53 protein-coding genes and 4 tRNA genes (2 of these 57 only partly in view) are annotated in these 56,214 nt (G+C 75.0%); 32 read left to right on the forward strand and 25 right to left on the reverse strand.

The features are described 5' to 3' along the window. The 3 genes from ACI789_RS10310 to ACI789_RS10320 form a co-directional block, all read left to right on the forward strand. Nucleotides 1–448: the 3' portion of an MBL fold metallo-hydrolase gene (locus ACI789_RS10310; RefSeq protein ID WP_457008634.1), read on the forward strand. Its footprint begins 419 nt before the window's first position; 448 of the gene's 867 nt are visible here — the last part of the coding sequence; the start codon falls outside the window, past its left edge; its stop codon occupies nt 446–448. A gap of 67 nt (nt 449–515) precedes the next feature. Continuing rightward, complete coding sequence (locus ACI789_RS10315) at nt 516–1,832, forward strand: class I adenylate-forming enzyme family protein (RefSeq protein WP_457008636.1); 1,317 nt, start codon at nt 516–518, stop codon at nt 1,830–1,832. Further along, a complete protein-coding gene (locus tag ACI789_RS10320; protein WP_457008638.1) occupies nt 1,829–3,445 on the forward strand; it encodes a GMC family oxidoreductase in 1,617 nt (538 codons plus the stop codon). Before ACI789_RS10315 ends, ACI789_RS10320 begins: the two co-directional genes overlap by 4 nt. Before the next feature lie 43 nt (nt 3,446–3,488). Here ACI789_RS10320 and ACI789_RS10325 read toward each other — a convergent pair whose 3' ends face one another. Next, nucleotides 3,489–5,528 carry a transglycosylase domain-containing protein gene (locus tag ACI789_RS10325; RefSeq protein WP_457008639.1) on the reverse strand — a complete coding sequence of 680 codons (2,040 nt, stop codon included), beginning with the start codon at nt 5,526–5,528 and terminating at the stop codon, nt 3,489–3,491. Between the two features lie 158 nt (nt 5,529–5,686). After that, nucleotides 5,687–5,890 (reverse strand): hypothetical protein, encoded by a 204-nt coding sequence (locus tag ACI789_RS10330; protein ID WP_456916387.1) that lies wholly within the window; start codon nt 5,888–5,890, stop codon nt 5,687–5,689. Between the two features lie 189 nt (nt 5,891–6,079). Here ACI789_RS10330 and ACI789_RS10335 point away from each other — a divergent pair, with 189 nt between their 5' ends. The 6 genes from ACI789_RS10335 to ACI789_RS10360 all read left to right on the forward strand — a co-directional run bounded on the left by ACI789_RS10335 (nt 6,080) and on the right by ACI789_RS10360 (nt 11,522). Continuing rightward, nucleotides 6,080–6,769 carry a phosphodiesterase gene (locus ACI789_RS10335; protein WP_457008640.1) on the forward strand — a complete coding sequence of 230 codons (690 nt, stop codon included), beginning with the start codon at nt 6,080–6,082 and terminating at the stop codon, nt 6,767–6,769. A 10-nt stretch (nt 6,770–6,779) separates the two neighbouring features. Further along, complete coding sequence (locus ACI789_RS10340; RefSeq protein ID WP_457008642.1) at nt 6,780–7,271, forward strand: helix-turn-helix domain-containing protein; 492 nt, start codon at nt 6,780–6,782, stop codon at nt 7,269–7,271. Further along, nucleotides 7,268–7,693 (forward strand): VOC family protein, encoded by a 426-nt coding sequence (locus ACI789_RS10345; RefSeq protein ID WP_456916385.1) that lies wholly within the window; start codon nt 7,268–7,270, stop codon nt 7,691–7,693. The genes ACI789_RS10340 and ACI789_RS10345 overlap by 4 nt, the downstream gene beginning before the upstream one ends. Before the next feature lie 125 nt (nt 7,694–7,818). Then, complete coding sequence (locus ACI789_RS10350) at nt 7,819–8,700, forward strand: hypothetical protein (protein WP_457008645.1); 882 nt, start codon at nt 7,819–7,821, stop codon at nt 8,698–8,700. Further along, nucleotides 8,697–10,400, forward strand: a complete 1,704-nt coding sequence (locus ACI789_RS10355) for an NAD(P)/FAD-dependent oxidoreductase (RefSeq protein ID WP_457008647.1) — start codon at nt 8,697–8,699, stop codon at nt 10,398–10,400. Before ACI789_RS10350 ends, ACI789_RS10355 begins: the two co-directional genes overlap by 4 nt. Before the next feature lie 132 nt (nt 10,401–10,532). Beyond that, nucleotides 10,533–11,522 (forward strand): hypothetical protein, encoded by a 990-nt coding sequence (locus tag ACI789_RS10360; protein ID WP_457008649.1) that lies wholly within the window; start codon nt 10,533–10,535, stop codon nt 11,520–11,522. A gap of 98 nt (nt 11,523–11,620) precedes the next feature. Here ACI789_RS10360 and ACI789_RS10365 read toward each other — a convergent pair. The 3 genes from ACI789_RS10365 to ACI789_RS10375 all read right to left on the reverse strand — a co-directional run bounded on the left by ACI789_RS10365 (nt 11,621) and on the right by ACI789_RS10375 (nt 11,888). After that, nucleotides 11,621–11,694: transfer RNA gene (locus ACI789_RS10365), tRNA-Phe, on the reverse strand. Nucleotides 11,695–11,717: 23 nt separating this feature from the next. Then, a tRNA-Asp gene (locus tag ACI789_RS10370) sits at nt 11,718–11,791 on the reverse strand. Nucleotides 11,792–11,815: 24 nt separating this feature from the next. Next, nucleotides 11,816–11,888: transfer RNA gene (locus ACI789_RS10375), tRNA-Glu, on the reverse strand. A gap of 353 nt (nt 11,889–12,241) precedes the next feature. Between ACI789_RS10375 and ACI789_RS10380 the strand changes: the two genes are divergently transcribed. Next, nucleotides 12,242–14,236, forward strand: a complete 1,995-nt coding sequence (locus tag ACI789_RS10380) for a DUF222 domain-containing protein (protein ID WP_457008651.1) — start codon at nt 12,242–12,244, stop codon at nt 14,234–14,236. Between the two features lie 365 nt (nt 14,237–14,601). Continuing rightward, a complete protein-coding gene (locus ACI789_RS10385) occupies nt 14,602–15,270 on the forward strand; it encodes an AMIN-like domain-containing (lipo)protein (RefSeq protein WP_457008653.1) in 669 nt (222 codons plus the stop codon). A gap of 34 nt (nt 15,271–15,304) precedes the next feature. Here ACI789_RS10385 and ACI789_RS10390 read toward each other — a convergent pair whose 3' ends face one another. The 3 genes from ACI789_RS10390 to ACI789_RS10400 are packed head-to-tail and all read right to left on the reverse strand — an operon-like array spanning nt 15,305 to nt 17,689. After that, a complete protein-coding gene (locus ACI789_RS10390; protein WP_457008655.1) occupies nt 15,305–15,643 on the reverse strand; it encodes a hypothetical protein in 339 nt (112 codons plus the stop codon). Nucleotides 15,644–15,666: 23 nt separating this feature from the next. Next, nucleotides 15,667–17,148 (reverse strand): metallophosphoesterase, encoded by a 1,482-nt coding sequence (locus tag ACI789_RS10395; RefSeq protein ID WP_457008657.1) that lies wholly within the window; start codon nt 17,146–17,148, stop codon nt 15,667–15,669. 40 nt (nt 17,149–17,188) lie between these two features. Then, nucleotides 17,189–17,689 (reverse strand): GtrA family protein, encoded by a 501-nt coding sequence (locus ACI789_RS10400; protein WP_456916376.1) that lies wholly within the window; start codon nt 17,687–17,689, stop codon nt 17,189–17,191. 226 nt (nt 17,690–17,915) lie between these two features. Between ACI789_RS10400 and ACI789_RS10405 the strand changes: the two genes are divergently transcribed. The 10 genes from ACI789_RS10405 (at nt 17,916) to ACI789_RS10450 (ending at nt 24,613) form a co-directional block, all read left to right on the forward strand. Continuing rightward, nucleotides 17,916–18,797, forward strand: coding sequence for a Rieske 2Fe-2S domain-containing protein (locus ACI789_RS10405; RefSeq protein ID WP_457008660.1), 882 nt, complete (start codon nt 17,916–17,918; stop codon nt 18,795–18,797). A gap of 25 nt (nt 18,798–18,822) precedes the next feature. Continuing rightward, nucleotides 18,823–19,665, forward strand: a complete 843-nt coding sequence (locus ACI789_RS10410) for a hypothetical protein (protein WP_457008662.1) — start codon at nt 18,823–18,825, stop codon at nt 19,663–19,665. A 416-nt stretch (nt 19,666–20,081) separates the two neighbouring features. After that, nucleotides 20,082–20,154 (forward strand) — tRNA-Lys (locus ACI789_RS10415). Nucleotides 20,155–20,242: 88 nt separating this feature from the next. After that, on the forward strand, nt 20,243–20,398 hold the full coding sequence (locus tag ACI789_RS10420; protein WP_457008664.1) for a hypothetical protein: 156 nt from the start codon (nt 20,243–20,245) through the stop codon (nt 20,396–20,398). Nucleotides 20,399–20,500: 102 nt separating this feature from the next. Continuing rightward, on the forward strand, nt 20,501–20,989 hold the full coding sequence (locus ACI789_RS10425) for a hypothetical protein (RefSeq protein ID WP_457008666.1): 489 nt from the start codon (nt 20,501–20,503) through the stop codon (nt 20,987–20,989). A 31-nt stretch (nt 20,990–21,020) separates the two neighbouring features. Then, a complete protein-coding gene (locus ACI789_RS10430; RefSeq protein ID WP_457008668.1) occupies nt 21,021–21,515 on the forward strand; it encodes a DUF2975 domain-containing protein in 495 nt (164 codons plus the stop codon). Next, the gene (locus ACI789_RS10435; RefSeq protein ID WP_456916368.1) at nt 21,515–21,751 is read left to right on the forward strand and encodes a helix-turn-helix domain-containing protein; all 237 of its coding nucleotides are present in this window, start codon (nt 21,515–21,517) and stop codon (nt 21,749–21,751) included. Before ACI789_RS10430 ends, ACI789_RS10435 begins: the two co-directional genes overlap by 1 nt. Continuing rightward, nucleotides 21,748–22,689: an ABC transporter ATP-binding protein gene (locus tag ACI789_RS10440; protein WP_457008670.1), complete on the forward strand. Its 942-nt coding sequence runs from the start codon at nt 21,748–21,750 to the stop codon at nt 22,687–22,689. Before ACI789_RS10435 ends, ACI789_RS10440 begins: the two co-directional genes overlap by 4 nt. After that, entirely contained in the window at nt 22,686–23,468 is a 783-nt protein-coding gene (locus ACI789_RS10445) for a hypothetical protein (protein WP_457008672.1), read from the forward strand. The genes ACI789_RS10440 and ACI789_RS10445 overlap by 4 nt, the downstream gene beginning before the upstream one ends. Next, the gene (locus ACI789_RS10450) at nt 23,465–24,613 is read left to right on the forward strand and encodes an NAD(P)/FAD-dependent oxidoreductase (RefSeq protein ID WP_457008674.1); all 1,149 of its coding nucleotides are present in this window, start codon (nt 23,465–23,467) and stop codon (nt 24,611–24,613) included. Before ACI789_RS10445 ends, ACI789_RS10450 begins: the two co-directional genes overlap by 4 nt. A gap of 28 nt (nt 24,614–24,641) precedes the next feature. Here the strand turns inward: ACI789_RS10450 and ACI789_RS10455 are convergent, their stop codons facing one another. Beyond that, the gene (locus ACI789_RS10455; protein ID WP_457008676.1) at nt 24,642–25,001 is read right to left on the reverse strand and encodes a hypothetical protein; all 360 of its coding nucleotides are present in this window, start codon (nt 24,999–25,001) and stop codon (nt 24,642–24,644) included. A gap of 394 nt (nt 25,002–25,395) precedes the next feature. Between ACI789_RS10455 and ACI789_RS10460 the strand changes: the two genes are divergently transcribed. After that, complete coding sequence (locus ACI789_RS10460; RefSeq protein ID WP_457008678.1) at nt 25,396–25,644, forward strand: hypothetical protein; 249 nt, start codon at nt 25,396–25,398, stop codon at nt 25,642–25,644. Further along, nucleotides 25,634–26,533, forward strand: a complete 900-nt coding sequence (locus ACI789_RS10465) for a hypothetical protein (protein ID WP_457008680.1) — start codon at nt 25,634–25,636, stop codon at nt 26,531–26,533. The genes ACI789_RS10460 and ACI789_RS10465 overlap by 11 nt, the downstream gene beginning before the upstream one ends. Before the next feature lie 63 nt (nt 26,534–26,596). On the opposite strand, the gene phaZ is transcribed toward ACI789_RS10465, so the two are convergent. The 5 genes from phaZ to ACI789_RS10490 form a co-directional block, all read right to left on the reverse strand. Beyond that, on the reverse strand, nt 26,597–27,457 hold the full coding sequence (gene phaZ, locus ACI789_RS10470) for a poly(3-hydroxyalkanoate) depolymerase (RefSeq protein WP_457008682.1): 861 nt from the start codon (nt 27,455–27,457) through the stop codon (nt 26,597–26,599). Next, entirely contained in the window at nt 27,441–29,165 is a 1,725-nt protein-coding gene (locus tag ACI789_RS10475; protein ID WP_457008684.1) for a PHA/PHB synthase family protein, read from the reverse strand. The genes phaZ and ACI789_RS10475 overlap by 17 nt, the downstream gene beginning before the upstream one ends. A 125-nt stretch (nt 29,166–29,290) precedes the next feature. Continuing rightward, nucleotides 29,291–30,358: a flippase-like domain-containing protein gene (locus ACI789_RS10480; RefSeq protein WP_457008687.1), complete on the reverse strand. Its 1,068-nt coding sequence runs from the start codon at nt 30,356–30,358 to the stop codon at nt 29,291–29,293. Further along, nucleotides 30,355–30,939, reverse strand: coding sequence for a hypothetical protein (locus ACI789_RS10485; RefSeq protein WP_457008689.1), 585 nt, complete (start codon nt 30,937–30,939; stop codon nt 30,355–30,357). Before ACI789_RS10485 ends, ACI789_RS10480 begins: the two co-directional genes overlap by 4 nt. Continuing rightward, entirely contained in the window at nt 30,936–32,633 is a 1,698-nt protein-coding gene (locus ACI789_RS10490) for a phosphatase PAP2 family protein (RefSeq protein ID WP_457008691.1), read from the reverse strand. Before ACI789_RS10490 ends, ACI789_RS10485 begins: the two co-directional genes overlap by 4 nt. 103 nt (nt 32,634–32,736) lie before the next feature. Here ACI789_RS10490 and ACI789_RS10495 point away from each other — a divergent pair, with 103 nt between their 5' ends. After that, entirely contained in the window at nt 32,737–33,645 is a 909-nt protein-coding gene (locus tag ACI789_RS10495) for an ABC transporter substrate-binding protein (protein WP_457008693.1), read from the forward strand. Nucleotides 33,646–33,713: 68 nt separating this feature from the next. Further along, nucleotides 33,714–34,421 carry a hemerythrin domain-containing protein gene (locus ACI789_RS10500; protein ID WP_457008695.1) on the forward strand — a complete coding sequence of 236 codons (708 nt, stop codon included), beginning with the start codon at nt 33,714–33,716 and terminating at the stop codon, nt 34,419–34,421. A 74-nt stretch (nt 34,422–34,495) separates the two neighbouring features. Here ACI789_RS10500 and ACI789_RS10505 read toward each other — a convergent pair whose 3' ends face one another. Further along, entirely contained in the window at nt 34,496–35,539 is a 1,044-nt protein-coding gene (locus ACI789_RS10505; RefSeq protein ID WP_457008697.1) for a YihY/virulence factor BrkB family protein, read from the reverse strand. A 311-nt stretch (nt 35,540–35,850) separates the two neighbouring features. Between ACI789_RS10505 and ACI789_RS10510 the strand changes: the two genes are divergently transcribed. Continuing rightward, nucleotides 35,851–36,027: a hypothetical protein gene (locus ACI789_RS10510; protein ID WP_456907893.1), complete on the forward strand. Its 177-nt coding sequence runs from the start codon at nt 35,851–35,853 to the stop codon at nt 36,025–36,027. A 122-nt stretch (nt 36,028–36,149) separates the two neighbouring features. Here the strand turns inward: ACI789_RS10510 and ACI789_RS10515 are convergent, their stop codons facing one another. The 3 genes from ACI789_RS10515 to ACI789_RS10525 form a co-directional block, all read right to left on the reverse strand. After that, nucleotides 36,150–37,943 (reverse strand): acyl-CoA dehydrogenase, encoded by a 1,794-nt coding sequence (locus tag ACI789_RS10515; RefSeq protein ID WP_457008699.1) that lies wholly within the window; start codon nt 37,941–37,943, stop codon nt 36,150–36,152. Between the two features lie 98 nt (nt 37,944–38,041). Next, nucleotides 38,042–39,829, reverse strand: coding sequence for an MDR family MFS transporter (locus tag ACI789_RS10520; protein ID WP_457008701.1), 1,788 nt, complete (start codon nt 39,827–39,829; stop codon nt 38,042–38,044). Then, on the reverse strand, nt 39,826–40,344 hold the full coding sequence (locus ACI789_RS10525) for a MarR family winged helix-turn-helix transcriptional regulator (protein ID WP_457008703.1): 519 nt from the start codon (nt 40,342–40,344) through the stop codon (nt 39,826–39,828). Before ACI789_RS10525 ends, ACI789_RS10520 begins: the two co-directional genes overlap by 4 nt. Before the next feature lie 215 nt (nt 40,345–40,559). Here ACI789_RS10525 and hrpA point away from each other — a divergent pair, with 215 nt between their 5' ends. Continuing rightward, the gene (gene hrpA, locus ACI789_RS10530) at nt 40,560–44,519 is read left to right on the forward strand and encodes an ATP-dependent RNA helicase HrpA (protein ID WP_457008705.1); all 3,960 of its coding nucleotides are present in this window, start codon (nt 40,560–40,562) and stop codon (nt 44,517–44,519) included. 134 nt (nt 44,520–44,653) lie between these two features. On the opposite strand, the gene ACI789_RS10535 is transcribed toward hrpA, so the two are convergent. Next, entirely contained in the window at nt 44,654–45,022 is a 369-nt protein-coding gene (locus tag ACI789_RS10535) for a hypothetical protein (protein ID WP_457008707.1), read from the reverse strand. 192 nt (nt 45,023–45,214) lie between these two features. Here ACI789_RS10535 and ACI789_RS10540 point away from each other — a divergent pair, with 192 nt between their 5' ends. Beyond that, nucleotides 45,215–45,379 carry a hypothetical protein gene (locus ACI789_RS10540; protein ID WP_456907905.1) on the forward strand — a complete coding sequence of 55 codons (165 nt, stop codon included), beginning with the start codon at nt 45,215–45,217 and terminating at the stop codon, nt 45,377–45,379. A 105-nt stretch (nt 45,380–45,484) separates the two neighbouring features. Continuing rightward, nucleotides 45,485–46,834, forward strand: a complete 1,350-nt coding sequence (locus tag ACI789_RS10545) for a cytochrome P450 (RefSeq protein ID WP_457008709.1) — start codon at nt 45,485–45,487, stop codon at nt 46,832–46,834. A 2-nt stretch (nt 46,835–46,836) separates the two neighbouring features. Here the strand turns inward: ACI789_RS10545 and ACI789_RS10550 are convergent, their stop codons facing one another. Continuing rightward, the gene (locus ACI789_RS10550; protein ID WP_457008711.1) at nt 46,837–48,063 is read right to left on the reverse strand and encodes an MFS transporter; all 1,227 of its coding nucleotides are present in this window, start codon (nt 48,061–48,063) and stop codon (nt 46,837–46,839) included. 134 nt (nt 48,064–48,197) lie between these two features. Here ACI789_RS10550 and ACI789_RS10555 point away from each other — a divergent pair, with 134 nt between their 5' ends. The 3 genes from ACI789_RS10555 (at nt 48,198) to ACI789_RS10565 (ending at nt 51,887) form a co-directional block, all read left to right on the forward strand. Continuing rightward, a complete protein-coding gene (locus ACI789_RS10555; RefSeq protein ID WP_457008713.1) occupies nt 48,198–50,483 on the forward strand; it encodes a xanthine dehydrogenase family protein molybdopterin-binding subunit in 2,286 nt (761 codons plus the stop codon). Beyond that, nucleotides 50,480–50,983, forward strand: a complete 504-nt coding sequence (locus ACI789_RS10560; RefSeq protein ID WP_457008715.1) for a (2Fe-2S)-binding protein — start codon at nt 50,480–50,482, stop codon at nt 50,981–50,983. Before ACI789_RS10555 ends, ACI789_RS10560 begins: the two co-directional genes overlap by 4 nt. 73 nt (nt 50,984–51,056) lie before the next feature. Beyond that, nucleotides 51,057–51,887, forward strand: coding sequence for an FAD binding domain-containing protein (locus ACI789_RS10565; protein WP_457008717.1), 831 nt, complete (start codon nt 51,057–51,059; stop codon nt 51,885–51,887). 239 nt (nt 51,888–52,126) lie between these two features. On the opposite strand, the gene ACI789_RS10570 is transcribed toward ACI789_RS10565, so the two are convergent. The 5 genes from ACI789_RS10570 to ACI789_RS10590 form a co-directional block, all read right to left on the reverse strand. Continuing rightward, the gene (locus tag ACI789_RS10570; protein ID WP_457008719.1) at nt 52,127–53,470 is read right to left on the reverse strand and encodes a sulfate adenylyltransferase subunit 1; all 1,344 of its coding nucleotides are present in this window, start codon (nt 53,468–53,470) and stop codon (nt 52,127–52,129) included. Continuing rightward, nucleotides 53,470–54,378 carry a sulfate adenylyltransferase subunit CysD gene (cysD, locus tag ACI789_RS10575; protein WP_457008721.1) on the reverse strand — a complete coding sequence of 303 codons (909 nt, stop codon included), beginning with the start codon at nt 54,376–54,378 and terminating at the stop codon, nt 53,470–53,472. The genes ACI789_RS10570 and cysD overlap by 1 nt, the downstream gene beginning before the upstream one ends. A gap of 95 nt (nt 54,379–54,473) precedes the next feature. Continuing rightward, complete coding sequence (locus tag ACI789_RS10580) at nt 54,474–55,220, reverse strand: inositol monophosphatase family protein (protein WP_457008723.1); 747 nt, start codon at nt 55,218–55,220, stop codon at nt 54,474–54,476. Further along, complete coding sequence (locus tag ACI789_RS10585) at nt 55,217–55,930, reverse strand: PaaI family thioesterase (RefSeq protein WP_457008725.1); 714 nt, start codon at nt 55,928–55,930, stop codon at nt 55,217–55,219. Before ACI789_RS10585 ends, ACI789_RS10580 begins: the two co-directional genes overlap by 4 nt. Nucleotides 55,931–55,950: 20 nt before the next feature. Beyond that, nucleotides 55,951–56,214 carry the 3' portion of a sensor histidine kinase gene (locus tag ACI789_RS10590; RefSeq protein ID WP_457008727.1) on the reverse strand. It continues 1,323 nt past the right edge of the window, so only the last 264 of its 1,587 coding nucleotides appear in the window; the start codon falls outside the window, past its right edge; the stop codon is at nt 55,951–55,953.

Consider the following 56,214-nt stretch of genomic DNA (forward strand, 5'->3'; position numbering starts at 1 on the left):
CGGCGTCGTCCCCACCCCCGGGCACACCGCCGACCACCTGGCGTTCCGGCTGGAGTCCGGGGCGGTGCTGGTCGGCGACCACGTGCTCGGCCGGGGCACGTCGGTGGTCACCCACCCGGAGGGCGACGTCCTGGCCTACCTGGAGTCCCTGCGGCGGGTGCACGACCTGGGCCCGAGCGCGCTGTACTGCGGCCACGGGCCGGAGCTCACCGAGGACCCCGGCGCGGTCCTCGACTTCTACCTCGCCCACCGGAGGTTCCGGGAGAGCCAGCTGCTGGCCGCGATGGTGCGCGGCGCCGGGACGGTCGACGAGCTGGTCGCCGACGTCTACGCCGACGTGCCGCGGGCGGTGTGGCCGGCCGCGGCGCAGTCGACCCGGGCGACCCTGGACAAGCTCGCCGCCGAGGGGCACGTGGTGGTCGACGGGGACAGGGTGGCGCTGCCGTGAGCGGACAGCGGCGTGAGCATCGCAGCGAGGAACGAGCGAGGAGCGGAGCGTCGCGCGGCAGCGAGCCATGGACACCGTGACCGACGTGCCGGTGGTGACCGCGGCCGGCAGCGAGCGCGACCAGCGGCGGGCCGCGGCGGCGCTGCGGACGGCAGGCCTGCGGGCGGGGGACCGGCTGCTGGTGTCGGCCGCGCCCTCACCGGCGCTGCTGGCCGTCGTCCTGGGCGCGCTGCGCACCGGCGTCGTCCCGGTCGTGCTCGACCCCGCCCTGCCCGCGGCCGAGCGGGCCGCGCTGGCCGGGGACGCCGACCCCGCCCTCGACGTCGGCGGCGACCCGGCGCGGCTGCTGGCCGGCACGGAGGAGGACGACCTCGCCGACGTGCCGCTGGCCCGGCCCATGCACTACACGTCGGGCACCACCGGCCGGCGCAAGGGCGTGTGGTCCGGGGTGCTGGCCGAGGACGACGCCCGCGCGCTGGCCGCCGAGGAGATCGACCTGTGGGGCTTCGACGCGGGCGACCGGCACCTGGTGCTCTCCCCGCTGCACCACTCGGCGCCGCTGCGGTTCGCCGTCCACACGCTGCTGGCCGGCGGCGAGGTGCTGCTGCCCGGTCCGTTCGACGCCGGCCGCGCCGCCCGGGTCATCAGCAGCCTGCGGCCGACGACGGCGTTCTGCGTGCCCACCCACCTGCAGCGGCTGGTGGCGCGCGACGACGTGGACTGGTCCTCGTTCCGGCGGCTGGTGCACGCCGGGGCGCCCTGCCCCGAGCCGCTCAAGCGCGCGGTGCTGGCGGCGCTGCCCGAGGGCAGCGTGTGGGAGTTCTACGGCTCCACCGAGGCCCAGTTCACGGTGTGCTCGCCGGAGGACTGGCGAGCACACCCGGGCAGCGTCGGCCGGGCCCGGCCGGGCCGGCGGCTGGAGACCGATGAGGGCGGCCAGCTGTGGTGCGCGGTGCCTCGCTGGGCGCGCTTCGAGTACTGGCGCGCCCCGGAGAAGACCGCGGCCGCCTGGCGCGGGGACCGGGTCACCGTGGGCGACCTGGGCCGGGTGGACGACGACGGCGTGGTGTGGCTCGACGGCCGCCGGGAGGACCTGGTCATCTCCGGCGGGGTCAACGTCTACCCGGCCGAGGTGGAGGCGGTCCTCGACGCCCACCCCGGCGTCGTCGAGAGCGCGGTCGTGGGCGTGCCCGACGAGGAGTGGGGCCAGCGCGTGGTGGCCGCCTACGTGGGCAGCGCCGACCCCGCCGAGCTCGGCTCCTGGGCCCGCGCGCGGCTGAGCCCGGCGAAGCGGCCCAAGACCCTGCACCCGGTCGCCGAGCTGCCCCGCACGTCGACGGGGAAGGTGCGCCGGCTGGACCTGCCGGCGCTGCTCGGCCTGTGACAGCCCCGGAGTGGGACGTCGTCGTGGTGGGCGCGGGGACGTCGGGCGCGCCGCTGGCCGCGCGGCTGGCCGACGCCGGGCGGCGCGTGCTGGTCCTCGAGGCCGGCGCCGACCACGCCCGGCCCGAGGACTTCCCGCCGGTCCTGCGGGACGCCGCGACCATGGGCGCGGCCGTGCCCGGGCACCCGGCCAACTGGGACCTCACCGGCGTCCTCACCGAGGAGGTCACCTTCCCGGTGCCCCGCGGTCGGGTGGTGGGCGGGTCCAGCGCGGTCAACGGCGGCTACTTCATCCGGGGCACCCGGGCCGACTTCGACGGCTGGGCGGCCGACGGCAACGACCTGTGGTCCGCCGACGCCGTCCTGCCGGCGTTCGTGCGGCTGGAGGACGACGCCGACTGCGGCGACCGGCCGGGGCACGGCCGGGGCGGGCCGGTGCCGGTCCGGCGGCCGACCGCCCGGCACCCGCTGGCCGACGCCTTCGCCGGCGCCGCCGCCGACCTCGGCTTCCCCGCCGAGCCGGACAAGAACGGCGACGGGCCGCCCGGCTACGGACCGGTCCCGCTCAACGTGCACCGCGGCGTGCGGACCAACACGGCCATGGCCTACCTGTCGCCGCGGCGCGGGCGCCCGGGGCTCACCGTGCGCGGGGGCGTCCGTGTGCGGCGGGTGGTGGTCGAGGGCGGCCGCGCGGTCGGCGTGGCGACCGACGACGGCGTCGTCCGAGCCGGGGAGGTCGTGCTCAGCGCCGGCGCCGTCGGCTCCCCGCAGCTGCTGCTCCTCTCCGGCATCGGCCCGGCCGACGAGCTGCGGGCGCTGGGCATCGACGTGGTGGCCGACGTCCCCGGCGTGGGCGCCGAGTTCACCGACCACCCCGACGTGTACGTCACCTACCGGCCGGCGCGCCGGCTGCCGATGCCGCGCGACCTGCACCCGCTGCACGGCGTCCTGCACGCCACCGCCGACGGGTCGGCCACCCCGGGCGACCTGGAGGTGCTGCCCTGGCTGAAGCCGTTCAGCCGGGTGATGGGCGGCGGCACCTCCGCCGGGGTCGCCGGCGCGCTGCGCCACCCCGCCCGCACCGTGCGGGCGCTGCGCGGCGCCTCCCTGCACCGGCTGGTCGACACCGCCCGCCGCCGGGACGACCTGTTCGTCGGGGTCGCCCTGCAGGCCGAGGACAGCCGCGGCCGGCTGTCGCTGACCTCGGCCGACCCGGGCGTCCAGCCGCGGATCGAGTACCGGTACCTGACCGCGGCGTCCGACCGGCGCCGGATGCGCCAGGCGGTGCGGCTGGCGGCCGAGCTGCTGCGCACGCCGTCGCTGGCGCCGCTGGTCGCCGAGCGGACCGGCCTGCCCGACGACGTCCTGGCCGACGACGGCGAGCTCGACCGCTGGATCGGCCGGCACCTGGCCACCGCGGTGCACCTGGCCGGGACGGCGCGGATGGGGCCGGACGGCGACCCGGGGGCGGTCGTGGACCAGCACCTGCGGGTGCGCGGCGTCGAGGGGCTGCGGGTGGTGGACACCTCGGTCATGCCCCGGGTGACCTCACGCGGGCCGGCCGCGACCGCGGTGATGATCGGCGAGCGGGCCGCGGAGCTGATGACCGAGTAAGGCCCCTCGCGAGCTCGGGCGGTGCCCTGGACGGGGCCGGTGCTCACGCCGGCGGCGGCGGGGGCGGCGGCCCCAGCGGGATGCCGGGCGGCGGGAAGGGCGCGGCCGGCCCGGCGGTCAGGATCGGCAGCATCGCGTCGTGCCACACCTGGGCGCCGCGGCCGCCGCCGAAGCCGCCGACGTCCTGGTTCTGCTTCGGGTTGAGCACCATGACGCTGGCCGCGTACTGCGGCGTGTAGCCGACGAAGGCGACGGAGAAGCGGTCCTGACTGGTGCCGGTCTTGCCGGCGACCTGGTGGCCGGGGATCGCGGCGCGGGTGCCGGTGCCGAAGGGCAGGGCGGTGTCGCCGACCAGGATCTGGTTGAGCGTGGTCGCGACCGCCGGCGGCACCGCCTCGGGGGTGCAGCTGTCGCCGGTGGGCAGCGGCTGCCCGTCGTCCCCGGTCAGCGGCTGGCCGTCCCGGTCCAGGATCTCGGTGACCGGCGTCGGGTCGCACTGCGTGCCGTTCGCGCCCAGCGTCGAGTAGGCGCTGGCCAGGGCCAGCGGGCTGGTGGCCTCCGGCCCGAGGGTGAACGAGCCACGGCGCTGGGCGATGACCTGGTCGGCCACCGGGTCCAGCGAGAACAGGCCCATCCGCTGGGCCATCCGCACCGGCCCCTCGACGCTGCCCAGCTGGTCCTCCAGGGCCACGAAGTAGGTGTTGGAGGAGCGCACCAGCGCCTCGGCCATGGTCAGCGTCGGGGGCATGTCGCCGACGTTCTCGACGGTGTAGGGCGCGGTGCCGTTCTTGTAGACGCTCGACACGTACGGGCTCGACGTGGTGATGACGTGGGACGGCGGGAACCCGCGCTCCAGGGCCGCCGCGGCGACGAACGGCTTGTAGGTGGAGCCCGCCCCCTGGCTGGCGGCCACGTTGAGGTTCACCGATTCCTGCGCCGGGTCCTCGGCGTCGTAGCCGAACACCCGGTTGACGCTCATCGCCAGCACGTGCCCGGTCCCCGGCTCCACCGCGGTGAAGACCGCGGCGAGCGGGTCACCCATCGGCAGGCTGGCCAGCACCGCGGCGTCCCCCGACCGCTGGAGGTCCGGCCGCAGCGTGGTGCGGATGGTCAGGCCGCCGTCCTCCAGCTGCTCCTGGGAGATGCCGAGGCCGTCGGTGAGGTGGCGCTGCAGGTAGTCGCAGAAGAAGCCGCCGACGACGGCGTCGACGCAGCCGTTGGGCGGGGCCGGCGCGGGGCGGGTCTCGACCGGCTGCGCGGAGACGTCGGCGAGCTCCTGGTCGCTGATGTGCCCGAGGTCGTGCATGCGCTGGAGCACCTGGTTGCGCCGCTCGCGGCCCTTCTCCGGGTCGGCCAGGGGGCTGTCGTTGGCCGGGTTCTGCACCAGCCCGGCGAGCATCGCCGCCTGGGGGAGGGTGAGGTCCGCGGCGTTCACCCCGAAGTAGGCCTGGGCCGCGGCCTGGATGCCGTAGGCCCCCTCGCCGAAGTACACGATGTTGAGGTAGCGGGTGAGGATCTCCTCCTTGGAGTACTCCTCCTCCAGGGCCAGCGCCAGCCGGGCCTCGCGCAGCTTGCGGCCGACCGTCTGCTCGGTGGCCCCCTGCCGCTCCTCGGGGGTGACCGCGGTCTGCAGCAGGGTCTGCTTGACCAGCTGCTGGGTGATGGTCGACCCGCCCTCCTGCACGGAGCCGGCGGTGGCGTTGCGGACCAGCGCGCGCAGCGTCCCCTCGATGTCGAGGCCGTTGTGCTCGTAGAAGCGCGAGTCCTCGATGTCGACCAGCGCCTGCTCCATCACGTCGGCGATCTGGTCAGCGGTCACCGGCGTGCGGTTGTTCCGGTAGAAGTACGTGACCACCGAGCCGTCGGCGGCCAGCACGACGGTGTTGCCCGAGGGGGTGGCGTCGGTCAGCTCGACCGGCAGCGGGGCCAGCAGGTTCGCCGAGGAGCTCGCCGCCATCCCGGGGCCCACGACCCACGGCAGCAGGACGGCGGCGACCAGCGCCCCGGCCAAGGGCAGGACGAGGAACAGCAGGCCGAAGGCCCGCAGCCGCGGGTGGGGGCGTGCTCCGTCGGACCTGAGCATGTGCGACCTCGCCGTCGGCGACCCACCCGGAGTGAGCGGGTCGACGCGGTCCGATCATCGCGCACGACGGGGTTCCGAAGAAGTCGATCAGGCGCGGAGCCGGAGCGTCCCGGCGGCGCGCTGCCCGCAGCCGCCGGGACGCCGGGATCAGGGGGCGGTCAGCGGGCCGCCGGCAGCTCGGACGTCGGTGCCGACCAGGCGTCGGGGTGGCGCCGCCCGGTGTCGGCCACCCAGCCCGGCGCGCTGCTGCCGGGCGCCGGGCTCCGGCGCGCGGCCGGCCGGCCGCTCAGGCCGACGATGAGGGCCAGCAGGGCGACGAGCCCCACGAGGACACCGCCGATCACCAGGAGCGTTGTGAGCACTCACCGAGAGTAGGCACCGGACCGGTCCGGCTCACACGGCGAATGACCACGAGCATCCGGTCGGGATTGCACAGGATGTGCCCGTTGACGACGCGCGCGGCCACCGTCTGCTGATCGGGACCCCACGGTGTGCGGCACGTCCGCGGTCTGCGGGTAGGGGCAGGCGCGACGACGTCGACTGGAGGACACGTGCTCGACCTGCCCCTTCTCGCCGGCCGCGCGGCCGCGGTCCCCCTTGGTGCCCTCGCCCGCCTGCGTGGGGGCAAGCCCATGCACCCCCGCGGCGTGGTGGCCGACGCCGTCCTGGAGCGGGCCGGCGGGCCGGCCGCGTGGGGGGTGCCCTGGCTGGCGACGCGGGCGGAGGACGCGGTGACGGTCCGGCTGTCCCGCAGCGTGGGCCTGCCCGCGCCGCTGCCCGACGTGCTCGGGTTGGCGCTGCGGCTGCCGGGGGAGGAGCACCCGGTGGACCTGCTGCTGTCCAGCTCGGGCCGGGGCCGGCTGACCCGCCGGCTGACGATCCCCTGCGGGGACGCCGCGACGGTCTACTCGTCGATCATGGGCTACCGCTCCGACGCCGGGACGCTGCTCCTGGCCGCACTGCCGGCCCCGGGGACCGGACCGCTGCCGTCCACCCCCGGGCCGCTGGGGACGGCCGTCGCGGCCGGGCGTGCGGTGTTCACGCTCGCCGCCGCCCGGGGTGGCGGCGAGTGGCACCCGTTCGGCCGGCTGCGGCTGCTCGCCCCGGGGGACCCCCTCGACCCGGACGTGCGCTTCGACGCCGTCCGCAACCCGCCGCCGGGCCTGGTGCCGGACGGGCCGATGGCCCGGTTCCGCGCGCCGGCGTACGCGGCGGCGCGGGCGGGACGGGACCGGTCGTAGGGTCCCGTCGGTGACCGTCCCGACGACCCGCGGCAGCTCGCCCGGGCTCCGGGTGCACCTGCGCCGGGCGCGCGACCACGTCGACCGGCACTTCGCCGACGACCTCGACCTCGACCGGATCGCCCGGGTCGCCGGGGTGTCGAAGTACCACTTCACCCGCAGCTTCGAGGCCGTCTACGGCGAGACGCCGATGCGGTACCTCACCCGCCGGCGGATCGAGCGGGCCCAGGACCTGCTGCGGTCGGCCAACCTGACGGTGACCGAGGTCTGCACCGCCGTCGGCTTCGCCAGCCTCGGCTCGTTCTCCTCCCGGTTCCGGCAGCTGGTCGGGGAGTCACCCGTCGCCTACCGCGACCGGTGGGCGGCCCGCGGCGGGGCGCACGTGCCCGGGTGCTTCCTGTTCGTGCGCGGCGTGGTCGACCTCGGGGGGACGACGGCCGGCGACCCGAGCAACCTGGGAGAAGCCCGCGGCCGGCGCCCGGCCGTACGGTCGACGCCGTGATCACCAACGTCTCGCTCGTCACCGTGTACTGCCTGGACCAGACCAGGGCCCGGGACTTCTACGTCGACGTCCTCGGCTTCGAACCGCGCACCGACATCACCATGGGCGAGGGCTTCCGCTGGGTGACCGTCGGCCACCCCAGCCAGCCCGAGCTGGAGGTCACCCTGATGACCCCCGGTCCGCCGCTGGACGACGACGCCGCGGCGTTCGTCCGCGGCCAGTTGGAGAAGGGCTCCATGGGCGGCCTCGGGTTGGCCGTCGACGACTGCCGGAAGACCTTCGAGGAGCTCTCGGCCAAGGGCGTCACCTTCCTGCAGGAGCCGGCCGAGCGGCCCTACGGCGTCGAGGCCGTCATGCGGGACGACTCGGGCAACTGGCTGGTGCTCGTCGAGCGGCGCGAGTTCACCCCCGCCGACTTCTGAGCGGACCCCCTCCGGCTCACCGACCTGGGGCTGACCTGCGAAAGTCCGTGACAGTGGGCGCGGCCCGGTGGTTCGATGCCCCCGTCCGAGACGCTGGACGGGGACCGAGGCGCACGGAGGTCCGGGTGGACGCCTCAGCCACGCACGTCGCACCACCCGCCGCGCAGGTCCGTCGGCTGCTGCCGGGGATGCGGGTGCTGCTGGGCGCGTTCGCCGTCCTCACGGCGCTGGGCGTGGGATCGCTCTACGTGCTGGCCGACCGGACCGGGACGACGTTCGCCTGGACCATCCAGCCGCCCCTGACCGCCGCCTTCCTCGGCGCGGGCTACGCCGCCGGGTGCGTGCTGGTCGTGCTCTCGCTGCGCGACGGGGTGTGGGCCCGCACCCGGGTGCCGCTGCTGACGATCCTCGTGTTCGTCGTGGTCACCCTGGCCGCCACGCTGCTGCACCTGGACCGGTTCCACCTCGCCGCGGAGTTCGCCGGCCTCCCGCTGCTCGCGCGGGCCGCCGCCTGGTTCTGGCTGGCCGTCTACGTCGTCGTCCCGCTGGCGATGCTCGCGTTGCTGGTCCCGCAGGAGCAGGCCCCGGGGACCGACCCGCCGCCACGGCACCCCGTGCCGCGGGTGCTGCGCGCACTGCTGGCGGCGGAGTCGGCGGTGTTGACGGTCGCGGGCGCGCTGCTGTTCGTGGCGCCGGCGACGGCGGGCGCCCTGTGGCCGTGGCCGCTGGCCCCGCTCTCGGCCCGGGTGGTGGCCGCCTGGCTGGTCGCCTTCGGCATCGCGACGGCGCTGGCCGCGGTCGCCGGGGACCTGGAGCCGCTGCGGACGGCGGCGGTCGCCTACACCGTCTTCGGCCTGCTCGTGGCGCTCGCGGTGGTGCGGTTCCCCGGCACCGTCCGCTGGGGCGACCCCGCGGCCTGGGTCTTCGCCCTCACGGTCGTCGCGGTGGTCGCGACCGGCGCCGCGGGCTGGCGGCTGGCGCCCCGACGGGGAGAGGGACCGGCGTGATCGAGGAGTACCAGGGGGCGCTCGTCGTCGTCTGCCGGGACGCGAAGCCGCGGCTGGCGACGGTGCGCGAGCTCAAGCGGCGCTACGGCGGCGACTACGTGGTCATCGCCTGCGGCGCGGCGGAGGAGGTGCCGGTCGCCCTGGCCGCGTGGGGCGACCCGCCGGTGGTCGCGCTCCTCGGTGGGCTGGGCCGGGAGGACCCGGACGGGCTCGCGGTGCTGCGGGCGCTGCACGCCCGCCACCCCGGCGCCCTGGCCGTGGCCCTCATCCGCTGGGGCGCCTGGGAGACCGCGCGCCCGATCTTCGAGGCGCTGACCCTCGGCCAGCTCGACCGCTGGGTCTACGCGCCGGAGGAGCAGGTCGACGAGGAGTTCCACTGCTCCATCACCGAGGTGCTCGACGAGTGGGCCAACCGGCACAGCGGCGGCCGGGAGGCGGTGCGGATGATCGGCGACCGCTGGGCCCCGCGCGCCCAGCACCTGCGCGACCAGCTCAACCGCAACCGCATCCCGCTGGGCTTCTACGAGGCCGACAGCCCCGAGGGTCGCGACCTCCTCGCCGGCCTGGGCCTCGACCACCCGCGGCTGCCCGTGGTCGTGCTGCGGTTCCACCCCGAGCGCACGGTGCTGCAGGACCCGACGGACCTGCAACTGGCCGAGGCGTTCGGCCTGTTCCAGCCGCTCGACCCGGACAAGGTGTGGGACCTCGTCGTCGTCGGCGCGGGCCCCGCCGGGCTGGGGGCCAGCGTGTACGCGGCGTCCGAGGGGCTGTCCACGCTGGTGCTCGAGGCGGAGGCCGTGGGCGGGCAGGCGGGGACCAGCTCGCTGATCCGCAACTACCCCGGCTTCCCGACCGGGATCAGCGGCAACCGGCTGGCGTTCAGCTCCTACCAGCAGGCGTGGGCGTTCGGCAGCACCTTCCACTTCATGCGGTACGCGCAGGCGCTGCGCAGCGAGGGCCACCTGCACGTGCTCGACCTCAGCGACGGGACGTCGGTGCGCGCCAAGACCGTCGTCCTGGCCCTGGGGGCGAGCTGGCGGCGGATCGGCGTCCCGGACCTGGAGGCCCTGGTGGGCCGGGGCGTGTTCTACGGCACGGCGGTGAGCGAGGCGCCGGTGATGCGCGGGCGGCACGTCTTCGTCGTCGGCGGGGGCAACTCCGCCGGGCAGGCGGCGGTGTACCTCTCCCGCTTCGCCGACCGGGTGTCGGTGCTGGTCCGGCGGCCCGGGCTGGCCGAGACGATGTCGGACTACCTCATCCGCGAGCTCGAGGCGCTGCCGAACGTCGACGTCCGGCCGGGCGTGCAGGTCGTCGGCGGCACGGGCACCGACTTCCTGGAGTCCTTCGTCGTCCGGGACGTCGGGACCGGGCGGGAGACGGTCGAGACCGGCGTGCTGTTCCTGCTCATCGGCAGTGAGCCGCGCACCGACTGGCTGGCCGACACGCTCGCGCGGGACCGCTGGGGCTTCCTGCTCACCGGCCCCGCGCTGGACGCCGGCGACCTGACCCTCTACGAGTCGCTCGAGCGCCCTCCTGCGCTGCTCGAGACGAGCACGCCGGGGGTGTTCGCCGCCGGGGACGTGCGCTCGGGATCGGTGAAGCGGGTGGCCTCGGCGGTGGGGGAGGGCGCCCTGGCGATCACGCACGTGCACGCGCACCTGGCCGCGCTCCGGGTGCCCGCAGACGTGCCACGTTCCTGACCCGTTCGGGTGTAGGCGTGCACCGAGGGTGATGTCACAGGTTGGCCACGCGGATGATGGGTAACCGCGATCGCACCGTCATGAGCACCGGCCTGCCGTCGCAGCGCGCGGCCGCAGGAGGAGAAGCACGTCGTGAGCGCCGAGCAGACCGCGGGGATCCGGGTGGTGACCGTCCCCCACACCGACCCCTACGTCGCCGCCGTCCTCCCGTCCGGGATCGTCCGGGTGGGGCCGGCCCACGACCCGAGCCCGTGGCTGGACCCGGCCTACCTCGCGGCCCACGCCGGCGAGGTGGACGTCGTCCACGTGCACGGCGGCTTCGGCCACCTGCCCGAGGACGAGATGGTGAGCTGGACCGAGACGGTGCGCCGCACCGGGGTCCCCCTGGTCGCCACGGTGCACCAGTTGCGCGACCCGGCGCAGGCCTCCCCACGGCGGCACGACGCCCACCTGGCCGCGCTGCTCGCGACGGCGGAGGTGGTGTTCACGCTGACCCCCGGTGCGGCGGACGACATCGCCGAGCGGTTCGGCCGGACGGCGATCGTCGTGGCGCACCCCTCCGTGGCGACGCCGGTGCCCGACCTGGGCGCCGAGCGCGGCCTGGTCGGGCTGCCCCTGCGCGGCTACGGACCGGCGCTGCCCGACCCCGCCGGCATGGTGCGCGCGGCGCTGGCGGGGGCGGTGAACGGTGGCGGACGGCTGCGGGTGTTCCTCGACGACGGCGTCGAACCCCCGCCGGTCCCCGCCGCCGGGGACTCGCTCGAGTACCTGCCGCGCAAGGACGAGGCATGGGTGGCGCAGCTGCAGGAGCTGCACGCCGTCGTCCTGCCCGAGTGCTGCGGCACGCACTCCACGGACCTCGAGATCTGCCGGGACGTCGGCACCCGGGTGGTCGCGCCCAGCTGCGGCTGGTTCGCCGAGCAGTGGTCCGACGTCGTCACCTACGGCAACGACGAGGCGACAGGCTTCGACCCGGTGTCGCTGGACGCCGCCGTGGCCGCGGCGCTCACCCGGCCCGCCCCGCGGCCGGCCGACCGGGCCTGGCGGGCCGAGCAGCGGGCCGCCGTCCAGGAGGTGCACGCGCAGGTCTACGCGCAGGTGGTCGCCGACCGCGGTCGCTAGGCGTGGGCCGTGGTCCCCACACGACGATGGGGATGGGGGGCGAGTTGGCGCGGCACTCTGCCCGGCCCGTCTGGCGGGGCGGTGCAGGGGAAGTGGTGTGGGCAGGGGCGGGGTCGAACCGCCGACCTCTCGCTTTTCAGGCGAGCGCTCGTACCGACTGAGCTACCTGCCCCTCCCGGTGTCTCCACCGGAGAGCGACCCTGACGGGACTCGAACCCGCGACCTCCGCCGTGACAGGGCGGCGCGCTAACCAACTGCGCTACAGGGCCTTGCTGGTACTGCTGGTCTTACCGTGCCCCCAACGGGGTTCGAACCCGTGCTACCGCCTTGAAAGGGCGGCGTCCTGGACCGCTAGACGATGGGGGCTCGTGTTCGCCGGGGGCAGGCAGAACGATACATGCTCCTGGCGGTGGCTCTGACAGGGGGTACCCCGGGCCGGTCACCGGTCTGCCGGCGGAGCCGCGCGTGCGGAGCCGTCCGGCGAACGTCCGTGCTGGTCAGCCGGGTCGAACTGCGTGTGCTGCAGGTCCGTCGCGCGGGCGGCTTCCGGTCGCAGCCTCCGACGTGTGTGCCCAGCCTCACGGAGTCCGACACCCCGCCGGACGTCGGACGTGCGTCGGTCCGAGGGTGCGGCGGCTGCACCTCGGAGGCCGCGATCCCGTCCGCATTCGCCCTGCTCAGCGGCCGGAAGTGTCGTACCCCCGGCCTAGGTTGAGGCCGTGTTCGGTGGCAGCGGGTTCGGGGTGGGGCTGACGGTGGCCCCACTCGAGCTGCCGGCCGGCGTGCCGGTGGACCCGGTGCCGGTGCAGCTGTCCGACGCGTTGCCGGTGCACGCCCGCAGCCCGGAGGAGAAGGCCGCCGAGCTGCAGCGGCTGCAGCAGCTGGAGGGCATGCTCGCCGCGTACAAGCTCGACCTGGTCGCCGGGTTGGCCGCCGACCGGCCCGACACGCACGACCGGCGGCCCGGGCAGCCCGGTGCCGCGGACGCCCAGCGGGGGCCGGGGCAGCCGGCGGGTGTGTCGGAGTTCTTCGCCGACGAGTTGGCGTTGGTGCTCAACACCTCCCGGGCGGCGGCCAGCGGCCTGATCGACCAGGCGGCGGCGTTGAGCGGAACGTTGCCGGGGACGCGGGCGGCGCTGGCCGAGGGGCGGCTGGACTGGCCGCGGGCCCGGGCGATCGCCGCGGAGCTGGGCTGGAAGGCGCGGGCCACCGATCCGCGCATCCTCGAAGAGGTGGAGGCCGCGGTGCTGCCCCGCGCCGGGGAGCTGTCGATCCGCCGGCTCAAGGCGGTGGTGGCCGCCGAGCTGACCGCCCGCGACGCGGCGGCGGCCGACCGGCGCCGGACGGATGCCGAGCGGGGGGTGAACGTGGTGGTGCGCCCGGTCGGGGACGGCATGTCGGAGTTGGTGGCCAAGATGCCGCACGAGCTGGCCACCGCCTGCCGCGCCGCCGTCGACGGCCTGGCCCGGGCGGCGAAGACCGCCGGCGAGGACCGGCCACTGGGCATGCTGCGGACCGGTGCGCTGGCCGATCTGGTGCTGCGGCCCTGGGAGGCCGGGCGGGAGCCGGTGACCGCGCAGCTGACCGTCACCGCCCCGCTCGACGCGCTCACCCCGGCCCGCTTCCTGGCCGAGGGCGGTCCGGTGCCGGCGGCGTGGGCGCGGCCGGGGTCGGTGGCGGCGCCGACCGGTGAGGTCGACGGGCAGCCGATCACCGCCGCTCACCTGCGGGCACTGCTCGCCCAGTTGGACGCGGTCTGCCCCGGTGGGCTGCAGGCGCCGGCCGGCGGCACGCTGACCGTGGCGCTCACCGACGCCGCCGGTGGGCTGCTGGCCACCACCACCCGCGCCGAGCTGCAGCGGCTGCCCCACCCACCCCACCGGCGACCCCGACGCCCCCACCGGCGACTGCGCGTGCCCGCTGCTGGGCCGGCCCGCACCGACCGACGGCTACGCGCCCACCGCGGCCCAGCGCCGCTGGCTGCAGGCCCGCGACCGCACCTGCCGGCACCCGGGTTGTGCCAACAAGGCCGGCTGGGCGGATCTGGACCACGTCACCCCGTACGGCTGCGGCGGGCAGACGTCCTGCGAGAACCTGTGCTGCCTGTGCCGGCGCCACCACCGGCTCAAGACCTTCGCCCGCGGCTGGACCTACGCCCTGAGCGCCGACGGCGCCCTCACCGTCACCACCCCCAGCACCGTCACCAGGGTCAGCCGGCCACCGGGCACCGACCGGCCCGCACTACCCCTCACCGGACCCCGCGTCCTCGCCCAACCCCCACCCCAGCTGCCACCGGCGCCCGACCCCGCCGACGACCCACCACCCTTCTGAGCCCTGCCCTACGAAGGGAGTGCGCCACGACCGCTGCCGCTGTCCCTAGGCGGTCCACCGTGAGGGACTCAGCCGCAGGCCGGGGAAACGGCGTCCGCGGCTGGAACACCGCGGACGGTCAGACGGCGATGACCGCGCTGGGGATGATCAGGCCACGCGGCTCGAACTCCTCCATCACCGGCTGGCTCGATGGCGCATGGCCGGCCGAGACGGCGTCGATCGCCGGCAGCACGACCTGGGAGAAGAAGCGGTCGAGCTTCTCCTTGGACTCCCAGACCTCGAACACCTGGAAGCCACCAGCCGTGGCCCGGCCGACGTGCAGCAGCAGGCCGTCGGCTTCGCCGGCGCAGCGCCGCCCCACCTCGGCGTGCAAGGCGTCGTAGAACTCGATCGGTCCCGGGAAGTCCACGACGAGCCCATGGGTCATGTGAACTCCACTCTCGTCAGCGGCCCGCACGGCGGTCCCGCCGAACGGGCGACCCAAGCTAGTCCGGTGCCGCGCCGCCTGGTCCACCCGCACTGCGGGGAGGGACGACCCCGGCGTGTCCGCTCCTCTGCGTCGACGGCCCATCCGCGGAGACCCCGCTCGGGACGCACGACGGCCGAGACACCGGGTGCCCCTGAGGCCGCCTCCAGGGACAGGGCAGTGGCGCACGAGATCTGCAGGACAGGCCCTGGTCCGGTGAGTGTGTGCGACACGGCCGGTGGCCTGTCGCGATCCGACCCGCGCGGCTGACACGCTCGGAGCGTGACTCGCCGTGCCGCCGCCGTCGTCTGCCCGCCGCTGTTGCTCGCGGTGACCCTGCTCGCCGGGTGTGGGGAGAGCGAGGGGAGCGGGACGGCGTCCAGCTCGCCGGCAGCCAGCTCGTCGCCGGTCGCCGCGTCCACGGGTACGACGACCGCCGCCGAGGACGAGGGCGACACCGGCGCAGCGGAGACGACCGACGAGGACACCACCTCGGACGCGCCCCCGTTCCCGGCCACCACCGATCCGGACACCGAGGACCCGTCGGCCGACTCCCGGGGCACGGTGAGCGAGATCCGGACCGGCCGTCAGGACGACTACGACCGCGTGGTCTTCGAGGTCGGCGGGACGGGCACCCCGGGCTGGGACGTGCGTTACGTCGACGAGGCCAGCTCCCAGGGCAGCGGCGCCCCCGTCGAGGTCGAGGGGGACGCGATCCTGCAGGTCACCCTGACCGGCATGGGCTACCCCTACGACACCGGCGTCGAGGAGTGGGCCGGCCCCGACCCGCTGGCGGGCAGCGGGACCGCGAACGTCACGGAGGTCGCCTGGGACGCCACCTTCGAGGGCACCTCGGTGGCCTTCATCGGGACGTCGGGACAGGTGCCCTTCCGCGTCTACGCGCTGCAGGACCCCACCCGCGTGGTCGTCGACCTCCGCGACGCGAGCTGAGGCGTCCGGCCTCGACGACGCGGGGAGGGATCGCTCAGCCGAGCGAGGCGGTGAGCTCCACCGAGTCGGACTCGACGGTGGTGCACTCCAGCGTCAGCGGCCCGGCGGTCACGGTCTCGCCCTGGGCGCAGGAGACACTGCTCTCGCCCACGCTCAGCGTGGCCCGGCCGTCCTGGACGCCGCCGAAGGCCAGGTTGGTGCCGAGGATGTCCACCTCGGCGCCGCTCCCGGACAGCGTGACCGAGCACGAGGTGCCGCTGCACGAGAGGTTCTGCGAGGTGAACGAGCAGCCGCCGAGGGTCAGCAGGGCCAGCCCGCCGGCCAGGGCACCGGCGGCCAGTCGAGCGGTGCGGGTCGGGGTCGTCGCGGACATGGAGGAAGGGTAGGGCGGCGACGTCAGTCGGTCGGGGAGGCGGGTGTCGTCGGGTCGCCGTCCGGCGCCTCGGTCCCGTCCTCGGGCGCCGGCGGCACCACCACCCGCTCGATGGTCACCTCGGTCTCCCCGAGCCCGCCCAGCGTGATGTCGTCGTAGGCGGTGAGGGTGCCGGTCGACGGGTCGAGGTAGAGGACGGTGCAGGTCAGCGGCTCGGGGAACTCGCCCTGCAGCGCGCGCAACCCCGCCCCGCCGGTGGAGCCCTGGACCATCAGCAGGGTCCCGCCGTCGAGTTCGGTGACCTCGCGCTCGTGCGTGTGCCCGGCCAGGACCAGGGGGACGACGCCGTCGAGCGGCGGAGCCTGCTCCGGGTCGTGGACCATCGCGATCGCCGGGGGCCGAGGGAGGGCCCCGGCGAACTCGGCGAGGTCCTGCCCGGTCTGTTCGAGGGACTCCGGCTCCCCCGTGCCGTCCTGGTCGGGAGTGAAGCGCGGGTCCGGCGTGCCGACGACCTCGATGCCGGCCACGACCACCGCGGCCTGGTTGAGCACGGTCGTGTTCGGCTCCGCCTCGATCAGGCTCGCCGTGACGGCGGAGTCGTGGTTGCCCCGGATGAAGACGTAGGGCACGCCCAGCGTGCCGACGGCCGTGATCAGGCTGTTCTCCGGCTCGCTGCCCCAGTCGGTGACGTCCCCGGTGTCCAGGACGCCGTCCACGTCGAACTGCGCCACCACCTGCCGCACCAGGTCGAACCCGGCCGGGTTGAGGTGCAGGTCCGAGACGTGCAGCAGGGCCACCGTGTCGTCGCCGTCGCCGGGCGGGGGCAGCGCGGACAGCGTCGAGTAGAGGGTGCTGACGTTGGAGACGAGGTCCTCGAGGGACGCGCGGTAGGCGTCGAACCGGGCCACGATCTCCTCCGCGCTGCCGATGAGGCTGTTCGCGTTGACCAGCAGGCCGGTGTACGTGGGCTGCGACAGGGCGTCGGGCCGCCAGGTCGCCGCGGCCAGCCCGCCGGTGCCGGCCACCAGCGCGGTGGACAGCCCCAGGGCCAGGAGCACCTCGCGGCGCCGGCGCGACAGCAGCAGGGACGCCGCGGTCGCCCCGGCCACGGCGGCGAGCGCGGTCAGGGCGGCCACCCGCTCGACGGCGTCCCGCAGGTCGGCGCTGACCTGGTCCACGACGCCGTCCAGCCGGGCCGGGTCGGTGGCCAGCGCCGACGCGCGGATCTCGTCGACCCGGCTGAGCTGGATCTCCAGCCGGAGAGGGCCGTCGTAGGCGTCGACCTGGAGCGCGCCCAGGGGAGGGATGTCGAGGTCGGCGCCACCCCCGAACGGGCGGAAGGCGAGCGTGGCGTCGAAGGGGCCGATCGGGGCGTCGACCCGGCCCAGCAGCAGGACGCCGAGCCACGCGCCGACGAGGACGACGACCGCCCGCCGGGCCCACCGGCCCGCGCCGCGCAGCAGCCGGGAGCGGGCGGAGGGGCCCGGAGGGCTCGGCTCGCTCACCCCCACCAGGCTAGTGAGCGGCCCGTTCGGCGCGTCGGGGTCAGACGGTCTCGGTGGTGGGTGCGCGGAAGATCCAGCGCAGCGCCATGAACCGCATGAGGCCGATCAGCGCGGTGACCGTGGCGACCAGGGCGACCTGGGTGAGCACGCTGACCTCACCGGCGGTGGAGTCGAGGACCCCGAGCGCCGCGCTGGTGGCCAGCAGGCCCAGGACGGTCACGCCGCCGGCCTCCCACTGCGCGGTGAACCAGTGCACCCGCTCGTCCGCGCGGAAGGTCGCCCGCCGGTGCAGCTCGTTGGCCAGGCCCGTGGACGCCGCCGTCGCCACCAGGTGCGCCGGCAGGTAACCGAGCCACTCGAGCGCGACGAAGAGTGCGGCGTAGACCAGCGTCGTCGCGCCGCCGACGAGCACGAACCGCGCGAACTGACCGAAGGTGTCCTCCCCGCGGAGGCGCGCGACGACGCCATCCACCGCCTCACCCAGGGCCGGGCGGCGGAAGAGCAGGGACGGGCAGGTCACGACGGTCCTCTCGACGGGCACGAAGTCCTTTGTGCAGGTTCCACCTGGGGATCGGCTGGACACCACCCGTTATTCCCCTGAGGTGAGACGTTTTCGCTGTGCGACGCGTCACGGCGTGATCTCGAAACGGACACGCGGGTGGCTCGCTGGCGCGGCGGTCACCCTGCGTCCACCGACGGTGACGACGGCGCGGGGGCAAGCGGCTGTGCTCGGCATCGTCCCCGGTCGGCGGGGGTAAGGGCGGCCCATGAGCCTCATGGGGATCCTCGACCGGGTCGCAGACGTGTCGACCTTCGACAAGGCCATCGAGCCCGCTCGCCGGGCCGTGCAGTCCGCGCTGCGCCCGCAGGCGCTCAAGGACTTCCTGCACGGCACCTGGCTGGGCCACCCGCTGCACCCGGTGCTGGTGCAGGTCCCCGTGGGCAGCTGGACGTCGGCGGGCCTGCTCGACGCGATCCCCCCGCTGCGGCCGGCGGCGACGGTCCTCATCGGGACGGGCGTGGCCGCCGCCGTCCCCGCGGCGCTGTCCGGCGCGGCGGACTGGTCCGAGCAGGGCTCCGGCGTCCGCCGGCTCGGCGTGCTGCACGCGGCGGGCAACACGATCGCGCTGAGCCTCTACGTCGGCTCGCTGGTCGCCCGCGCGCGGGGCCGCGGCGGCCTCGGCCGGGCGCTGGCCTACGCCGGGCTCGGCATCGCGACCGGATCGGCGGCGGTGGGCGGGCACATGTCCTACGCCCAGTCCTCCGGCGCCTCGCACGCCGCGACCGCGGCCCGGGCGCTGTCGACCGACTGGATCGACCTCGGCCCGCTCGACGACCTGCCCGAGGGGCGCCCGACGCTGCGCACCGGCAAGGGCGCGAGCACGGACGTCCCGCTGGTCGCCGTCCGGCGCGGGGCGCGGGTGGACGCGTTCGTGGGCGCGTGCTCGCACCTGTCCGGACCGCTCGACGAGGGGTCGGTCGAGCAGGTGCACGGCAGGGAGTGCCTGGTCTGCCCGTGGCACGGCTCGGCGTTCGACCTGGACGACGGCCAGCCGCGGCGCGGCCCGGCGGCGAACCCGCAGGAGAAGCTGGAGATCCGGATGGAGGCCGGCCACGTGATGGCCCGCCTGCCCGGCCACCAGCGGTAGCCCCGCGGTCCTACGCTGCGGCGCCATGAGACGGGCGGCCGTGGCGGGGCTCGCGCTCCTCTGCGCGGCCTGCACCGCGAGCCCGGCGTCCTCCCCCGTCCCCGCCGGGACGACGTCGGCGGCGCCGACCGTCCCGGCCGTGCCCGGCATCGCCGCCGAGGTGGTGCGGCTGCGCACCGACGTCGCCGTCGGCGGCCGGGTGCAGGTGCGGGTGACCGACACCGGTCCGGAGCCGTTCACCGTGACCGCCGTCGCGCTGGACTCGCCCGGGTTCGCGCCGCTGCCGCCGACCGCGCTCACCGCCGAGTTCGCGCCCGGCCGGGTGATCGACCTGCCCACGCCCTACGGCACCCCCGACTGCTCGGCCGCCCCCGCTCCGGTCGCAGCGCGGCTCACCGTCGCCCGGGCCGGCGGGGCGGCGGAGGAGGTGCGGGTGCCGCTGGCCGGCGACGATCTGGACGTCGTGCACCGCGAGGAGTGCGCCGTCGCAGCAGTGCGGGCGGTCGTCGACGTCGCCCTCACCGGGGTCGCCGGCGAGGCGGGGGAGGCCACCGGCCGCGTCGTCCTGACCCGGCACGGGAACGACGACCGGGTGGTGACGGTCACCGACGTCCGGCGCAGCGTGCTGCTCGACGTCGGGCTGGACGGGCTGCCGCTGGAGCTCGCGGCCGGCCGGCACGAGACGTCGGCGGCGGTGACCTTCACGCCGGCCACGTGCGAGCCCCACGTGCTGGCCGAGACCAAGCAGCCGTTCCTGTTCCCGCTGCAGGTCGCGGTGGGCGATGGCGCCGCGGTGCCGGTGCCGCTGCCGGTGGACGAGGCGCAGCAGGCCCTGCTCTGGGAGCTGGTGCGGCGGGTCTGCGGCTGACTGGAGTCCGGCCCGGCCGCCCCGGGGGGAACGGGACGACCGGGCCGGGGCCTGGGTGCCGGGGAGCTCGCGGTCTCGGCGGCTCCCACTCGGCGGAGGTGACGCTACGTAGTGAGGATGGGCCGCACCCATCCCCTGAGCGGGTGAAACGCCGTGAGGAACCTCACGGACCGTGATGTTCCGGAACTGGGAGGTTGAGGGGTGGCCGCGAGGGCGCACCTCTCGGGGCGGTCGAGGCCCGCGACTCCCGCGAGCGCGCCGAGGAGCTGCAGCGGCAGCTGGGAGCCCGCCGGCTCGCCGATCCGCACCCGGTCCGCAGCGAAGGCCCCGCCGAGCGATGCCTGAGCGGTCCACGGGCCCGGCGGTAGCCTCGCACCGGGCGGCAGTCAGCCTCTGATGGTTTCGCTGCACCCGCCGGGCCTCTAGCTCAACTGGCAGAGCAGCGGACTTTTAATCCGCGGGTTGTGGGTTCGATCCCCACGGGGCCCACCTCGTCGTGTGTCGCTTCGAGCGGCGGCGGTACCCCGATCCGGTGAGCGAGTGGTGTCCCGGGCGCTCGGGACCGGAGGATGCCCCGGTGCTGCTCGCGAAGAAGGTCGTGTCGTCGCTCGGAGTGGTCGCGGCGACCGCCGGTCTGTGGGCCTTCGCGACCCTCGGTGCGTTCGGCGACGGCAACGACCCGTTCCCGCACTCGGTGAGCGGCGAGGTCGCCGTCGTCGTCCCGGGGCGATGACGAGGGAACGAGCGAGGACGACGGAACGGGCGAGGGTCGGCGACGTGCGTGTCCTCGCCTGACGCGTCGTCCTGATCCGCTGACCGTGGGCTCCGCGGGGGTGTGGTCGCGTCCCGTCGCAGAGCTGCCGCCGTCCTGGCGGGGGTCGTCGCCGTCCTCGGGCTGGCCCTGGGCTTCTGGCCCTCGCCCGTCGACTGGGGTCACCCGACCGAGGACGGGCGCGGCGCCGTCGCGTGCGGATCCGCCTTCACGGGACTGCACGGCGATGCCGGCACCGAGGAGTTCTGCGGCACGTTCCTCGATCTCCGCCCCGGCGGGGACGGCGACGACAACGGCGCCCACATCGCCCGCTGCGAGGCCCGGCTCTCCGGGCAGCGGCCGCTGGCCATCGCCGCGACCGCGACCGCGACCGGCGGCCCGGGCCTCGGTTGGCTGTTCCTGACCGAGCAGCAGGCCTCGGCGGGAAGGCGGGAGGACGCGGAGGACGACGGCTCGCCCGTCGACGTCACCGGAGCGGGAGCCCGCGTCAGCGCGTCGGCTGCTGTCCACCCGATGAGGGATGTGTATCGCGCTTCGGCGTGTATCGATTGACTTTCGATAGCTCCCACCCGAGAGTCGATGCATGTCGCAGACGCAACGGGTGGTGGGCCCGCTCCGGGTCCTGCTCGCGATCGTGTTCGCCGCGCTGGTGGGCGCCCAGTTCTGGGCCGTGCCCGGGATGCTGCCGGACCTGGCCGAGCCGTCACTGGAGCAGTCGTTCATGCGGTGGACGCTGCTGACGGTCTCGGTCCTCGGGCTGGTGTGCGTCCAGGTCGTCATCGTGTGCACCTGGAAGCTGCTGACCCTGGTCCGGCACGACCGCATCTTCAGCCAGAGCGCACTGCCCTGGGTCAACGCCATCGTGGGGGCGATCGCCGTCGGCTGGGTGATGCTCCTCGGCGCGTTCATCTGCGCGTACTACTTCATCGTCGACGAGGTCAGTGACGACCCGGCCCTGCCGGTGCTGCTGCTGGTGCTGCTGCTGATCGGCGCCGTCGTGGGGCTGCTCATGGTCGTGATGCGAGCGCTGCTCCGGCAGGCGACGTCGCTGCGGACCGACATGGAAGCGGTCATCTGATGCCCATCGTCGTGCGCATCGACGTGGAGCTGGCCCGACGCAAGATGAGCGTCGGCGAGTTCGCCGAGCGGGTCGGGCTCACGCCGGCGAACGTGGCCGTGCTCAAGAACGGCCGGGCCAAGGCCGTCCGCTTCAGCACCCTGGAAGCGATGTGCCGGGTGCTCGACTGCCAGCCCGGGGACCTGCTCGAGTGGGTCCCGGAGGACTCCGACGCCCCGCACGAGGCCCACCGGTGATCGAGGTCCGCAACCTGACCAAGCGCTACGGCGACGTCCTGGCCGTCGACGACCTCAGCTTCGCCGTCGAGCCGGGGAAGGTCACCGGCTTCCTCGGGCCGAACGGGGCAGGGAAGTCGACGACGATGCGGATGGTGCTCGGCCTGGACCGGCCGACGTCCGGAGAGGCCCTGGTGAACGGGCGGCGCTTCGCGACGCTCGCCGAACCGCTGCGCGAGGTCGGCGCGCTGCTCGACCCCGGCGCCGTGCACCCCGGCCGCACCGGCCGCAACCACCTGCGGGTGGCCGCGCGGGCCAACGGCGTCCCGGAACGCCGGGTGGACGAGGTCGTCGAGGAGGTCGGGCTCGGGCGCGCGGCCCGCCGCCGGGTCACGGGCTACTCCCTGGGCATGCGCCAGCGTCTCGGGATCGCCGCGGCGCTGCTCGGCGACCCCCGCGTGCTGCTGTTCGACGAGCCGGTCAACGGCCTGGACCTCGACGGGGTCCGCTGGATCCGCGAGCTGCTGCGCCGGCTCGCCGACGAGGGGCGCACCGTGCTGGTCTCCAGCCACCTGCTCAGCGAGATGCAGCAGATCGCCGACCGGCTGGTCGTCATCGGCCGGGGCCGCCTGATCGCCGACGCGACGACCGAGGAGATCCTGCGCGGGCTGGGCTCGGTCCAGGTGCGCGTCCGCAGCTCGCGCCCGGACGCCCTGCTCGCCCGGCTGCAGGAGCGCGGCCTGGTGGTCCGGCGCGCCGACGCCCACGAGCTGCTGGTCGAGGGCGCCACCGCCGAGGAGGTCGGCGAGCTCGCCCACGCCGAGGACGTCCCGCTGCACCACCTCTCCGAGGTCGCGCAGTCCCTCGAGGAGGCCTACACCGAGTTGACCGGCACCAGCGTGGAGCACTCCGCCCGCCGACCCGAGCACGCGGGCGCCACGGCGGAGGCCGTCCGATGACCGCCGCTGTCGACGCCCGCGCAGTGGACGACGTCCCGGCCGTCCGGGTGCTCGCCCGCGCGTGCGCCGCCGAGTGGACCCGGCTCTGGACGGTCCAGGCCACCTGGTGGTTCCTGGCCGCGGCAGCCGTGGCCATGGTGGGCATCGGTGTCCTCGCCGGCCTCGACGCGGACGCGAGCGGGGACCCGGCCTGGGCGGTGGCGGCGGTCGCGGCCATGCCGGCGCAGTTCGCCCTCCTCGCCCTCACGGTCAGCGCCGTCACCTCCGACCACGCCACCGGGGGGATCGTCCCGACGCTGCAGTGGACGCCGCGTCGCGGGACCCTCTTCCTCGCCCGCACGGGCGTGGCGGTGGGCACCGCCACGCTCCTCGGTGCGCTGCTGGCGGTGGCCTCCGGCCTCGCCGCCTACGCCACGGCCCGGCCGGCACTGACCCTGCCCGTGGGCGAGGGGCTCGACGTCCTGGGCACCGTCGCCCTCGTCGTCGCGGCCGGGACGGCGCTCGCGGCAGGGCTGGGCTTCCTGCTGCGCCACACGGCCGGCGGCCTGGTCGCGGTGTTCCTGCTGGTGCTCGTGCTGCCGCTGCTGCTGCCGCAGTTCGGCTACGCCTGGACGTCCGCGCTCGCCGAGGTCCTCCCCGGCTCGGGGGCGGCGTTCCTGCTGCTCGGCGGGGTGCCGGGGATGACGGAGGCGTCGTCGGTGACGGTCCTGCTGGCCTGGGCCGGTGGCGCGCTGCTGCTCGGCTGGCTGCGCCTGGCCCGGGACGACGCGAACCGGTGAGCACCGACCTCGGGGACGTCGACGTGCTCGTCGTCGGCGCCGGACTGGCCGGGCTGCACACGGCCACGCTGCTGGCCGAGCGCGGCCACGACGTGCTGCTGGTCGACCGGCGCACGACGCTGTCCGGCGCGATCCGCACCACGGGGATCTTCGTCCGGAAGACGCTGGACGACTTCCCGCTGCCGGCCGAGTGCCTCGGGCCCCCGATCCGGCGGGTGGTGCTCTACCCGCCGGGGCTGCGCCGCCCGGTGACCCTGGTCAGCGCGCGCGACGAGTACCGGGTGGGCGACATGGCGCCGCTGTACGTGGCGGCGGCGCGCACCGCGGCCGAGGCCGGAGTCCGCATCGTGCTGGGGACCCGCTACGCCGGGCGGTGCGGCGACGCGTCCCTCCTGGCCGGCCCCGACGGGCCGGTGCGGGTGCGGGCCCGGTTCGTCGTCGGCGCCGACGGCGCCCGCTCGCGGGTGGCTCGTGACCTCGGCCTGGACCGCAACACGCACCTGCTGGTCGGTGCCGAGGAGGTCTTCGCGGTCCCCGGCAGCGCGGAGCCGCCGACGTTCCACTGCGTGCTCGACCCCTCGCTGGCGCCCGGGTACCTGGCGTGGGTCGTCAACGACGGGCGGCACGCCCACGTCGGCGTCGCCGGTTACGCCGACCGCTTCCCGGACGGACTGCGCCGGGCCGTGCAGCGGTTCGGCGCCTCCGCGCCCGGACTGCCCGGCGTCGAGCGCCCGGCCGAGGTGGAGCGGCGCGGCGGCCCCATCCCGGTCGGCGGGCTGCTGCGCCGGATCGGCTGCGCGGACGGGCTGCTCGTGGGGGACGCGGCGGGCGCGGTCTCCCCGCTGACCGCCGGCGGCCTCGACCCGTGCCTGCGGCTGTCGGAGCACGCCGCCGCCGTCCTCGACGACGCCCTGCGGGCCGGCCGGCCGGACGCGCTGACCCGCTACGACGGAGCCGCGCTGCGAGCGCGTTTCCGTGGGCGGCTGGCGCTGCGCCGGGGGCTGGCCCAGGTGCGCACGCCGGCGGTGGCCGCGGCGGCGTTCGGCCTGCTGCGGACGCCGGTGGGGAGGGCCGCGGCGCGCCGTGTGCTGTTCGGCGACCGGTCGTTCCCGACGCCGACGCCGGACGTCGTCCCCGTGCCGTGACCCGGGAGGGTCGTGACCAGGGAGGGCCTCAGTCCTCCCGTGGCGCCAGGCGCCGCGCACTCCGGCTGCGCTGCGCCCGGTCCTGGACCCACAGGACCAGGCAGCGCAGCGCGGCGTAGCCCTCCGGCGAGGCGAAGCCCTGCTCGAAGCGCGCCGCCTTGATCAGCTCGTCGCTGTCGACCGAGCCGCCGGTGGAGAAGCGGTCGAGGACCTGCCCGGTCAGTGACGCGCTGCGGAACTGCGCGGCGATGCCCAGGGCGACCGCCCCGGAGACGGTCACGCTCGCCGGTGGCCGGTCCATGGCGGCACGGCGGTCGAGCACCTCCAGCACCTCTCGCGCCACGTGTGCCTCCGAGGCAGGGGTGGTCGTCGGGCCGCTGATGATCACGTCGTGCTCCTCGCTGGGTGGTGCGTCGTCCCGGAGGATCGGCAGCCGCAACGCGGTGTTGCAGGGGTGCAGGGTCCGACGCCACCCGTTGGGGTGGGGAACCGGGACCCCGGCCGGCCCGGGGACGGGCCCTGCGACATGCCGTGCCGCGGGCCGCCACCGGCGTCACCACGCCCGCTGACCGGCCGTTCCACGCTGCGGACCAGGGCGGATGTCGACATGACGGCGGGCGCAGCGAGGGGTCACCGACCCCTCGGTGGGGCCCGGACAACGATCGGGTGACGGCGCCGTCCCGGGCCTCGGGAGAGGGGTCCGCGGGGCGGTCTCGAGCCCTACTTTTCCGGCTGTCCGCGGCACTTCCCCGGCCGCGACGAACAGTCCCGAGGAGCCCCGTGTGAACGCCGCGCCACCAGCACTGGCCACCCGACCGCCGTCCCCTGCCGGGCCGACCCCCGCCGACCACGAACTGACCCTGACGGCGTTGATGGACCTGTTCGTGCCCGAGGACCGCGCCGCGGCGCCGGCGTCGCTGCGCCGCGAGCTGCGTTCCTCGCTCGCCCGGCTGCGGCCGTGGCTGCGCGACCTGGTGCAGCGGGCCGCCCTGTGGGGCGCCGGACCGCAGGGGGCCTGGCGTGCCTGGTGAGGTCGGCGAGGTCGTGCTGTTCTGGCCGGCCGTGACCGTGCTCGGCTTCGTGCTGCTCGCAGCGGTGGTCATCGCGCTGGGTACCAGGTCGACCGAGCGGTACCAGTTCGAGCGCAACCAGGTGCAGCGGCGGGCGGCGGTCCCCGCGATGACCGCTGCGGCCCCGGCCGGTGACGTCCCGGCCGCCCGGCCGGCCGGCGACTCCCGGCGTGCCGACACCGGCGGCGGGGACGGGTGCCTCGAGCAGGGCGCCGCCGTCGGTGTCGCCACGCACCCCGCGGGCAAGCGGGCCGTCGGGTCCGGGAGTGCGCCGGCCTGGTGGCTGGTCGACGAGTGGGCCGACCGCCCCGGCGGCCGGATCGTCGCCGGCCCCTTCGCCGACCGGGTCGACGCGGACTGGGCGGCGCTGGCCGGCGGGCTGCCGGCGTCGGTGCGGGCGGTGTACGCCGCGCAGCGCACCGACGGCGGGCTGGTCCGGCGGCAGCTGCCCCAGGAGCGGGCGTGGCTGAGCGAGCTCGGGGACCAGCTGGACCGGCTGACCGAGGAGTGGAACGGGCTGCTGTCGGACGACGACGCGCTCACCACGCTGGTCGTCGAGGTGACCGCGGCGCTGGTCGAGGCCGGTCTGCCGCTGCACGAGTGCGACGGGCGGGGCGCTGCCGGTGGGGTGTGCCTGACCCCGGTCCCGGGCGAGGGCGGCATCCTGGTCAGCTGGCACGCGCACGACCGGATGAGCCGTCAGCAGGCGCGCGGGGCGGCCGTGGACGCGGCGGTGCAGCGGACGATGAACGCCGCCGTCGCCGACCTGCTCGCCCAGCTGGGCTTCCGGGTCGAGCCCACCGGGTCGGCCGGCTGCTCCCTGGTCCTCGACGTCCGGAGCTGGGCCTAGCGCCGGGTGGGCCTGGTCCTCTGGTGGGGCTGGTCCTCTGGTGGGGCTGGTCCTCTGGTGGGGCTAGGCGTCCTCGTCCAGGAAGCGTTCGACCACCGGGGCCAGTTCCTCGGCCTCGGTGATCAGCGCGAGGTGCCCCCCGTGGTAGAGGTGCAGCCGGGCCCCGGGGATCAGCCGGGCGAGGACGTGCGCGTTGACCACCGGGATGATCGGGTCGTCGTCCCCCGCGACGATCAGCGTCGGCTGCCGGATCAGCCGCAGGAACGGCAGGCTGCTCCAGCCGGCGCTGGCCGCGAGCTGGTAGTAGTAGCCGCGCCGCGGGCCCAGCCGGCTGGCGGAGTGCAGCACCCGGGCCGCCAGCGCCGGGTCGTCGCGGATGGTCCCGCCGTAGATGTCCCCGGCGACCGCCCGGGTGTAGGCGGGGTCGCGGTGCCGGCGCGGGGTCAGCATCCGGGCCAGCACCCGCGGGTGCGCGGGCACCATCAGGCTGCCCGTGCCGGTGGCGGCCAGGACCAGCCGGCGGACGCGCCGGCGGTGCTGGACGGCGAAGTGCTGGGCCAGCCCGCCGCCCCAGGACAGCCCCAGGACGTCGACCGGGTCGTCGTGGCCCAGCCGGCTGAGCACCCCGGCGACGACCGGGCTGAACGTGGCCAGGACGTAGGGGACCACCGGCCTCGGGGAGCCGCCCACCCCGGGGACGTCGAACCGGATCACCGTCCGCCGGCGGTCGACCGCGTCGACGAACGGCTGCAGCACCTCCAGGCTCGCGCCGATGCCGTTCATCAGCAGCAGTGGCGGGACCGACTCGTCCCCGGTGCGCACCGACACCCGCAGCGTGCGGCCCGCGACGGTGACGGTGCGGACCACGTCGGCGGCCGGCGCCGACGTGGCCCGCGGCGTGCGCGGCTTACTTGTCGAAGACATACGTGCCGGGGGCGTCGGTCAGCGGCGGTAGCTCGTCGTTGCCCAGGGACGTCGGCGCGTCCACCTCGTCGCCGGAGCGCTCGGCCAGCCAGGACGTGAAGTCCGGCCACCACGAGCCCTTCTGCTTCTCCGCGGCGGCCAGCCACTGCTCCGCGTCCGGCGGGGTGTCCGTGGCGACCTGGAAGGACGCCTTCGGGTTGCTCGGGGGGTTCACCAGCGAGGCGATGTGCCCGCTGGTGGAGAGGATGAAGCGGCTGCGCCCGCCGAGCAGCTGCGTCGTCCGGTAGCAGGACTGCCACGGGCAGATGTGGTCGGCGATGCCCGCGGTGACGTAGGCGTCGACGTCCACCTTCGACAGGTCGACCGGGGACCCGAGCATGGTGGCGGCGCCCGGCTTGGTCAGCTTGTTGCCGAACGCGATGTCGATGAAGTCCCGGTGCAGGGCCGCGCTCATGCGGGTGGTGTCGCCGTTCCAGTAGAGGATGTCGAAGGCCGGCGGCGGGTTGCCCTGCAGGTAGTTGTTGACCCAGTAGTTCCACACCAGGTCGTTGGGCCGCAGCCAGGCGAACACCTCGGCCAGGGTCGCGCCGTCCAGGTAACCCTTCTTCCGCGACCTCTCGGTCGCGTCCCGGACCGCCCCCTCGTCCATGAGCGCGCCGAGCGTGCCCGCCCGCGACCAGTCCAGGACGGCGACGGAGTAGCTGGAGGCGGCGACCCGGCCCAGTCCGCCGGTGGCGGCCAGGTGGGCGAGCGTCATCGCGAGGATGATCCCGCCGGAGCAGAAGCCCTGGAGGGCGACCCGGTCGCTGCCGGTGATCCGCTCCGCGGCGTCCATGGCGTCGAGGACCGCCTGGCCGTAGGCGTCCATGCCCCAGTCGGCGTGCCGCTCGTCGGGGTTGCGCCACGACATCATGAAGACCTGCTGGCCCGCGGCCACGTAGTGCTCGACGATGCTGCGGCCGGGGGCGAGGTCGGTGATGTAGTACTTGTTGATCGTCGGCGGCACGATGACCAGCGGTACCGACCGCACCCGCTCGGTCGTCGGCCGGTACTGGATGAGCTCGAACACCGGCGTCCGCAGCACCACCGCGCCCGGCGTGACGGCGAGGTCCTCCCCGACGGTGAAGGCGTCGGGCTCCACCATCGAGGGCACCCGTGGCGCGGACGCGAGGTCGCCGACCATCCGCCGGAGGCCCCGGACGGCGTTGCGCCCGCCGGTGTCGATGACCGCCTTCCACAGCAGCGGGTTGAGCGGGCCGTTGCTCGGGGCGAGGGCGTCGACGACGTTGGTCAGCGTGAAGCGCAGGCGCTCGTCGTCCTGCCAGTCGAGGTCGGCGGCCTCGAGCAGCTCCAGCGCGGTGCGCGAGGCGGCGATGTGCGCCTGCATCGCCCGCCGCATGAGCCCGTTGCCCGTCCAGGCCGGGTCGGCGTACCGCTTGTCCCTGGGTGCGGGGGCGAGGTCGGAGCGGCCGGCGACGACCTTGCCGAGGTCCTTGGCGAGGGTGCCGATCTGGCCGGCGACCACCCTGGGCCGGCCGGCCAGCGCGCGGCCGAGCCGCAGCGTCGTGCGCGCCGGGGGGATCATCCGGCGCAGCGGCCCCCGGGCGCCGTCCACGAGGACCATGTCGAGGCCGAGAGCCGCCTCGCCGGGCTCCTGGGCGACCCCGTCGGTGGTGCGGTCCTCAGCGGGACGCGCTGCGTCGGTCATGCCGGTCTCCTCGGTGCGGTGGCTCGCAGTGTGACCACCGACACTGAACCACGCAGCGCCGACCGCCGCAGGACCACGACCCTCTCCCGGGTGGCTCCTCCAGGGTCGGGTGGCGCGGTCGAGCCTCAGGCGCTCTCGGGGACCAGTTCCGACCGCGGCGCGGCGTTCGGCGGCCGGCGCCACGACCGGTTCCGCCGCCAGAACAGGTAGGTGCCCAGCCCGAGCGGGATGGGTAGCACGTAGGTGAGCGCGCGGTACACCAGCACCGCGGCGGCGACGAGGGAGCGGTCGCCACCCGCGGCCGCCAGACCGGCGATCAGCGCCACCTCCATGACCCCCAGCCCGCCCGGGGTGAACGGGACGGCGGTCAGCAACCGGGCGAAGGCGAAGACCGTCAGGGCCTCCACCACCCCGACGTCCTCGCTGGGCACGCCCACGACCCGCAGCGCCACGAGCAGCACGAGGAACAGCGACAGGTGGCTCACCAGCGTGGTCACCGTGATCCAGTGCCACCGGGCGCGCAGCAGCAGCGCCGTCCGGTCGCGGAACCGCGTCGTCGCCCGGTCCCAGCCCTGCACCGGTGGCCGGCCGAACGGCCGGACCACCGCCGAGGCGACCCGCCCGGCGGCGGTGCCGATCCGCGCCGCGCCCTCGCGGCTGCGCAGCAGCAGCCAGAGCAGGACGACGGCCGCGGCCAGGCCCGCCAGACCCGCCAGCCCGGCCGCAACCCGCCCGGCGCTCGGGGTGGACCGGAACGCCAGCAGGCTCAGCGCCAGCACCGGCAGACCGAGCTTGGCGAAGTTGTTCCACAGCCCGGCCACCAGCAGGGAGACCGACGTCCGGGAGCGGGAGAAACCCCAGGAGCTGTTCATCGCGTAGGTGAGGCCGACGGCGATCGCCCCGCCGGCGACGACGGTGTTCGCCACCGCCGTGGTGGAGAGGGTGGCCACCGTGGCCTGGCGGAGGGTCTGCCCGGGCATGGTCGCGACCACGAGGAACTGGTAGGTCGCCAGGTTCCAGGCCGTCACCACCGCGAGCAGGCCCAGCTGCGCCGCCGTCAGTGCGCGGACGGTGTCCCACACCGCCGACAGGCTGGTGAACCGGGGGATGAACCAGGCCAGGACCGCGGCGGCCAGCAGCAGCGACAGCACCGGCGTGAGCACCTTGCGCCACCGGCGCCAGAGCGCGATCACGGCGGGTCCAGCCCGAGCCGGCCGCCGTTCTCGGCGCGCACCTGCTCGGCGAGGTCCTCCCGGCGCAGGGTGCCGATGCCCTGGGTCGCCAGCGCCAGCGGCTCGGCGCGGTTGTCACCGGCGAGGGCGAAGGCGATGGTCAGGCAGCCCCCGTCGAACAGGTAGATGCGCCGGCCGTGGTACTGCGGCGTCACCTGGGTGACCCGCTCGAACCGCGCCATCCCGTCCCGGTCGCTGCGGACCTCGGTGGCCTCGCCGGTGTCGCACGACCCGGTCAGCGCCACCTCGATGGCGTGCACGCCGTCCCGGTCGGAGTCCAGCCAGAACCGGGCCGAGCCGCGCCCGGCCTCCAGACCGGAGAAGTGCCAGCCCAGCGGCAGCCCCTGCACGCAGGGCACCACCGACGCCGTCGGCACGGCCTGCGCCATGAGGACGACGCCGTCGGCGGCGCGCGCGTCGTCCCCGATGGAGCAGGCCGGGGGCGTGCCCACGGCCGGGGCGCCCGGCAGCGCGCACCCCGTGGCGAGCAGCGCGGCGCCGGCGAGCAGGACCACTCGCCGGGCCGGCCGGGCCCCGGTCACAGCGGCGAGTCCAGCAGGTCGACGGCGACCAGCGCGGCGACGAGCATGCCGAGCAGGGCGACCAGCGACTGCCCGACCCGCCGGAAGCTCCACCGCTGGATGCGCACCGGCGGCAGGCGGTAGGGGAGCAGCCGGAGGAACTGCGCGTGCAGGTCGCGCCCGTCGGCGCGCAGCAACCGGCGCAGCTGGCCTGGCATGGTGAGGCCGCGGGTGGCGGCGAAGGCCTCGGCGAGTTCCTCGTCGGAGAAGCGCAGCCGCGCCCGGGCGTACACCCGCGCCGCGTCGGTGCGCAGCGCGAGGACCAGCATCGTGTTGGCCAGGTCCACCGCCTGCCGCCAGGGGCTGGGCCGGACCTCGGCGAAGGCGGAGTCGATCAGGTAGAGGGTGCCGTCGCGGACCAGGATGTTGGCCGGCTTGAGGTCGCGGTGGGCCACGCCGATGTCCCACATCCGCCGCACCGCGGCCAGCCCCTGGTCGATCACCGCGTCGTCGATCTCGGCGTCCCCGATCTCCTGGGCGCCGCGGAGGAACTCGGTGACCAGCAGGTACTCCCGCTCCGGGGTGATCTCCACGATCCCCATCGGGTGCGGCACGGGCAGCCCGGCGTCGGAGAACAGCCGCAGCACGTAGTCCTCGTACTGCACGAGCCGGCGCACGCTGGCGAAGGGCTTCTCGTCCTCCAGCCGGCCGTAGAGCAGCGTGCGGGCCAGCTTGAACCAGCGGTCGGAGCGCACGTGCGTGGCGGCGTAGAGCTTGCCGAAGACGAAGTCCTCCTCCCCGTCGGAGGCCTTCACCGTGATCCGCAGCGGCGTCGAGCCGCCGGACGCGGCCAGGTTGAACGGCGTGCAGGAGGTGGCCAGCAGGCCCAGCTGGTCCTGCAGCGCCCGGACGATCGCCTGGCCGCGCGCGCCGGAGACGTCGAGGTGCGCCGGGCTGCCGCGGCGGTAGCGCACCGGGTGGACGTCGGTCGGCGTCATGAGCCGGAACGCCGCCAGGGGGGTCGCCACGCCCAGGACGACCGCCGCCACCACGTCGCTCGGGTGGTCCTGGGCCAGGTACAGCCGGGAGGCGACGGTGACCGCCAGCAGCCCCACGACGACCCACTTGGCGATCGTCCGGGGACGGCCCGCCGGCACGAGGGCGTACACGGTGCTCACCAGGAACGCGGCGAGCACGGTCACCGGCAGCGAGGGCATGGAGAAGCCGGACCACTCGCCCAGCAGCTCGACCTCGTAGGGGCGCGGCCGCTGCAGGACGACCGTGGCCAGCGCCGCGACGTTGACCACCACGAGGCCGACGCCCAGCCACACGAACAGGTGGTGCCAGCGCCGGCACACCACCAGGACGAGCAGGTTGGCCAGCCACAGCGCGTGGATCGCGGGCCGGGTCGCCAGCACCCCGGCCACCTCGGCGACCTCGGTCAGCCCGGGGGAGTGCAGCGTGGCGATGCCCTGCAGCACGCGCGTGTCGACCAGGTCGACCAGCGGCACGCTGTCGGTGGCCAGGACGACCGCCCAGGCCACCACCACGCCCGCCGACAGGCCCAGCCACCACCGGCCGGACGTGTTGAGGTGCCGGGGCAGCGGCGGCGGCTCGCCGGAGGGACGGCGCCGGCGGCGCACGCGCTGGATGGCCGGCGGGCCGGGGCGCCGAGCCGGGCCTGCCTCCGAGGCGGCGTGCGGCAGCGACGCCATGCCGCCCGATGCTGCACCGTGGCGGGCCCGCGGTCCATTGGGTTCGCCGCCGTCCGGCGCTAGCGTGGCCGGGGCCCGTTCCCCCGCGAGGAGGGAGCCCGCGATGCAGCGTTCCCGGGCGTTCCCCGCCGCGCTTCTCCTGCTGGCCCTCCTCCTGCTGCCCGGGTGCGCCCCGGAAACCGGGACGGCGGCCCCGGCCGCGGAGGGCACGATCCGCATCGCCTCCTACGACTTCGCCGAGAACCAGATCCTGGCCGAGGTGTACGCCGAGGCGGTGCGCCGCGCGGGCCTGCCGGTGACCGTCCAGCACGGCATCGGCACCCGCGAGGTGGTGCTGCCCGCGCTCGAGCAGGGGGTCGTCGACCTGGTCGTGGACTACCTGGGCACCGCCCTGGACTTCGTCGACCCGGGGCAGCCGCCGGCCCGGCGCGAGCCCGAGCACCTCCGGGCCGCCCTGGCGCGGGCGATGGCCCAGCGCGGCGCCACCGTGCTCGCCGCGGCGGCCGCCGAGGACCAGAACGGGTTCGTCGTCCGGGCCGCGTTCTCCGAGCAGAACGCCGTCCGCCGGCTGTCCGACCTCTCCCTGGTCGCCTCCGGGATGGTGTTCGGGGGGCCGCCCGAGTGCCCGGAGCGGCGGTACTGCCTGCCCGGCCTGCGGGAGGTGTACGGCCTCGAGTTCGCCGAGGTGCGGGCCATGCCGTCCCGGTCGGCGACGGTGGAGGCGCTGCAGTCGGAGGAGATCGACATCGGGCTGCTGGAGACGACCGACGCGCGGCTGGCCGACGGCTCGCTGGTGCTGCTCGACGACGACCGGGGGCTGCAGCCGCACGAGAACGTGGTGCCGGTCGTGCGGACGGCGGTGCTCGACCGGGCGGGGGCGGAGCTGTCGACGGCGCTGGACGCGGTCAGCGCCCGGCTGACCAACGCCGACCTGGTGCGGCTCAACCGGCTGGTCGCCGTGGACGGCCGGACGCCGGCGGAGGCCGCGGCGCTGTGGTGGGGCGGGCGCTGAGCGTGCATGCCGGGGGCGGTCGACGGGCAGGAGGCGGGCACTGACCCGCAACCCGAGGAGTGCCTGCCGTGGGCCGATCCATCGCCGACCAGACGGACGAGGAGCTGGGAGGGCCCGGCAGCGTCCTGGTCCGCCAGCGCCGCGACCACATCGAGCTCGACCGGCTGCTGCACCAGCTGGACGGCACCACCGGCCGGGAGCAGGAGGAGGTGCTCACCCGCATCGACCGGCTGGTGTTCAGCCACGCCTTCGCCGAGGAGACCGTGCTGTGGCCGGTGCTGCGCCGGGTGCTGGCCGACGGCGACGCGCTGACGCTGCGGGTGGAGGAGGAGCACCAGGAGGTCAACGAGCTGGTCTCCGAGATCGAGACCCTCGGCCACGACGACCCCCGCCGCGCCCAGCGGCTGGCCCGGCTGGTCGAGGTGCTGCGGGAGGACGTCCGCGACGAGGAGGACGTGCTCTTCCCGCGGCTGCAGGAGAAGCTCGACCCGCACCAGCTGCGGCGGCTGGGCCGGCAGTGGGAGCTCGCCCGCCGGGTGTCGCCGACCCGCCCGCACCCCACGGTCTCCCGCCGGCCGCCGGGCAACGCGCTGTCGGGCCTGCCGCTGACGCTCATCGACCGCACCCGCGACCTGGTCGACGCCGCCGTCCGCCGCGCCCCGGAGCAGCTCGCGCCGGCCGGGGAGGCGGTCAGCCGGGCGCTGGCCGGGGTGGCCGGGCTGGTGGAGCGGGTGCCGCTGTCCCGCCGCGGGGACCAGCCACCGACGTCCCGCTGACGCGACGACGGCTCCTCCCCAGCTGGGGAGGAGCCGTCGTCGGGTCGCCCCCTGCACGGGCAGGGGGCCCGTGCTCAGTTCGTCTGGCGGGGCTTCGGGTCGCTGCGGGCGTCGAGCTGGATCTCCTTGTGCGCCTCCGGCACGCCCTCCTTGAGCTCCTTGGTCCGCTCGATCTCGGCGTCGAGCTCGATGCCGAACAGCAGCGCGACGTTGATCAACCAGAACCAGATGAGGAAGACGACGACACCGGCCAGCGCCCCGTAGGTCTTGTTGTAGCTGCCGAAGTTCGCCACGTAGAAGGCGAACAGGGCTGACGCGACGATCGCCACGACGATGGCGACGGCGGCGCCGGGGCTGACCCACTTGAAGCCGCGCAGCTTCGCGTTCGGGGTCGTGTAGTAGAGGACGGCGATCATCAGCGCCAGGACGACGAGGATGACCGGCCACTTGACCACGTTCCAGACGGTCATCGCCGTCTCGCCCACCCCGATCGCCTGGCCGACGGCGTCGACCACGGGGCCGCTGAGCACCAGCAGGGTCACGATGACCGCGGCGAAGAGGATGCCGATCAGCGTGACGAGCAGCTGCAGCGGCTTGAGCTTCCAGATCTTGCGGCCCTCGGGGGTCTCGTAGACCACGTTGGCCGCGCGGGTGAACGCGCCCACGTACCCCGAGGCCGACCAGACGGCGCCGGCCAGACCCAGGACCAGGCCGAAGCCGGCCGCGCCCGTGTTGCCGGCGATCTGCTGGATCACCGGGTTGAGCGTGCTGGCCGCCTGCTGCGGGACGACCGCGGTCAGGGCGGTGGTGAGCTGCTCCGGGTTGGTCAGCAGGCCCACGATCGACAGCAGGGCGATCAGCGCGGGGAACAGCGCGAGGACGCCGTAGTAGGTGAGCGAGGCGGCCCAGTCGGTGAGGTTGTCCTCGCTGAACTCCTTGAGCGTGCGCTTGAACGTGCCGCCGGTGGTGGGCTTCGGGTCGGCCCCCTGCGGGGCGTTGTCGAACCGGACCTCGTTGACCTTGTCGTCCTGGGGTGCTGGATCCCCGGCGCGGTTGCCGGAGAACCGGGTGTCCTTCGCGGCGGTGTCGGCGCCGCGGGAGCCGGTGGGGCGGTTCATGGTCGTCCTCCGGTCGGGGTGGGAACTCGTCGTCCTCCCCGGTGCCCCGGACGGTCCTGTTCCATGCCCGCCCCGGGGTGTCGTGGCGCCGCCCCCCTGGTCGGGGGGTCGCGGATGTCACCCGAGCGGGGTGTCATGGCTGCGACGTCGTCACCCTCCGGGGTGGGTCCGGGCGCCCCGGTGTCAGGTACTCCGCACGGATCGACGATTGAGATCCCGGTCAGCGGGGGAAGACACCACCCGACGACGTGCTGCGGGGGGCATGCCTCCCTGCGGCGACGAACAGATCGACTCCCAGGGGGATGAAACCGATGGTGCTGTGGCCGGCCGTGACCCTGATCGGGTTCCTGGTCCTGACCGCACTGGTGATCGTGATGGGCACCTCGTCCACGGCCCGGTACGAGCGGGAGCAGCGCGCCGCGACCGCGTCGGCGGCCCGCCCGGCCGCCCGCGCCGCCGAGCCGGTGGGCATGGCCCGCGCGGCCTGAGAAAGGACCCTCCTGCCCCTCACCGCTCGCAGGCTCGCGGCGGGCCCCTGCAGGAGGGCCACCCGCGCGCCCCGCGCTCCGACGAGGAGCCACGGGGCGCGGCCGCGTCCGGGACCCTTCCGCTACAGCCAGGCCTCGTCGGTGTCGAGGACGGTGCGGTCCAGCGACTCGAGCAGGTCCAGGTGGGTGTGCACCTTGGGCAGCTCGTACCGGTGGAAGAAGCGCGCCGCCGCCCGCTTGCCCTGGTGGAAGTCGCCGGCCTGCTCGCCGGTGGCCAGCGCCTGCTCCAGCCACAGCCAGGCCACGACGACGTGGCCGGCCGCCTCGAGGTAGGCGGTGGAGTTGGCCAGCGTGACGGCCGGGTCCCCGGCACCCCACAGCGTCGCGGTGACCGCGCCGATGCGGGCCACGGCCGCGTCGAGGTCGGCGGCGAACGCGGCCCACTCCGTGCCGGCCGCCCGCGCCGTCGTCCGCCCGATGGTCTCGGCCAGCAGCGCCGGCCCGGCACCGCCTTGCATGACGACCTTGCGGCCCAGCAGGTCCAGCCCCTGGATGCCGTTGGTGCCCTCGTGGATGGGGTTGAGCCGGTTGTCCCGGTAGAACTGCTCGACCGGGTAGTCGCGGGTGTAGCCGTAGCCGCCGTGCACCTGGATGGCCAGGTCGTCGGCGACCGGCCCCCACTGCGACGGCCAGGCCTTCGCGATCGGCGTGAGCACCTCCAGCAGCAGGTGCGCGCGCTCGCGCTCCTCCCGGGACTCCGCGGTCTGCTCCTCGTCGACCAGCCGCGCGCAGTAGAGGCCCAGCGCCAGGCCGCCCTCGGCGTAGGACTTCGCGGCCAGCAGCATCCGCCGCACGTCGGTGTGCTCGACGATCCGCACCGGCGGCCGGGTGGCGTCCCGGTCGGCCGGCGGCCGGCCCTGGGTGCGGGTGCGCGCGTACTCCAGGGCGTGCAGGTAGCCGGTGTAGCCGAGCACGGTCGCGCCCATGCCGACGCCGATCCGCGCCTCGTTCATCATCGTGAACATGTAGGTCAGGCCGCGGTGCTCCTCGCCGACGAGGTACCCCACCGCGCCGGCCCGCCCGCCGGGGGTGTGCCCGCCCTCGCCGAGGTTCAGCAGCGTGTTCGTCGTCCCCCGGTAGCCCATCTTGTGGTTGAGCCCGGCCAGGACGACGTCGTTGCGCTCACCCAGCGAGCCGTCGTCGCGCACGAGGTGCTTGGGGACGACGAACAGCGAGATGCCCTTCACGCCGGGCGGACCGCCGGGGACCTTGGCCAGCACCAGGTGGACGATGTTCTCGCTGAGCTCGTGGTCGCCCGCCGAGATCCACATCTTGTTGCCGGTCAGCCGGTAGGTGCCGTCGTCCTGCCGCTCGGCCCGCGTGGTGATGTCGGCGAGCGAGGAGCCGGCCTGCGGCTCGGACAGCGCCATCGTCCCGAACCAGCGGCCCTCGACCATCGGGCCGACGTAGGTGTCGATCTGCTCCTGGCTGCCGTGGGCGATGAGCAGCCGGGCGTTGGCCATCGTCAGGAACGGGTAGGCCGAGGTGCCGACGTTGGCCGCCTTGAACCAGGCGAACACCGCCTGCCCGACGGTGTGCGGCAGCTGCATCCCGCCGAAGCGCTCGTCGAACTCACTGGCCATCAGCCCGGCCTCGGCGAAGACCTCGAGGGCCCGGCCGACCTCCGGGATCATCTCCACCCGGCCGTCGACGAACCGCGGCTCGTGCTCGTCGGCCGTGCGGTTGTGCGGCGCGAAGTGGTCGGTGGCGATCCGCTCGGCCAGCTCCAGGACGGCGTCGAACGTCTCCCGCGAGTGCTCGGCGAACCGGGGCCTCTTGGTCAGGCTCTCGACGTCGAGCCACTCGTGCAGCAGGAAGTCCAGGTCGCGGCGGGACAGGATCAGCGACGAACGCACGGGGCTCAGGGTAGGCCCGCCGGCGCAGCCGACCGTTCCGGAACACGAGCGCCCGCCGGCCAGCCTGGTGGCTGACGGGCGGGCGCTCGAGGGGGGCGTCAGGCGCGGTGCCGGCCGTGCTCGCTGGTCTCGGCGTCACCGGGCCGGCCGACCGGCGGGGCGGTGGACGTCGGAGCCGCGGCGCCGACCGCCTGCACGGCGTGCTCGCCGCCGTCGGCCACCGGGCCGGGGCCGGCGGTCTGCTCGGCCGCCTGCCGGGCCTGGATGCCGGACTTGTTGCTCAGCGCCAGCTGCGGCAGGAACAGGAACACGAAGAACCCGAGCGCCACGACGCACGCGGCGATGAGGAACACCAGGTCGATCGAGTTCGAGAACCCGGTCTTGAAGGGCAGCGCGAGGAACGACGGCAGCTGCTGGATGAACGACGTGTCCGACAGGTCGCCGCCGGCCTGCAGCTGGCCGCTCTGCACCGCCTCGGCGACCCGGGGGTCGGACGCCGCGGCCGAGGCCACCGCCTCCTCGATGTCCACCGGCAGGCGGCTGAACAGCACCGACAGGAACGCGGCGGTGCCGATCGTGCCGCCCATCTGGCGGAAGAAGGTCACCGACGAGGTGGCCACACCCATCTCCCGCGGGGAGACGGCGTTCTGCACGGCGAGGATGACCGGCTGGAAGTTGAAGCCCAGGCCCAGGCCCATGAGGACCATGAAGGGCACCAGGGTCCACACCGAGGTGTCGGCGTCCACGACGAAGGACATGCAGACCAGCGCGACGGTCATCAGCGCGATGCCGACCAGCGGGAACACCTTGTACTTGCCGGTCTTGCCGATGGCGATGCCGGAGCTCATCGCGCCGGTCATGATGCCGGCGACCAGCGGGATCATCTGCAGGCCGGCGACCGTGGCGCTGGAGCCGTGCACGATCTGCAGGTACTGCGGCAGCAGCAGCAGGCCACCGAACATGCCGGCACCCATCACCACGCTGCCGATGCTGCTGACCGAGAAGCTGCGGTTGCGGAACAGCCGCAGCGGCAGCAGCGCCTCGTCCTGGTAGGACCGCTCGGCCAGCAGGAACAGCACGAACCCGACGGCGCCGATGACGTAGCAGGCCAGCGAGCGGCCCGAGTCCCAGCCCCAGATCCGGCCCTGCTCGGCGACGATGAGCAGCGGCACCAGGAAGGTGATCAGCGCCAGCGCGCCCGGCCAGTCGATCCGGTGGTCGCGGCGCTCGTGCGGCAGGTGCAGCACGCGGAAGACGGCGACGAAGGCCACCAGGCCCAGCGGCACGTTGATCATGAAGATCCACCGCCAGCCGTCGAAGCCCAGCAGCGAGGTCTGGCCCGCGAAGAACCCGCCGATGACCGGCCCGAGCACGCTGGACGTGCCGAACACGGCCATGAAGTAGCCCTGGTACCGGGACCGCTCCCGCGGCGGCACGATGTCGCCGATGATGGCCAGCGCCAGCGACATCAGGCCACCGGCGCCGATGCCCTGGACCGCCCGGAACGCGGCCAGCTCGTACATCGAGTTCGCGATGCCGCACAGCACCGAGCCGACGACGAAGATCCCGATGGCGAACAGGTAGAACGGCCGCCGTCCGTAGATGTCGGAGAGCTTCCCGTAGAGCGGGGTGGCGATCGTCGAGGTGATGAGGAAGGCCGTGGTGGCCCACGCCTGCAGGTCGTAGCCCTGCAGGTCGTCGGCGATGGTGCGGATGGCGGTGGACACGACCGTCTGGTCGAGGGCCGCGAGGAACATCGCCACCATCAGCCCGACGAGGATCGTGACGATCTGGCGGTGCGTGAAGGCGCCGTCCGTGCCGGGGGCGGCGGCCGCCGCCCGGGCGTCCCTCCGCTCGGCGGAGGTGGTGCGGGTGCTTCGGGTCATGGCTTCTCTCTGGGGGACGGGACGGGCGCGGCGGTCGGCTCGGTGGGCAGGGACGAGGCCAGGTCGTCCAGCAGCCGGCCGAAGAGCGTGGTGAAGGCGGTCAGGTCGGCGGCCGGCCAGTCGGCGGTGACGCGGGCCAGGTGCGCCTCCCGCTCGCTGCGGAGCTGTTCGAGTGCTTCGCGGCCGGCGTCGGTGACGACCAGCCGGCTGGCCCGGCCGTCGGTCTCGTCGGCGACCCGCTGGACCAGACCGTGCTCGATCAGCGTGGCCACGTGTCGGCTGACCGTCGACGGGTCGGCGTGGACGAGGTCGGCCAGCGCCCCCTGCCGCAGCGGGCCGAGCCGGACGAGCGGGAACAGCAGCACCAGCGCCGCGCGGTCGCGGCGTTCGGCCACCTGTGCGGTCTTGAGGGCGTGCACCAGGCGCATGAAGCGCGGCAGCTGCTCGCCCAGGGTGCGCAGCTGGGCGAGCCGCTCGTCGTCGAGCCCGGTGGGGTCGGGCGCGCCAGGGGACACGGGAACTCCGGGGGACGGGGCGGAGGGAACACGTGCACGCTACAACCGGTTGTGCGTAGCAAGCAATCAGTTGTACGGCGCATACAAGTGAGGTGGGCCACGGCCGGGAGGCCGTCGGCGGTGGGATCCTGGAGGGGATACCCGCCGCCGGCCCGCTCACCCGCGTCGCGAACCGCGCGTCGCACGCCGTGCCCCCGCGAGATCTGGAGAACCCCGTGACGCCCGCGCCCGACGACCTGCGCACACGGCTGGCCGGGCTGACCCTCGAGGACGAGCACCGGCTGGGCCGCCGTCTCGACGGCACCCGCCGCACGAGGGACGCCGACGCGCGGGCCCGGCAGCGGTCCGCGATCGCCGCCGACGTCGCCCGGGCGGAGGAGCGCATCGCCCGGCGTCGCGCCGCCGTCCCGGCGGTCACCTACCCCGCCGAGCTGCCGGTCAGCGCGCGCCGGGAGGACATCGCGGCCGCGCTGCGGAACTCGCAGGTGGTCGTCGTCGCCGGCGAGACCGGGTCGGGCAAGACGACGCAGCTGCCCAAGATCGCCCTGGAGATCGGGCGCGGGGTCCGCGGGCGGATCGGCCACACCCAGCCGCGGCGGATCGCCGCGCGGACCGTGGCCGAGCGGATCGCCGAGGAACTGGGCACGCCGCTGGGCGACGTCGTCGGCTGGAAGGTGCGCTTCACCGACCAGGTCAGCGACACCACGCTGGTCAAGGTCATGACCGACGGCGTGCTGCTCGCCGAGATCGCCCGCGACCGGCTGCTGCGCCAGTACGACACGCTCATCATCGACGAGGCGCACGAGCGCAGCCTCAACATCGACTTCCTGCTCGGCTACCTCGCGCAACTGCTGCCGAAGCGGCCCGACCTCAAGCTGGTCATCACCTCGGCGACCATCGACGTCGAGCGGATCGCCAAGCACTTCGGTGTGGACGGCGCCGAGGTGCCGGTCGTCGAGGTCAGCGGGCGCACCTACCCGGTGGAGGTCCGCTACCGGCCGGTGGTCGACCCCGACGCCCCCGAGGGGGACCCCGCCGCCGACCCCGACCGCGACCAGGTCGGCGCGATCGCCGACGCCGTCGACGAGCTGGTCGCCGAGGGGCCGGGCGACGTGCTGGTCTTCCTCGCCGGTGAGCGGGAGATCCGCGACACCGCCGACGTCCTCGGCGAGCGGTTCCCGTCGGCCGAGGTCGTGCCGCTCTACTCGCGGCTGTCCGCGGCCGACCAGCACAAGGTCTTCGCGCCGCACACCGGGCGGCGCATCGTGCTGGCCACCAACGTCGCCGAGACCTCGCTGACCGTGCCGGGCATCCGCTACGTCGTCGACACCGGCGTCGCGCGGATCTCCCGGTACAGCGCGCGGCTGAAGGTGCAGCGGCTGCCGATCGAGCCGATCAGCCAGGCCTCGGCGCGGCAGCGCTCCGGCCGGTGCGGGCGCACCTCGGAGGGCATCGCCGTCCGGCTCTACACCGAGGAGGACTTCGAGAGCCGGCCGGAGTACACCGACCCGGAGATCCTGCGCACCAGCCTGGCCTCGGTGCTGCTGCAGATGGCCGCGCTCGACCTCGGCGACGTCGAGGACTTCCCGTTCATCGACCCGCCCGACCGGCGCGCCGTCGCCGACGGACTGGCCCTGCTCGAGGAGCTCGGCGCCCTGGACGGGGACGGCCGGCTGACGCCGACCGGGCGGGCGCTGGCGACCCTGCCGCTGGACCCGCGCATGGCCCGCATGGTGGTCGAGGCCGACCGGCGCGGCGTGCTGGAGGAGGTCCTGGTCATCGCCGCGGGGCTGACCATCCAGGACCCCCGCGAGCGGCCCAGCGAGCACCAGCAGGCCGCCGACCAGATGCACGCCCGGTTCGCCGACGAGAACTCCGACTTCCTCGCGCTGCTCAACCTGTGGCGGTACCTCGGCGAGCAGCAGGAGGCGCTCTCCGGCAGCCAGTTCCGCCGGACGATCAAGCGCGAGTTCCTGCACTACCTGCGCATCCGCGAGTGGCAGGACCTCTACGGCCAGCTGCGCAGCACCGCCCGGCGTCTCGGCATGCAGACCGGTGAGCTCGCCGCCGAGCCCGACGAGCGCGGCATCCACACCGCGCTGCTGGCCGGGCTGCTGTCCCACGTCGGCGTCCAGGTGGAGGATTCGAAACGCAAGGACGGCGACCGCCGCCGCGGCGGCCGGGAGTACCTCGGCGCCCGCAACGCCCGCTTCGTCCTCGCGCCCGGCACCCCGCTGGCGAAGAAGCCGCCGCGGTGGGTGGTCGCCGCCGAGCTGGTGGAGACCAGCCGGCTGTTCGCCCGCACCGTCGCCCGGATCGACCCCGAGGTCGTCGAGCGGCTGGCCGACCACCTGGTCAAGCGGCAGTACTCCGAGCCCCGCTGGGACGCCAAGCGCGGGTCGGTCGTGGCCACCGAGCGGGTCACCCTCTACGGCATCCCGCTGGTCGTCGGCCGCCGCGTGCAGTACGGCTCGATCGACCCCGTCGTCTCCCGCGAGCTGTTCATCCGGCACGCCCTCGTGCAGGGCGAGTGGACCACCCACCACCGGTTCTGGCACGACAATCAGAAGGCGATGGCGCGGGTCGCCGCGCTGGAGGAGCGGGCCCGCCGCCGCGACATCCGGGTGGACGACGAGACGCTGTTCGAGCTCTACGACGCGCGCATCCCCGCCGACGTCGTCTCCACCCGGCACTTCGACAAGTGGTGGAAGACCGCCCGCCGCGAGCAGCCGGACCTGCTCACCTTCACCCCGGAGCTGCTGACCAACGCCGCAGCGGCCGGGCAGGTGCGGGTCGAGGACTTCCCGGACGAGGTGCCGCTGACCCAGGGCCTCACCCTGCCGCTGTCCTACGCGTTCGCGCCGGGGACCCCGCAGGACGGCGTCACCGTCGACGTCCCGCTGGCGGTGCTCGACACCGTCGCCGAGCGGACGTCGGGGGAGTCGCTGGCCTTCACGGTGCCCGGGCTGCGCGAGGAGCTGGTCACCGCGCTGCTGCGGACGCTGCCCAAGCAGTTCCGGCGGGCGCTGGTCCCCATCCCGGACCGTGTGCGCGAGGTCCTGCCGCACATCGCGCCGGCCGAGCCGCTGCTGCCGGCGCTGGAGCGGGAGCTGCGGCGCGCGGCCGGGGTCGTCGTCCCGCCCGACGCCTGGCAGCCCGGCCAGGTGCCCGACCACCTGCGGGCCACCTTCCGGGTCGTCGACGACCGCAAGCGCGCCCTGGCCACCGGCAAGGACCTGCAGGCGCTGCGCCGGCAGGTGGCGCCGCAGGCCCGGGCCAGCCTCGCGGCCGCGGCGGCCGACGTCGAGCGCGCCGGGCAGACGGCGTGGACCTTCGGCACCCTGCCGCGCACGGTCGATGTCCGCCGCGGGGGGCACGTGGTCACCGCCTACCCGGCCCTGGTCGACGAGGGCGCCACCGTGGGCGTGCGGGTGGTCGCCACCGAGGTGGAGGCGACCCGGCTGTCGTGGCGCGGCGCCCGCCGGCTGCTGGTGCTGGTCGCCGGGTCGCCGACCCGCCAGGTGGTGAAGGGGCTCTCGCCGAAGAGCCGCCTGGCGCTGCAGTTCAACCCGGACGGGGAGATCCCCGCCCTGGTCGACGACTGCGTCGACGCCGCCGCCGACGAGCTGCTCGCCGCGGCGGGCGGACCGCCGCGGGAGGAGGCCGCCTTCGCCGCGCTGGTGCAGACCGCGCGCGCCGAGCTGCTGCCCCTGACCACCGACACCCTGCGCCGGGTCGAGGCGGTGCTGACCCAGGCCCGCGAGGTCGCGGTCGCGATCGGGGCCGCGCCGGGACGTCGGGTGCCCGAGGCGGCGATCGCCGACCTGCGCCGCCAGATGGGCGGCCTGCTGCACCGGGGCTTCGTCGCCACGGCCGGGCGGCGCCGGCTGCCCGACCTGGTCCGCTACCTCAAGGCGATGGCCCACCGGCTGGAGAAGCTGCCGGCCAACGCCGTCCGCGACGAGCTGTGGACGGCGCAGGTCGCGGCGGTGACCGCGGAGTTCGAGGAGCTGCGCCGGCAGGTGCCCTCGACCGGGGCGCCCGACGACCCGGTCGCACGGGTGCGCTGGATGATCGAGGAGCTGCGGGTCGGGCTGTTCGCCCAGACGATCGGCACGCCGCGGCCGGTCTCCGAGCAGCGGGTCTACAAGGCGATCGACCAGCTCATCGCCTGAGCGGCCCCCCTGCCGAGTCCCGCCGCCGGTCCCGTCCAGAGGCTCGCCACGGCCCCGTCCCGGGTCCCGCCCTGAGTTCGCGCAGGGTGGGGAGGACGGGGTCCTCCTCCGGTGAGGGGGCCGGGGTCCTTCGACTAGTCGGCGGCGACGCGGTCGCGCAGCAGCGCGGAGATGCGCTGGCGGGTGACGCCGAACAGCGCGGCGATCCGGTTGATGCTGACCTGCTCTGACTGGAGGGCGTGGGCCTGCTCCCGCCGCCACGTCCCGCCCGCGGTGGCCAGGGTCGCCATCACCGAGCTGATCTGCTCCACGACCAGCGGGCGGCGCTCCTCGGTGACGATGTCCAGCCACCGCCGTCCGGCGCCGCGCTCCTCCAGGAGCTGCTCGGCCCGGTCCCGGGCCGAGTTCAGCTGGTCGATGCAGGTGTCCAGCTCGGTGACCAGCGTGCGCAGCGCCTCGACCGCGGTGTCCCCCGGTCGCCCGCCGTTCTCTTCGGCCGCCACGACGTCCCCCTCCTGCCCGCTCGGATCGGGCACAACTGCATAGGACACTACCTGTCTCAACCCGAGTTGCGTGCAACGGACCCTGCCCGGCAAGCCCGGTTGCGCCGGCGCGCCCGGTACGACGGGTCGGTGGTTTGCCCCGGGCGGCTCACGGGGAGGGCGCAGGGGACCGAACCAGCGAGGAGGAGTGGCATGAGCGAGCCGACCGGCCACACCGAGCAGGCGGGCGAGGGGCTCTCCGACGAGGAGATGGTCCGCACCGTCGCCGAGCAGACCGACAGCGCGTCCGAGCACGCCGACGTGGCGGGCAAGGACTGGGACGGCGACCCGAGCGCGGCCCCCGACCCGAACAGCTGACCTGCACCGGCGCCCGCTCGTCGCCGACCGCTGCGGGCGGGCGCCACCTGCCAGACTGCGCAGGACACCGGGAGGGCGCGCGTGGACACGAGGCCGGCACCGCCCGTGGGCAGCCCTGCCCTCCCGGGGACGACGGTCGAGCGCCGCCGTCCCGCCGCGCTCGGCCCCGCCCGGACGGCGGCCCGCTGGATGGTGCGGCACGGGCTGCCCGGCGCCTACCTGGCCCGCGCGGCACGCCGCGGTGACCTCGTCGGCCGCCTGCTGCGGGACCCCGCCGCGCGCGCCGACCCCTACGACCTCTACGAGCAGCTGCGGGCCCGCGGACCGCTCGCGCCGAGCGTCCTGGGGCCGGTCACGACGTCGCACGCGGTGACCTCGGAGGTGCTCCGGTCGGACCGCTTCGGGGTGGGCTTCGACTGGTCGGCCGCGCCGCGGGGCCTGCGCTGGGCGCTGGAGTTCGGCGACGACCCGGCCGCCACCGGCGTCGCCGAGCCGCCCTCGATGCTGGTCGTGGACCCGCCCGACCACACCCGGTACCGGCGGCTGGTCAGCCGCGCCTTCACCCCGCGGGCGACGGCCGCGGCCGAGCCGATGGTGCAGCGGACCGCCGAGGCGCTCCTCGACGCGGTGGAGCCGGCGGCCGGTGGCGTCGTCGACCTCGTGGCCGCCTACGCCGCGCCGCTGCCCGTGCTGGTCATCGCCGACCTGCTCGGCGTGCCCGCCGACCGCCAGGAGGACTTCCTGCGCTGGGGCGCCGGCGCGGCCGCCACCCTCGACCCCGGGCTGCCGCTGCGCCGCTTCGTCGCCGCCGACCGGGCCGTGCGGGCGCTGCACGGCTTCCTCGGCGAGCACTTCGCCCGCCTGCGCCGGGACCCGGGCGAGGACCTCGTCAGCCGTCTGGTCACCGCTCCCGAGGAGGAGCGGCTCTCCGACCGGGAGCTGCACGCCACCGTCATGCTGCTGCTCGGCGCCGGCTTCGAGACGACGGTGAACCTGCTGGGCAACGCCGTCGTGCTGCTCGACGCCCACCCCGACCAGCGGGCGGCGCTGCTGGCCGACCCCTCGGGCTGGCCCGCTGCCGTCGAGGAGGTCCTCCGGTACGACAGCCCGGTGCAGATCACCGGCCGCTCGGTGCGCTCCGACGCGGAGCTGGCCGGCGTCCGGCTGCCCGCCGGCTCCCGGGTGACCCTGCTGCTCGGTGCGGCCAACCGCGACCCTGCCGTCTTCCCCGACCCCGGCCGCTTCGACGTGACCCGGCCCAACGCCCGCGACCACCTGGCCTTCTCCGCCGGCATCCACTACTGCCTCGGCGCGGGCCTGGCCCGGATGGAGGCCGCCGTGGCGCTGCGCGCCCTCTTCGAGCGCTTCCCCGGGCTGCGGGTGTCCGGCCGCCCGGTCCGGCGGGACCTGCAGACGCTGCGCGGCTTCGAGCACCTGCCGGTGACCCTCCGCTGACCTCAGGCGGTGCTGGGCTCCCGGGGGCTCTCCTCGACCCGTACGACGGCGTCGCGCGCCGCGCCCCAGCCCGCCCAGGCCATCGGCACGAGCAGCACCAGCAGCAGCGCCACCGGCCACGTCCAGCCGCCGGTGCGGTCGTGCAGCCAGCCGAGGACCAGCGGCCCGGCCGCGGCCATCAGGTACCCGAGGCACTGCGCGACGCCGCCGAGCCGGGCCGCGGTGAGCGGCGTGGGACTGCGCAGGACGATCAGGGTGAGCGCCAGGGCGAAGCCGCTGCCCTGGGCCAGCCCGAACGCCGCCACCCAGAGCAGCGTGCCCGACCCCGGCGCCAGCAGCAGGCCACCCAGACCGACCACGTAGGCGACGAGCACCACGAGGACCAGCGGTCGCTGGGTGGTCATCCGCCCGGCCTGGGCGGGCGCGAGCAGCGCGCCGCCGGCGCCCACGACGTTGCACAGGCCGAGCATCAGGCCGCCCTCCGACACCGGGACGCCGGCGTCGGCCAGGAGCGTGGGCAGCCACGCGGCGACCGAGTAGAACTGCACGCTCTGCAGGCCGATGTAGGCGGTCACCTGGCGGGCCAGCGACTGGCGCAGCAGCACCCACGAGCCGCCGCCCGGCAGGGGCTCCCGCGCGGCGCGGGCCCGCCGACCGGTGCCGGCCACCGGCAGCCACAGGGCCAGCGCGGCCAACGCCAGGAGCAGCCAGGCGGCCAGCGCCGTGCGCCACTCCCAGCCGAAGGCCGCCGCGAGCGGCACGGTGACGGCCGCGCCGACCGCCGCCCCGACGTTCAGCGACGCGGAGTACAGGCCCATGACCAGTCCCGGGCGGGTCGCCTCGCGCTTCACGTAGGCGGGCATCAGCACGTTGGCCAGCGCGATCGCCGCGCCGGCGAGCAGGCTCCCGGCGTAGAGCAGCGCCACGGGGGAGAGGAGCCGCAGCGCGATGCCGGCGGCCAGCAGCACCAGGGACGCCGCCACCGCCAGCTCCAGCCCGATGCGCCGCGCGAGCCGGGGGGCGACCGGGGCGAACGCGCCGAAGCAGAGCACGGGGAGGGTGGTCAGCAGCCCGGCCATCGCGGAGGACAGCCCGGTCTCAGCGCGCAGGTCGCCCAGCACCGGTGCCACGGAGACCACGGCCGGCCGCTGGTTGAGGGCCACGGCCACGACCGCGGTGACGAACAGCAGCGCGGCCCCGCGGGAGCGCGTCGTCCCCCCGGCGTCCATCCCGGTCAGCTCACCACACCCGGGGACGACACGTGGGCTCCGCGGGGTGATTCCGCAGGATGGGAGGGGGTTGGCGAAGGGCCGCCCGGGCGGAGATAGTGACCGCGGTCTCTCGCCCGACGGAAAGTGAGCGCATGAGCATCCTCGGTACCCGCGTGGTCCGCACGGAGGACCCGCTGTTCCTCACGCGTGGTGCGATCTACACCGACGACCTGGTCGACGACCGGCTCACCGGTGCGCTGCACGCCACCTTCGTCCGTTCCCAGGTCGCGCACGGGCGGATCCTGTCCGTCGACGCCTCCGCCGCCCGTGAGGCGCCCGGCGTCGCCGCTGTCTACACGGCGGAGGACTGCACCGACCTCGCCCCCATCCCGACCGGCCTGCCGATGGTCCCGGAGGCCATGGAGCGGCCCTGGCTGGCGAAGGACAAGGTCCGCTTCGTCGGCGACATCATCGCCGTCGTCCTCACCGAGGACCGCTACCAGGGCGAGGACGCCGCGGAGCTCGTCTCCGTCGACATCGACCCGCTGCCGGCCGTGGTCACCACCGCCGATGCCGCCGCCGACGAGGTGCTGCTGTTCGAGGAGGCCGGGACCAACGTCGCGGCCCAGTTCGGCGGCCCGCCGCCGGAGGACTTCTTCGACGGCTGCGAGGTCGTCGTCCGGCAGACCGTCAAGAACCAGCGGGTGGCGCCCGTGCCGCTCGAGACCCGCGCGGCCGCCGCGGCGTGGGGTGAGGACGGCCGGGTCACCATCTGGTGCACCAACCAGGGCGCGCAGCAGGCCAAGGGGCAGATCGCCGGCTGGCTCGGCGTGGACCCGGAGCGGGTGCACCTGAGCACCCCGGACGTCGGCGGTGGCTTCGGCGCCAAGATCGGCGCCGACCCCGAGTACGCCTTCGTCGCCTGGCTGGCGCAGAAGGCCGGGCGGCCGGTGCGCTGGACCGAGAACCGCTCGGAGAACATGCTCGGCATGCTGCACGGCCGCGGCCAGGACCAGCAGGTCGCCATCGGTGGCCGCCGCGACGGCACCATCGAGGCCTACGCCATCCACGTCGACCAGGAGGCCGGCGCCTACCCGCGGGTCGGGGTCATCCTGCCGACCCTCACCATGCTGATGGCCGCCGCCACCTACGCGTTCCCGAAGGTGCACGCCTCGGCGCGGGTGCTGGTCAACAACGCCACCTCGATCGGCGCCTACCGCGGCGCCGGCCGCCCCGAGGCGACCGCCGCCGTCGAGCGGGCCATCGACGTGTTCGCCGCCGAGATCGGGATGGACCCGGCCGAGGTCCGCCGGAAGAACCTCGTCCCGTCCTTCTCCGAGCCGCACACCACCCCGTCGGGCGCCACCTACGACTCCGGCGAGTACGTGGCGGCGCTGGAGAAGGCGCTGGAGGCGGCCGGCTACGAGGAGCTGCGCGCCGAGCAGGCCCGCCGGCGCGAGCAGGGCGAGGTCAAGCAGCTGGGCATCGGCCTGTCGACGTACGTCGAGATCACCGGGGCCGACACCGGCCTCGGTGCAGGGGAGTCTGCCGAGCTCGAGGTGCACCCGGACGGGACGGCCACCGTGCTGACCGGTACCTCCCCGCACGGCCAGGGGCACGCCACCGCGTGGGCGATGCTCGCCAGCGACCAGCTGGGCATCCCTGTCGAGAAGATCACCGTGCTGCACGGCGACACCGACCGGATCCCGCGCGGCGGCGGCACGATGGGCTCGCGCAGCCTCCAGCAGGGCGGGGCCGCGGTGCACCAGGCGGCCACCGAGCTGATCGAGCTGGCCAAGCAGCGCGCCGCCGAGCAGCTGGAGGCCGACCCGGCCGACCTCGAGGTCGACCTGTCCGCCGCGGGCCTGGCGGTGCGCGGCACCCCGGGCTCGGGCATCACCTTCGCCCAGCTCGCCGAGAACGAGCCGCTGGTCGTGCAGACCCGGTTCGAGGCGGCGGCGCCGACGTTCCCCTTCGGCGCGCACGTGGCCGTCGTCGAGGTGGACACCGAGTCGGGCAAGGCCGAGCTGCAGCGGCTGGTGGCCGTCGACGACGCCGGCATCATCGTCAACCCGCTGCTCGCCGAGGGGCAGCGGCACGGCGGGTACGCGCAGGGGGTGGCGCAGGCGCTGCTGGAGGAGGTCCTCTACGACGCCGACGGCAACCCGCAGACCGCCACGCTGGCCGACTACCCGTTCGTCTCGGCCACCGAGCTGCCGAGCTTCGAGCTGGTCGACATGGCCACGCCCACGCCCATCAACCCCCTGGGCGCCAAGGGCATCGGCGAGGCCGGGACGATCGGGTCCACGCCCGCCGTCCACAACGCCGTCATCGACGCCGTCGCGCACCTCGGCGTCCGGCACATCGACATGCCCACCACCCCGATGAAGGTGTGGCGGGCCATCCAGCAGGCCCAGCAGGGAGGCAGCAACGCATGAAGGTCTCGATGACCGTCAACGGTCAGCAGCGCACCGACGAGGTGGAGCCCCGTCTGCTGCTGGCGCACTACCTGCGTGAGGTGTGCGGGCTCAAGGCCACGAACATCGGCTGCGACACCACCTCGTGCGGTGCGTGCACCGTCATCGTCGACGGCCTCTCGGTGAAGTCGTGCACCGTGCTGGCGGCGCAGACCGACGGCGCGCAGGTGACCACGCTGGAGGGCCTGGCCGGGCCGGACGGCGAGATGCACCCGATGCAGAAGGCGTTCCGCGAGGAGCACGGTCTGCAGTGCGGGTTCTGCACCCCCGGCATGGTGATGGCCGCGATCGGCGTCCTCGCCGACAACCCCGACCCCAGCGACCGGGAGGTCCGCGAGGGCCTGGAGGGCAACCTCTGCCGCTGCACCGGCTACCACAACATCGTCCGGGCGGTGCGGAGCGCGGCCCAGGCCGGCCCCGCCGCCGGTCAGGTGCCGCAGAACCAGGAGGTGGCCCGATGACCGAGCTCGCGAGGGCATCCGAGGACACAGCATCCCGGGTCATGTACCCGACGAGCGCCAGCGAGGAGTGGGCATGATCCCGGGGCCGTTCGAGTACGTCCGGCCCGCGTCGGTCGAGGAGGCCATCGCCGCCCTCGTCGAGCACGGGGACGACGCCAAGATCATGGCCGGCGGGCACTCGCTGCTGCCGATCATGAAGCTCCGGCTGGCCATGCCCGCCGTCGTCATCGACATCAGCCGGATCCCCGGGATGTCCTACGTCCGCGTCGACGGGGACGAGGTGGCCATCGGCGCGGGCACCCGGCACCACGAGCTGGAGAAGGACGAGGTCGCGAAGGCCGAGGTGCCGCTCCTGCCCTACGTCGCCAGCCAGGTCGGCGACCCGCAGGTGCGCCACCGCGGCACGATCGGCGGCACTGTGGCGCACAGCGACCCGGCGTCGGACCTGCCCACGGCGCTGCTGGCGCTGGGCGGCACCGTGGTCGTGCAGGGCCCCAACGGGCGCCGGAGCATCCCGCTGACCGAGTTCTGGCTGGGCTTCTTCGAGACGGCGCTGTCCGAGGACGAGGTGATCGTCGAGATCCGCGTGCCGCGCACCGGGTCGGCCGGCTGGGCCTACGAGAAGTTCACCCGCCGCGCCAACGACTGGCCGATCGTCGCCGCCGCCGCGGTGGACGGCCGGGTGGCGCTGGCGAACATGGCCGGGACGGTCGTTCGGGCCACCGCGACGGAGGAGGCCCTCGCGCGGGGCGCCTCCATCGAGGAGGCGGCGGCCCTGGCCGACGAGGGCACCTCGCCGGGCGCGGACATGCACGCCGACCAGGAGTACCGCCGGCACCTCGCCCGGCTGCTCACCCGGCGGGCGCTGGAGAAGGCGGCCGGGGCTCCCGCAGCCGCCGCCTGAACGAGGGCCCCCACCAGGGGCCACGACGCCGCCGGGAGCTCGGTGCTCCCGGCGGCGTCGTCGTGTCGTCGAGGCGACGGCCGTCCCGCCTCCGCCTTGCGGGTGTTCCTCGTGCTGTGCCGGTCCCGCAGGACCCGCACCGCAGGAGGAACCCCGGCAATGCGCCCCGACCCCGGCCCGCTGGGGCTCCGCGCCCGCCCGCTGGGGTGCCCCCAGCCCGGCCCGCTGCGGGCCTCCGCTCAGCCGGCGGGGGTGAGCATCCCGGCGCCGACGGTGGCGTTCGTGGCCTCGTCGACCAGGATGAACCGGCCGGTGACCCGGTTGCGGGTGTAGTCGTCGACGAACAGCGGCTGGGTGGCCCGCAGCCGCACCCGGCCGATGTCGTTGAGCCCCAGCTCGGTCGCGTCGGTGTCGCGGTGCAGCGTGTTGACGTCCAGCCGGTAGGCCAGGTCCTTGACCATCGCGCGGACCGTGCGGGTGGTGTGCTTGACCGCGATCCGCTGGCGGGGGCGCAGCGGCTCGTCGGCCATCCAGCAGACCAGCGCGTCGAGGTCCTGCGTGGCGGTCGGGGAGTTCTCCGTCCGGCAGATGAGGTCGCCGCGGGAGACGTCGAGGTCGTCGGCCAACCGCACGGTCACCGACATGGGCGGGAACGCCTCGTCCACCGGGCCGCGGGGGCCGTCGATGGCGGCGATCGTCGTCGTCAGGCCGCTGGGCAGCACCTGCACCTCGTCGCCCGGGCGGAGCACGCCGCTGGCCACCGTGCCGGCGTAGCCGCGGTAGTCGTGGTGCGCGTCGGACTGCGGCCGGATCACGTACTGCACCGGGAAGCGGGCGTCGGTGAGGTTGCGGTCGCTGGCCACGTGCACGTGCTCGAGGTGGTGGATGAGCGTCGGCCCCTCGTACCACGGGGTGTTGGGGGAGTGCGTCACCACGTTGTCGCCGTGCAGGGCGGAGATCGGGATGACGGTCACGTCGGGCACGCTGAGCTTGGCCGCGAAGGCGCTGAACTCGTCGGCGATGGCGTCGAAGGCCTCCTGCGACCAGCCGACGAGGTCCATCTTGTTGACCGCGACCACCAGGTGCGGCACCCGCAGCAGCGAGGCGAGGAACGCGTGCCGGCGGCTCTGCTCGAGCATGCCCTTGCGGGCGTCGACGAGCACGATGGCCAGGTCGGCGGTCGAGGCGCCGGTGACCATGTTCCGGGTGTACTGCACGTGGCCCGGGGTGTCGGCCAGGATGAACGTCCGCCGCGGCGTGGCGAAGTAACGGTAGGCGACGTCGATGGTGATCCCCTGCTCGCGCTCGGCGCGCAGGCCGTCGGTGAGCAGCGCGAGGTCGACGAAGTCGCCCTTGCTGGCGCGGGCGACCGCCTCGTACTGGTCCTCGAAGATCGCCTTGCTGTCGAACAGCAGCCGGCCGATCAGCGTGCTCTTGCCGTCGTCCACCGAGCCGGCGGTGGCGATGCGCAGGATGTCCTTGCGGGACGTCGCGAGCTCGACGGCGTGCTCGGCGAGGGCCGAGTGGACGTCGACGGCGCCGTCCGCGTCGAGGGGCACGGTGTTCTCGTCAACGGGAGCCATCAGAAGTAGCCCTCCTTCTTCCGGTCCTCCATGGCGGCGTCGCTGACCTTGTCGTCACCGCGGGTCGCGCCCCGCTCGGTCATGCGGGTCACCGCGATCTCGGCGATGACCTCCTCGACGGTCGTGGCCTCCGACCGCACCGCGGCGGTGAGGTTGGCGTCGCCGACCGTGCGGTAGCGGACCGTCGCCCGGAACGGCTGCTCGCCGTCCTTCGGGCGGATGAACTCGTTGACCGCGTAGAGCATCCCCTGCCGCTCGACGACCTCCCGCTCCTGCGCGAGGTACAGCGGCGGGATGGCGATCTGCTCGCGGGCGATGTACTGCCAGATGTCGAGCTCGGTCCAGTTCGACAGCGGGAAGACGCGGATCGACTCGCCGAGGTGGATCCGGCCGTTGTAGAGGTCCCACAGCTCGGGGCGCTGGTTCTTCGGGTCCCACTGGCCGAACTCGTCGCGGAAGGAGAAGACCCGCTCCTTGGCGCGGGCCTTGTCCTCGTCGCGGCGGGCGCCGCCGAACAGCGCGGTGAAGCCGTGCTCCTCCACCGCGTCGAGGAGCACCGGCGTCTGGATCCGGTTGCGGGAGCCGTTGGGCTCCTCCTTGACCAGGCCCTTGGCCATCGCGTCGGGGACCGAGGCGACGATCAGCTGCACGCCGAGCTCGGCGACCCGCTTGTCGCGGAACTCCAGCACGTCGGCGAAGTTCAGGCCGGTGTCGACGTGCATCACCGGGAACGGGATGCGAGCCGGCGCGAACGCCTTGCGCGCCAGCTCGAGCATCACGATCGAGTCCTTGCCGCCGGAGAACAGCAGCACCGGCCGCTCGAGTTCGGCGGCCACCTCACGGATCACGTGGATGGACTCGGCCTCCAACGTCTCCAGTTGGGAGAGCCGGTAGTCGGGAGTGGTCACGCGGAAGGACTCCGGGGCGTCGGGGACAGAACTCGAACCAGCACCAACCGCACCGGTTCGGGGGAGATTCCCGCCCACCAGTGTCCGTCATGGGCTCACCGCGGCGGCTGTGACCCCGCTCGCACCGCCGTCAGGAGCCGGTCGGCGAGCTCCGGGCGGCAGACCACCAGGTCGGGCAGGTAGGGATCGGGCCCGTTGTAGCGCAGCGGGGAGCCGTCCAGCCGGACGGCGGTCAGCCCCGCGGCGCGGGCGACGGCGACCGGCGCGGCCGAGTCCCACTGGTACATCCCGCCGGCGTGCACGTAGGCGTCCACCTCGCCGCGGACGACGGCGGTCACCTTGTAGCCGGCCGACCCCATCGGCACGACCTCGGCGTCCAGGGCGGCCGCGGCCAGGTCGGCCTCCTGCGGCGGACGGGTGCGGCTCACCGCGATGCGCAGCCGGCCGTCCCGGGCGACGGGCGGTGCCGGTGCCGGCTCGGTCACCAGGACCTCGTCGAGCCCGGGCAGGGCGACCGCGGCGGCAGCCAGGTCACCGCCGGCCCACAGGGCGACGTGCACCGCCCAGTCCGGGCGGCCCTCGCCGTACTCGCGGGTCCCGTCGAGCGGGTCGACGATCCACACCCGGTCGGCCGACAGCCGCCGGTGGTCGTCGACCGCCTCCTCGCTGAAGACGACGTCGTCCGGGCGCCGGTCGGCGAGCAGGCCGGTGATCGCGGCCTGGGCGGCGGCGTCGCCGGCGTCGCCGAGCTCGCGGCCGGTGAACCGTCCCTCCTCGCGCAGCTCCAGCAGCACCGCGGCTGCGGCGCGGGCGGCCGCGGCCGCCACCTGGACGTCGCTCATGCCCGGTCCGCCAGCGCCGTGGCGTCCGTCGGCCGCCCGGGCGGGGCGTGCCGGCCGGAGGCGTCGGTGATCGCACCGAAGTAGTCGGCGTGCAGCTCCTCGCGGGGCATGACGAAGATCCCGGAGGCGGCCACGAGCACCCGGTCGGGCGCCTCGGCGGTGGCGATGGTGCCGGTGACGACGCACTTGCGGCCGGCCGCCTCCACCACCCGGGCCCGCAGGACCAGGGGCGTCGAGAGCGGCACCGGACGCCGGTAGTCGACCTCCAGCCGCACCGTCATGCCCCACATCCCCGCGGCGATGGCGGCGGAGCCGAGCAGCTGGTCCATGAGCATGCTGCTCATCCCGCCGTGCACGTAGCCGGGCGGCCCCTCGTAGGCCATGCCCAGCGTCGCCTCGGCGACCACGCCGTCGTCGGTGCGGCGGATCCGCAGCGGCGGCGCCAGCGCGCTGCCCACGCCGCTCACCGGGTTGTAGACGCGCCGGAAGACCAGCGGGTCGTCGAGGGCCGGCAGCTGTGTCGGCGGGCGCTGGGCCGCCGCCAGGCGGGCGGCGGTGGCGCGGGCCTCGGCGGCCGCGGCGCGCAGGTCGGCGGCGGGCGCCGTGGTGCGCACCGAGGCGTCCACCAGCTCGCGCAGCACGCTGCCGAGCTCGGTCACCGCCGCCATCAGGTCGGCGTCGTAGGGCTGCCCGCCCGCGTCGGAGTCCACGGGCGGACGGTAACGAGCCGCTACTGCGGCGCGGGCCCCCACCCCGTGGCCGGGACGTCGCCGCCGGGACCGCCGGCCGGTCCGGCCGGCCCCGAGCGCGGCAGCCGCACGGTGAAGGCGGCGCCCCGGCCCGGAGCGGTGTCCAGGTGCACGGTGCCGCCGTGGGCGGCCACCAGCGCCGAGACGATCGCCAGCCCGAGGCCGGTGCCGCCCGCCGTCCGGGCCCGCGAGGGGTCGGCGCGGTAGAACCGCTCGAACACGCGCGCGGCGTCCTCGGGGGCCAT

The organism is Geodermatophilus sp. SYSU D00965 (assembly GCF_054050075.1).

Excerpts from the sequence above, each read along its gene's own strand:
- ACI789_RS10475 (WP_457008684.1), bottom strand. The coding sequence starts at position 29,165 with ATGACCGACGCAGCGCGTCCCGCTGAGGACCGCACCACCGACGGGGTC.
- ACI789_RS10510 (WP_456907893.1), top strand. The coding sequence starts at position 35,851 with ATGGTGCTGTGGCCGGCCGTGACCCTGATCGGGTTCCTGGTCCTGACC.
- ACI789_RS10505 (WP_457008697.1), bottom strand. The coding sequence starts at position 35,539 with ATGAACCGCCCCACCGGCTCCCGCGGCGCCGACACCGCCGCGAAGGAC.
- ACI789_RS10555 (WP_457008713.1), top strand. The coding sequence starts at position 48,198 with ATGAGCATCCTCGGTACCCGCGTGGTCCGCACGGAGGACCCGCTGTTC.
- ACI789_RS10520 (WP_457008701.1), bottom strand. The coding sequence starts at position 39,829 with ATGACCCGAAGCACCCGCACCACCTCCGCCGAGCGGAGGGACGCCCGG.
- ACI789_RS10550 (WP_457008711.1), bottom strand. The coding sequence starts at position 48,063 with ATGGACGCCGGGGGGACGACGCGCTCCCGCGGGGCCGCGCTGCTGTTC.
- ACI789_RS10435 (WP_456916368.1), top strand. The coding sequence starts at position 21,515 with ATGCCCATCGTCGTGCGCATCGACGTGGAGCTGGCCCGACGCAAGATG.
- ACI789_RS10390 (WP_457008655.1), bottom strand. The coding sequence starts at position 15,643 with ATGTCCGCGACGACCCCGACCCGCACCGCTCGACTGGCCGCCGGTGCC.
- ACI789_RS10495 (WP_457008693.1), top strand. The coding sequence starts at position 32,737 with ATGCAGCGTTCCCGGGCGTTCCCCGCCGCGCTTCTCCTGCTGGCCCTC.
- ACI789_RS10325 (WP_457008639.1), bottom strand. The coding sequence starts at position 5,528 with ATGCTCAGGTCCGACGGAGCACGCCCCCACCCGCGGCTGCGGGCCTTC.
- ACI789_RS10570 (WP_457008719.1), bottom strand. The coding sequence starts at position 53,470 with ATGGCTCCCGTTGACGAGAACACCGTGCCCCTCGACGCGGACGGCGCC.
- phaZ (WP_457008682.1), bottom strand. The coding sequence starts at position 27,457 with ATGTCTTCGACAAGTAAGCCGCGCACGCCGCGGGCCACGTCGGCGCCG.
- ACI789_RS10580 (WP_457008723.1), bottom strand. The coding sequence starts at position 55,220 with ATGAGCGACGTCCAGGTGGCGGCCGCGGCCGCCCGCGCCGCAGCCGCG.
- ACI789_RS10445 (WP_457008672.1), top strand. The coding sequence starts at position 22,686 with ATGACCGCCGCTGTCGACGCCCGCGCAGTGGACGACGTCCCGGCCGTC.
- ACI789_RS10540 (WP_456907905.1), top strand. The coding sequence starts at position 45,215 with ATGAGCGAGCCGACCGGCCACACCGAGCAGGCGGGCGAGGGGCTCTCC.
- ACI789_RS10490 (WP_457008691.1), bottom strand. The coding sequence starts at position 32,633 with ATGGCGTCGCTGCCGCACGCCGCCTCGGAGGCAGGCCCGGCTCGGCGC.
- ACI789_RS10560 (WP_457008715.1), top strand. The coding sequence starts at position 50,480 with ATGAAGGTCTCGATGACCGTCAACGGTCAGCAGCGCACCGACGAGGTG.
- ACI789_RS10405 (WP_457008660.1), top strand. The coding sequence starts at position 17,916 with ATGAGCCTCATGGGGATCCTCGACCGGGTCGCAGACGTGTCGACCTTC.
- ACI789_RS10315 (WP_457008636.1), top strand. The coding sequence starts at position 516 with ATGGACACCGTGACCGACGTGCCGGTGGTGACCGCGGCCGGCAGCGAG.
- ACI789_RS10410 (WP_457008662.1), top strand. The coding sequence starts at position 18,823 with ATGAGACGGGCGGCCGTGGCGGGGCTCGCGCTCCTCTGCGCGGCCTGC.
- ACI789_RS10565 (WP_457008717.1), top strand. The coding sequence starts at position 51,057 with ATGATCCCGGGGCCGTTCGAGTACGTCCGGCCCGCGTCGGTCGAGGAG.
- ACI789_RS10430 (WP_457008668.1), top strand. The coding sequence starts at position 21,021 with ATGTCGCAGACGCAACGGGTGGTGGGCCCGCTCCGGGTCCTGCTCGCG.